Source organism: Pleomorphomonas sp. T1.2MG-36 (genome assembly GCF_950100655.1).
In the GTDB taxonomy this organism is placed as follows: domain Bacteria; phylum Pseudomonadota; class Alphaproteobacteria; order Rhizobiales; family Pleomorphomonadaceae; genus Pleomorphomonas.
The window spans coordinates 1-56365 of the sequence record NZ_CATNLY010000023.1; the positions used below are offsets into that span (position 1 = coordinate 1).

At 63.9% G+C, this 56365-nt stretch carries 56 protein-coding genes and 1 riboswitch (1 of these 57 cut by a window edge); of the genes, 29 read left to right on the plus strand and 27 right to left on the minus strand.

Annotated elements, in window-relative coordinates:
- From QQZ18_RS11455 to QQZ18_RS11485, 7 genes are all read right to left on the minus strand, one after another.
- Nucleotides 1–141 (minus strand): helix-turn-helix domain-containing protein (locus tag QQZ18_RS11455; protein ID WP_284541863.1); only part of this gene is annotated, 141 nt, incomplete at its 3' end.
- A 64-nt stretch (nt 142–205) separates the two neighbouring features.
- Nucleotides 206–955, minus strand: coding sequence for a GntR family transcriptional regulator (locus QQZ18_RS11460; protein ID WP_284541049.1), 750 nt, complete (start codon nt 953–955; stop codon nt 206–208).
- A 237-nt stretch (nt 956–1192) separates the two neighbouring features.
- Complete coding sequence (locus QQZ18_RS11465; protein ID WP_284541050.1) at nt 1193–2581, minus strand: ADP-ribosylglycohydrolase family protein; 1389 nt, start codon at nt 2579–2581, stop codon at nt 1193–1195.
- A gap of 26 nt (nt 2582–2607) precedes the next feature.
- Nucleotides 2608–3528 (minus strand): ABC transporter permease, encoded by a 921-nt coding sequence (locus QQZ18_RS11470; protein ID WP_284541051.1) that lies wholly within the window; start codon nt 3526–3528, stop codon nt 2608–2610.
- Entirely contained in the window at nt 3525–4592 is a 1068-nt protein-coding gene (locus QQZ18_RS11475) for an ABC transporter permease (protein ID WP_284541052.1), read from the minus strand. Before QQZ18_RS11475 ends, QQZ18_RS11470 begins: the two co-directional genes overlap by 4 nt.
- The gene (locus tag QQZ18_RS11480; protein ID WP_284541053.1) at nt 4589–6148 is read right to left on the minus strand and encodes an ABC transporter ATP-binding protein; all 1560 of its coding nucleotides are present in this window, start codon (nt 6146–6148) and stop codon (nt 4589–4591) included. Before QQZ18_RS11480 ends, QQZ18_RS11475 begins: the two co-directional genes overlap by 4 nt.
- Entirely contained in the window at nt 6145–7257 is a 1113-nt protein-coding gene (locus QQZ18_RS11485; protein ID WP_284541054.1) for a BMP family ABC transporter substrate-binding protein, read from the minus strand. The genes QQZ18_RS11480 and QQZ18_RS11485 overlap by 4 nt, the downstream gene beginning before the upstream one ends.
- A 180-nt stretch (nt 7258–7437) precedes the next feature.
- Here QQZ18_RS11485 and QQZ18_RS11490 point away from each other — a divergent pair, with 180 nt between their 5' ends.
- Entirely contained in the window at nt 7438–8448 is a 1011-nt protein-coding gene (locus QQZ18_RS11490) for a LacI family DNA-binding transcriptional regulator (RefSeq protein WP_284541055.1), read from the plus strand.
- Between the two features lie 25 nt (nt 8449–8473).
- Here the strand turns inward: QQZ18_RS11490 and QQZ18_RS11495 are convergent, their stop codons facing one another.
- From QQZ18_RS11495 to QQZ18_RS11535, 9 genes are all read right to left on the minus strand, one after another.
- On the minus strand, nt 8474–9982 hold the full coding sequence (locus QQZ18_RS11495; RefSeq protein WP_284541056.1) for a sugar ABC transporter ATP-binding protein: 1509 nt from the start codon (nt 9980–9982) through the stop codon (nt 8474–8476).
- 54 nt (nt 9983–10036) lie between these two features.
- Entirely contained in the window at nt 10037–11038 is a 1002-nt protein-coding gene (locus QQZ18_RS11500; protein ID WP_284541057.1) for a sugar ABC transporter substrate-binding protein, read from the minus strand.
- 133 nt (nt 11039–11171) lie between these two features.
- Complete coding sequence (locus QQZ18_RS11505) at nt 11172–12065, minus strand: ABC transporter permease (RefSeq protein WP_284541058.1); 894 nt, start codon at nt 12063–12065, stop codon at nt 11172–11174.
- A 197-nt stretch (nt 12066–12262) separates the two neighbouring features.
- Nucleotides 12263–13165, minus strand: coding sequence for a sugar phosphate isomerase/epimerase family protein (locus tag QQZ18_RS11510; RefSeq protein ID WP_284541059.1), 903 nt, complete (start codon nt 13163–13165; stop codon nt 12263–12265).
- A gap of 42 nt (nt 13166–13207) precedes the next feature.
- Complete coding sequence (locus QQZ18_RS11515; RefSeq protein ID WP_284541060.1) at nt 13208–14311, minus strand: Gfo/Idh/MocA family protein; 1104 nt, start codon at nt 14309–14311, stop codon at nt 13208–13210.
- Between the two features lie 67 nt (nt 14312–14378).
- Complete coding sequence (rbsD, locus tag QQZ18_RS11520) at nt 14379–14879, minus strand: D-ribose pyranase (protein WP_284541061.1); 501 nt, start codon at nt 14877–14879, stop codon at nt 14379–14381.
- A 70-nt stretch (nt 14880–14949) separates the two neighbouring features.
- The gene (locus QQZ18_RS11525; protein WP_284541062.1) at nt 14950–15864 is read right to left on the minus strand and encodes a ribokinase; all 915 of its coding nucleotides are present in this window, start codon (nt 15862–15864) and stop codon (nt 14950–14952) included.
- A 29-nt stretch (nt 15865–15893) separates the two neighbouring features.
- Nucleotides 15894–16595: a deoxyribose-phosphate aldolase gene (gene deoC, locus QQZ18_RS11530; RefSeq protein ID WP_284541064.1), complete on the minus strand. Its 702-nt coding sequence runs from the start codon at nt 16593–16595 to the stop codon at nt 15894–15896.
- A 148-nt stretch (nt 16596–16743) separates the two neighbouring features.
- On the minus strand, nt 16744–16923 hold the full coding sequence (locus tag QQZ18_RS11535) for a hypothetical protein (RefSeq protein ID WP_284541065.1): 180 nt from the start codon (nt 16921–16923) through the stop codon (nt 16744–16746).
- 47 nt (nt 16924–16970) lie between these two features.
- Between QQZ18_RS11535 and QQZ18_RS11540 the strand changes: the two genes are divergently transcribed.
- Nucleotides 16971–18053, plus strand: a complete 1083-nt coding sequence (locus tag QQZ18_RS11540; protein ID WP_284541066.1) for a LacI family DNA-binding transcriptional regulator — start codon at nt 16971–16973, stop codon at nt 18051–18053.
- A 58-nt stretch (nt 18054–18111) separates the two neighbouring features.
- On the opposite strand, the gene QQZ18_RS11545 is transcribed toward QQZ18_RS11540, so the two are convergent.
- The 5 genes from QQZ18_RS11545 to QQZ18_RS11565 all read right to left on the minus strand — a co-directional run bounded on the left by QQZ18_RS11545 (nt 18112) and on the right by QQZ18_RS11565 (nt 23412).
- Entirely contained in the window at nt 18112–19011 is a 900-nt protein-coding gene (locus QQZ18_RS11545; RefSeq protein WP_284541067.1) for a dihydrodipicolinate synthase family protein, read from the minus strand.
- 86 nt (nt 19012–19097) lie between these two features.
- The gene (fucO, locus tag QQZ18_RS11550) at nt 19098–20249 is read right to left on the minus strand and encodes a lactaldehyde reductase (RefSeq protein WP_284541068.1); all 1152 of its coding nucleotides are present in this window, start codon (nt 20247–20249) and stop codon (nt 19098–19100) included.
- Between the two features lie 25 nt (nt 20250–20274).
- On the minus strand, nt 20275–21147 hold the full coding sequence (locus QQZ18_RS11555; protein WP_284541069.1) for an amidohydrolase family protein: 873 nt from the start codon (nt 21145–21147) through the stop codon (nt 20275–20277).
- A gap of 132 nt (nt 21148–21279) precedes the next feature.
- Nucleotides 21280–22230: an aldo/keto reductase gene (locus QQZ18_RS11560; protein ID WP_284541070.1), complete on the minus strand. Its 951-nt coding sequence runs from the start codon at nt 22228–22230 to the stop codon at nt 21280–21282.
- 36 nt (nt 22231–22266) lie between these two features.
- A complete protein-coding gene (locus tag QQZ18_RS11565; protein ID WP_284541071.1) occupies nt 22267–23412 on the minus strand; it encodes a mandelate racemase/muconate lactonizing enzyme family protein in 1146 nt (381 codons plus the stop codon).
- A 260-nt stretch (nt 23413–23672) separates the two neighbouring features.
- Between QQZ18_RS11565 and QQZ18_RS11570 the strand changes: the two genes are divergently transcribed.
- Complete coding sequence (locus QQZ18_RS11570) at nt 23673–24404, plus strand: FadR/GntR family transcriptional regulator (RefSeq protein WP_284541072.1); 732 nt, start codon at nt 23673–23675, stop codon at nt 24402–24404.
- Between the two features lie 35 nt (nt 24405–24439).
- On the opposite strand, the gene QQZ18_RS11575 is transcribed toward QQZ18_RS11570, so the two are convergent.
- The gene (locus QQZ18_RS11575) at nt 24440–24793 is read right to left on the minus strand and encodes an L-rhamnose mutarotase (RefSeq protein ID WP_284541073.1); all 354 of its coding nucleotides are present in this window, start codon (nt 24791–24793) and stop codon (nt 24440–24442) included.
- Between the two features lie 78 nt (nt 24794–24871).
- Nucleotides 24872–26164: an MFS transporter gene (locus QQZ18_RS11580; protein ID WP_284541074.1), complete on the minus strand. Its 1293-nt coding sequence runs from the start codon at nt 26162–26164 to the stop codon at nt 24872–24874.
- Between the two features lie 924 nt (nt 26165–27088).
- Here QQZ18_RS11580 and QQZ18_RS11585 point away from each other — a divergent pair.
- The 19 genes from QQZ18_RS11585 to QQZ18_RS11675 all read left to right on the plus strand — a co-directional run bounded on the left by QQZ18_RS11585 (nt 27089) and on the right by QQZ18_RS11675 (nt 47320).
- The gene (locus QQZ18_RS11585) at nt 27089–28111 is read left to right on the plus strand and encodes a LacI family DNA-binding transcriptional regulator (protein ID WP_284541075.1); all 1023 of its coding nucleotides are present in this window, start codon (nt 27089–27091) and stop codon (nt 28109–28111) included.
- 22 nt (nt 28112–28133) lie between these two features.
- Entirely contained in the window at nt 28134–29132 is a 999-nt protein-coding gene (locus tag QQZ18_RS11590; RefSeq protein ID WP_284541076.1) for an ABC transporter permease, read from the plus strand.
- Nucleotides 29129–30625: a sugar ABC transporter ATP-binding protein gene (locus QQZ18_RS11595; RefSeq protein ID WP_284541078.1), complete on the plus strand. Its 1497-nt coding sequence runs from the start codon at nt 29129–29131 to the stop codon at nt 30623–30625. The genes QQZ18_RS11590 and QQZ18_RS11595 overlap by 4 nt, the downstream gene beginning before the upstream one ends.
- Nucleotides 30626–30707: 82 nt before the next feature.
- A complete protein-coding gene (locus tag QQZ18_RS11600) occupies nt 30708–31670 on the plus strand; it encodes a sugar ABC transporter substrate-binding protein (RefSeq protein ID WP_284541080.1) in 963 nt (320 codons plus the stop codon).
- A 148-nt stretch (nt 31671–31818) separates the two neighbouring features.
- Nucleotides 31819–32763: a ribokinase gene (locus QQZ18_RS11605; RefSeq protein ID WP_284541081.1), complete on the plus strand. Its 945-nt coding sequence runs from the start codon at nt 31819–31821 to the stop codon at nt 32761–32763.
- Entirely contained in the window at nt 32760–33233 is a 474-nt protein-coding gene (gene rbsD / locus QQZ18_RS11610) for a D-ribose pyranase (RefSeq protein ID WP_284541082.1), read from the plus strand. Before QQZ18_RS11605 ends, rbsD (QQZ18_RS11610) begins: the two co-directional genes overlap by 4 nt.
- A complete protein-coding gene (locus QQZ18_RS11615) occupies nt 33233–34390 on the plus strand; it encodes a uroporphyrinogen decarboxylase family protein (RefSeq protein ID WP_284541083.1) in 1158 nt (385 codons plus the stop codon). The genes rbsD (QQZ18_RS11610) and QQZ18_RS11615 overlap by 1 nt, the downstream gene beginning before the upstream one ends.
- Before the next feature lie 110 nt (nt 34391–34500).
- The gene (locus QQZ18_RS11620) at nt 34501–35508 is read left to right on the plus strand and encodes a uroporphyrinogen decarboxylase family protein (protein ID WP_284541084.1); all 1008 of its coding nucleotides are present in this window, start codon (nt 34501–34503) and stop codon (nt 35506–35508) included.
- Between the two features lie 33 nt (nt 35509–35541).
- On the plus strand, nt 35542–36189 hold the full coding sequence (locus QQZ18_RS11625) for a corrinoid protein (RefSeq protein ID WP_284541085.1): 648 nt from the start codon (nt 35542–35544) through the stop codon (nt 36187–36189).
- Nucleotides 36190–36259: 70 nt separating this feature from the next.
- On the plus strand, nt 36260–37141 hold the full coding sequence (locus tag QQZ18_RS11630; RefSeq protein WP_284541086.1) for a helix-turn-helix transcriptional regulator: 882 nt from the start codon (nt 36260–36262) through the stop codon (nt 37139–37141).
- A 128-nt stretch (nt 37142–37269) separates the two neighbouring features.
- Nucleotides 37270–37971 (plus strand): deoxyribose-phosphate aldolase, encoded by a 702-nt coding sequence (gene deoC, locus QQZ18_RS11635; protein ID WP_284541087.1) that lies wholly within the window; start codon nt 37270–37272, stop codon nt 37969–37971.
- Nucleotides 37972–38076: 105 nt separating this feature from the next.
- Nucleotides 38077–39711 (plus strand): ASKHA domain-containing protein, encoded by a 1635-nt coding sequence (locus QQZ18_RS11640; protein WP_284541088.1) that lies wholly within the window; start codon nt 38077–38079, stop codon nt 39709–39711.
- 12 nt (nt 39712–39723) lie between these two features.
- Nucleotides 39724–40437, plus strand: coding sequence for a DUF1638 domain-containing protein (locus QQZ18_RS11645; RefSeq protein ID WP_284541089.1), 714 nt, complete (start codon nt 39724–39726; stop codon nt 40435–40437).
- A gap of 146 nt (nt 40438–40583) precedes the next feature.
- Nucleotides 40584–40785, plus strand: a riboswitch (cobalamin riboswitch).
- Nucleotides 40786–41064: 279 nt separating this feature from the next.
- Nucleotides 41065–42903, plus strand: a complete 1839-nt coding sequence (locus QQZ18_RS11650; protein WP_284541090.1) for a TonB-dependent receptor plug domain-containing protein — start codon at nt 41065–41067, stop codon at nt 42901–42903.
- A gap of 13 nt (nt 42904–42916) precedes the next feature.
- A complete protein-coding gene (locus QQZ18_RS11655; protein ID WP_284541091.1) occupies nt 42917–43831 on the plus strand; it encodes an ABC transporter substrate-binding protein in 915 nt (304 codons plus the stop codon).
- Nucleotides 43828–44826, plus strand: a complete 999-nt coding sequence (locus QQZ18_RS11660) for a FecCD family ABC transporter permease (RefSeq protein WP_284541092.1) — start codon at nt 43828–43830, stop codon at nt 44824–44826. The genes QQZ18_RS11655 and QQZ18_RS11660 overlap by 4 nt, the downstream gene beginning before the upstream one ends.
- Entirely contained in the window at nt 44823–45614 is a 792-nt protein-coding gene (locus tag QQZ18_RS11665) for an ABC transporter ATP-binding protein (protein WP_284541093.1), read from the plus strand. Before QQZ18_RS11660 ends, QQZ18_RS11665 begins: the two co-directional genes overlap by 4 nt.
- Entirely contained in the window at nt 45615–46340 is a 726-nt protein-coding gene (locus tag QQZ18_RS11670; protein WP_284541094.1) for an adenosylcobinamide amidohydrolase, read from the plus strand.
- Nucleotides 46337–47320, plus strand: coding sequence for an energy transducer TonB family protein (locus QQZ18_RS11675; RefSeq protein WP_284541095.1), 984 nt, complete (start codon nt 46337–46339; stop codon nt 47318–47320). Before QQZ18_RS11670 ends, QQZ18_RS11675 begins: the two co-directional genes overlap by 4 nt.
- A gap of 209 nt (nt 47321–47529) precedes the next feature.
- Here QQZ18_RS11675 and QQZ18_RS11680 read toward each other — a convergent pair whose 3' ends face one another.
- The 4 genes from QQZ18_RS11680 to QQZ18_RS11695 all read right to left on the minus strand — a co-directional run bounded on the left by QQZ18_RS11680 (nt 47530) and on the right by QQZ18_RS11695 (nt 50671).
- The gene (locus QQZ18_RS11680; protein ID WP_284541096.1) at nt 47530–47853 is read right to left on the minus strand and encodes a Nif11-like leader peptide family RiPP precursor; all 324 of its coding nucleotides are present in this window, start codon (nt 47851–47853) and stop codon (nt 47530–47532) included.
- Between the two features lie 67 nt (nt 47854–47920).
- Nucleotides 47921–48199, minus strand: a complete 279-nt coding sequence (locus tag QQZ18_RS11685; RefSeq protein WP_284541097.1) for a Nif11-like leader peptide family RiPP precursor — start codon at nt 48197–48199, stop codon at nt 47921–47923.
- 187 nt (nt 48200–48386) lie between these two features.
- Nucleotides 48387–49418, minus strand: coding sequence for a GNAT family N-acetyltransferase (locus QQZ18_RS11690; protein WP_284541098.1), 1032 nt, complete (start codon nt 49416–49418; stop codon nt 48387–48389).
- A gap of 314 nt (nt 49419–49732) precedes the next feature.
- On the minus strand, nt 49733–50671 hold the full coding sequence (locus QQZ18_RS11695) for a LysR family transcriptional regulator (RefSeq protein WP_284541099.1): 939 nt from the start codon (nt 50669–50671) through the stop codon (nt 49733–49735).
- A 74-nt stretch (nt 50672–50745) separates the two neighbouring features.
- On the opposite strand from QQZ18_RS11695, the gene QQZ18_RS11700 reads away from it, so the two are divergent.
- The 7 genes from QQZ18_RS11700 to QQZ18_RS11730 form a co-directional block, all read left to right on the plus strand.
- Nucleotides 50746–51228: a DMT family transporter gene (locus QQZ18_RS11700; protein WP_284541100.1), complete on the plus strand. Its 483-nt coding sequence runs from the start codon at nt 50746–50748 to the stop codon at nt 51226–51228.
- A 674-nt stretch (nt 51229–51902) separates the two neighbouring features.
- Nucleotides 51903–52463, plus strand: a complete 561-nt coding sequence (locus tag QQZ18_RS11705) for an ECF transporter S component (RefSeq protein WP_284541101.1) — start codon at nt 51903–51905, stop codon at nt 52461–52463.
- A complete protein-coding gene (locus tag QQZ18_RS11710; protein WP_284541102.1) occupies nt 52453–53301 on the plus strand; it encodes an energy-coupling factor transporter transmembrane component T in 849 nt (282 codons plus the stop codon). Before QQZ18_RS11705 ends, QQZ18_RS11710 begins: the two co-directional genes overlap by 11 nt.
- Entirely contained in the window at nt 53301–54149 is an 849-nt protein-coding gene (locus QQZ18_RS11715) for an energy-coupling factor ABC transporter ATP-binding protein (protein ID WP_284541103.1), read from the plus strand. The genes QQZ18_RS11710 and QQZ18_RS11715 overlap by 1 nt, the downstream gene beginning before the upstream one ends.
- Complete coding sequence (locus tag QQZ18_RS11720; RefSeq protein ID WP_284541104.1) at nt 54146–54961, plus strand: energy-coupling factor ABC transporter ATP-binding protein; 816 nt, start codon at nt 54146–54148, stop codon at nt 54959–54961. Before QQZ18_RS11715 ends, QQZ18_RS11720 begins: the two co-directional genes overlap by 4 nt.
- Entirely contained in the window at nt 54954–55655 is a 702-nt protein-coding gene (locus QQZ18_RS11725; protein ID WP_284541107.1) for a phosphoribosylanthranilate isomerase, read from the plus strand. Before QQZ18_RS11720 ends, QQZ18_RS11725 begins: the two co-directional genes overlap by 8 nt.
- Nucleotides 55648–56365, plus strand: partial view of a carbohydrate kinase family protein gene (locus tag QQZ18_RS11730; protein ID WP_284541108.1) — the 5' portion only. 254 nt of this gene lie beyond the right edge of the window; the window shows 718 of its 972 coding nt (coding positions 1–718); it begins with the start codon at nt 55648–55650; the stop codon falls past the right edge of the window. The genes QQZ18_RS11725 and QQZ18_RS11730 overlap by 8 nt, the downstream gene beginning before the upstream one ends.

Below are 56365 nucleotides of genomic sequence, written 5' to 3' on the forward strand. Positions count from 1 at the left end.
GGTCCTCTTCTTCCATTTCGCCACGGTCTTTTGATTGATCCCGTAGCGCTTGGCCAACGCTCTCAGGCTCTCTTGACTATGCTGTATCGCTCGACGGACTGCCTCTGTCGTTGTGGCGCTGCCGTGTAGAACCTGGCCCATAGTGCATCCCTCCAAGCTTGGGAAAATAATGCACCATCAAAGCCTGGGATCAAACACCTAGGGCTCACTCGCCTTCCATGGCCTGCGCCTCGACGGCGATCTTGACGACGTCGGACCGGGCATAAGACCAGTAATAATCGAACGGGCGACCATCCGGCCCGCGCGACACCGAGCGGATCAGCAGCACGGGGGCGCGCACATCGAGGCCGAGGAAGCGGGCGGGCAGCTCCGGCGCACCGACGGCGGCCACCTCGCGGCGCGCGCTGGAAATCTGATACCCGGCTGCCCGAAGCGTCTGGTTGAGCGACTGAGTGCCCCGCAGCACGTCGGTGCCGGCCAGCGCCGCCCCGACTTCCGGCGGCATGAAGTTGGTGGAGTAGACGGCCGGACGGCCGTCGAGACAGCGCAACCGTTCGAGAATGAAACCAGCGGCGCCCGGCTCGAGGCCGAGGGCATCGCTCGCCTCGCGCGGCAGCGGCTCCAGTCCGCTCCGGAAGACGGTGGTGTCGACCGCCCTGGTCCCGTCCACCTCCGACTCGAAGAAGCCGCGCGTCACCTGCAACATCCAGTCGCCCTGGCTTTTCTCCGCGACGAAGGCCCCGCGCCGGGGGATCATCCTGATCAGCCCCTGCTCCTGCAACGCGCGCAGCGTCTCGCGAACCGTGGACCGAGACAGATCGAACGTACGGCAGAGATCGCTCTCCGACGGCAGGCGCGCGCCGGGTGACAACTCATTGGATCGGATGCGCTGCTCGATGATGCGGCTAAGCTGCTGATAGTAGGGCTCGGCGGACGTGCGGTTGATGGCTTCCATGATACCTGGTGGTCCGTTCGTACGGACGAGATTTACAACACGTACAAGTATTTGACCAGAGCGTATGGCCGAGTTCGTCCCGCCTGCCAGCACCGAGGCAAGAAGCGACCATCGTCGAGGGCACTGCCTCCGGCCGAGATCGACGCAAACAAAAACACTGCCCCTTTCGAGGCAGTGTCCAAGATGGTCGCGGATAGGAAGCCCCCTATCCGCGCGCCGATTTCCAGTGGGATGCGACTATTTCCGCCACTTGACGACGGCGTCGAGGGTCTGATCGACCAGCGCATCGAAGGAGATCTTGGCCGGCCGCCGCATGTAGGTGACGATGTCGTCGGCCAGGAGCGGCGCCGACCAGCGATCGGCGATCACCGCCCTCCCCTTGGCGATGGCCAACACGCCGAGGATCTGTGCCGCATTGCAGTCGACGTCGTGACCGATGCCGCAGACGATCTCCAGGGTGAGGTCGAAGTCCCCCTTGCCGAAATAAAGGGCGATCACCTCGGCGGCGGCATTCGGGTAGGCGTGAATCCAGTTGTACTCGACATAGCGGGCATCGCAGACGGCCCAGGCATCGCGCCAGTCGGACGCCGCCTCGCAAGCCTTCAAAGCAAAGTCGAGCACGGCGCCATACTCGGTGTCGGTGCTGAACAGCGCGATGGTCGATGTCAGCAACGAGCGGACGTCCGGCTCGACAAAGGCGCGTGCGGCCAGCACGGCATTGAACACCTCGCCGAGGATGCCGTTGCCGGCGTGCGAAACCTCGGCGTCCATCCAGGCGAGGCGCGCAGCCTCGCGCGCCCGACCGGGCACGACCATGCCGCAAATGATGCCGCGCATCTGGGCGCCGATCCACTCGTCAAACGGGTTGTCGGTCGTCGCGGTCTCCGGCGGCAACAGCCCCCGGCGCATGCTGGACAGCGCGATCGCCTCGGCCGACCAGGCCGTCGGGATGAGGCTGGCCCAGCGCTCGCAAATGTCGGCGCCAGTGACGCTCGGCCCTTCGGCGCCATAGGCTTCGAGGAAGGCGATCTCGAAGGTGATGTCGTCGTTGTAGGTGTTGGGCTCGCGGACATAGGAGCGGATGGGCCCGAACACCTTGAGCAGATTTTCAGCCGAATAGCCTTCGAGAGCCGTGCCGGCGGCCGCTCCCACCAGTTGGCCGAGCCAGCCGGCGGCCAGGCGGTCCCGGAGTTCGGCGTCGTCATAGGCCGGCCCGACATCGGCCGGCCAGGCGACCGTGCGCTCGAACTCGGACCATGAGGCGTGCCGGACCGTTTTCTGCGACGGGTGGTTGGGATCCGGCCGGGCCGCCCGCATCAGCACGCGCAGACGCATGTCGATGGTGTAGAGGCGTTCGAAGTCGCCGGCAGCGAGCGCCTCAAGCCCTTCGCTGAGAAGCTCCGAATAGGGAGCCAGAACGTAACCCTTGTTCTCCAGCGACTGCAGCGCCGCCGCCATCAGGTTCTCGGGCGCGGCCGAACCCGGTACGTTGCTCTTCCAGAACAGGGAGAGCAGGAAGTCCTGTCCGGCCATGGCAGCGCTGGCATCCCAGGTCTGTTCCTCCTTGCTGCGGACGACCGGCATCGTCTGTCGCAGGAGATCGCGCGTCACTTCCCAGGCTTTCATGGCATTTCCCATCGGTTCTTGGTGGATTACTTGAGGGCGGCGCGCTTGGCGCGGCCGCGGGCGGTCCAGATGGTCAGAATGACGATCGGCACCACGTAGGGAATCATCTGCATCAGTTCGTTCGGCAACCCGAGCGTCTGCATGGTGATGGCCAGCGTCTCGGCGATGGCGATGACGACGGTGGCGGCGAGCGTGCCCCAGGCCGTGCCCATGCCCATCACTTCGATGGCGATGGCGATGAAGCCGCGCCCGGCCGTCATGTCCTGGGCAAACCAGGAGACGTAGCCCATCGACAGATAGGCGCCGGCGATGCCGCCGAGCACGCCCGAGAGGATGAGCGCCTTGAGCTGAATGAGCTTCACGGAGATGCCGACGGTGGCGGCCGCCTTCGGATCGACGCCGACGGCGCGGATGCGCAAGCCGAACGCCGTTCTCGCCATCATCAGGCTGACCAGCGGCACGGCCAAAAGGGCGCCGTAGGTGAGCACGTTATGCCCCGACACAAACGGCCCGATGACAGGGATGCTGCCCAAGAGAGGCAGCTCGATGGAGGGCATGACGCCGCTCTTGAGGGCGCCGGACATGCCCTTGTCGCCGGTGGCGAAAAACAGGCCGAGCGTCGTCCCCGAGGAGGCCGCGAGGTTCATCGCGATGCCGGTGATAATCAGATTGGCGCCAAGGGTATTCACGGCGAATGCCATCAGCGCGCCCATCAGTCCCCCGGCGACGACCGCGGCCAGCAGTCCGAGCCATGCGCTGCCGGTCCAGGCACTGACCAGGACGCCGACAAGCGCGCCGGTCAGCATCATGCCCTCCATGCCGAGGTTGAACACCCCGGCACGATCGGAGATCAGGATGCCGAGCGCGGCGATCAGCAGCGGCGTCATGACGCGCAGCACCGTTGCGAAGGTCGCGGGATCGGCGACGATGTTGAGAAGACCGGTCATCGCGCGGCCTCCACCTGCCGTATCCGACGGATCAGCCGAAGCACGGCGGGATGTTGGAAAATGGCGGTCGCCGTGACGGCGAGCATGATGGCGGCCGTGATCAGGCCGACCACTTCGCTCGGGATGCCGATATCGCGGGCCAGAAAGTCGCCGCCGACCTGCAGATAGCCCAGGAACAGGGCGGCAGGTACGACGTAGAAAGGATTCTCCCGAGCCAGAATGGCGATGATGATGCCCGTCCAGCCGAGCCCGGGCAGCTGCGTCCACGAAAAGCGCGGATAAAGCCCCAGCACCTGGATGGCGCCGGCCATGCCGGCAATCATGCCCCCGACGATCTGCGCCTGCATGATGATCCGCCGGGACGGCAGGCCGAGATGCGAGGCGAAGACCGGTCCTTGCCCAACGATCCGCAGGTTGAGGCCGGAGCGCGTGAAATAGAGCCAGACGCCGCCGGCGAGACAGGCGACCAGCGCCACGATGGCACCCGAGTTGAGCCGCGTTCCCGCCAGCAGGCGGTCAAGCTTGGCGTCGGCGGGGATGCGGTAGGACATCAGCGAGCCGGCGGCCGGATCGCGCAGGTAGTAGTTGAGGAAGAACACGCCAGCGTAAAGGATGGCAAAGTTGAGCACCAGCGAGGTCACCATTTCCGGCGCTTCCCAGCGAAGGCGAAGTTCGCCGGGCACGATGCAGGATATGCTGCCGACGACGGCGCCGACCAAGATGGCGACAAGCGGCGTGAACGGTCCGAAGGACGGCAGCAGCAGCGCCGCCGTGGTGGCGGCGAGGCCGCCCAGAAAGACGCCGCTCTCGATGCCCAGATTGAACAGACCGGAGCGGAACACCACCGTGGCGGCAAGGCCGGTGAACGCAATGGGTGTCGCATACTCGGCGACGTTGCCAAGATGCCGGAGACTCGACAGCGGCCCGAACAGAAAGGCTGCGATCACCGTGCCGGGATGTTCGTGCGGCAAGGCGAAAGGAATCAGGACCGCCAGGAGCACCGCGCCGATGACCGCCAGCGTTATCGCAAAGCGGACGAGGCCGGCCAGAAAGGCTCGGTTCATGGCATATCCTCCAGGCCGAGCATAAAGGGACCGAGCCGTTCCGGCGTCAGGTGCGCTTCGTTGGCGAGCACGGCGGTAATCTGGCCGCCGAACATCACAACGACCCGATCGGACAACCGCAGGAGTTCGTCGAGATCGGCCGTGACGAGCAGCACCGCTGCGCCGCGTTCGGCAGCGTCGACGATGCGTTTGTGGATGAAGGCGGCGGCGGCGACGTCGATACCGCGCGTCGGCTGGTCGGCGATCAGGAAACGCGGCTCGGTCGCCAGCTCGCGCGCGGCGATCAGCTTCTGCACGTTGCCGCCCGATAGCGAGTCGAGCCTTTCGCCGATCGACAGGGCCCGAACCGAGTAGTCTTCGACCATGCCCGCGACGGCCTCGGAGATGGCCCCGCTGCGAAGAAAGGGACCGCGCTGAAAGCGCCGGTCGCCGTCGGTACCGGCGATGGCGTTTTCGATCAGCGTCAGGGCCGGCACGCCGCCCTGGGTAAAGCGGTCGGAGGGAAGATGCGCCATGCCGCGAGCCCGCCAGCGCGCGGTCGACGCGGCGGCCATGTCCTCGCCATCGAAGCTTATCGAGCCCGCCCCCGGTCGAGCGGCCCCGGTGACCAGCGACACCAGCCCGCGCTGGCCGCTGCCGTCGACACCGGCAACGCCGACGATCTCGCCGGGATGAATGACGAGGTCGATGTCTCGCAACCGGTCGGCCGGATCACGCGAGGCGAGGCTCACGCCGGACATGGCGAGCAGCGGCTCGCCGGTCACCTGGCGCGGCTCTCGGCGCGTGATCTCCACCGGGCGCCCCATCACCATCTGCATGATCATGTTGTCGGGCACGTCGGCGAGGCGAGCGGCGCCAGCCACCTGGCCGGCCCGCAGGACCGTCACCGACTCGGCAAGGCTGCGCACCTCGTTGAGCTTGTGCGAGATGAACAGAATGGTGATGCCGTGGTCCCTGAGATCACGCAGCCTGTTGAACAGCTCGTTGATCTCGGGAGGAGACAGGACGGCCGTCGGCTCATCGAGGATGAGGACCCGGGTGTCGAGCGACAGCGCCTTCAGAATTTCCACCTTTTGCTGGGCGGCAACCGGCAGCCGCCCGGTGATGGCGTCGGGATCGACGGCAAGGCCATATCTTTGCGACAGCGCTTCGACTTTGGCGCGGGCGGCGGCACGATCGATCAAGACGCCCTTCTTGGGCTCATGACCGAGGATGATGTTCTCGGTCACCGACAAGGTCGGAATGAGCGAGAAGTGCTGATGCACCATGCCGATACCGTGGCGCCCAGCAAAATCGCGCGTGGCGGTCGATACCGGCTGGCCATCGAGCAAGACCTGCCCGGCCGTCGGCCCTTCGAGGCCGAACAGGATCTTCATCAGCGTCGATTTGCCGGCGCCGTTCTCGCCGCAAATGGCATGAATGGTCCGCGCGGGAATCGAGAAGGACACGTCGCGGAGCGCCACGGTGCCGTTGGCGTAGGTTTTTGAAATATGGTCGAACGCGACGACGGGCGCTGGCCCGCCGGCTCGCTCCCCATCGTCGCGTCGATCTGTCATGGCTTCACGGAGTTGCGCAGGGCGTTGAGATCGTCGCTGGACATGCCGAAGGCGCTTGGCACTTCAATCTCGCCACTGGCGATCTTTTCCTTTGCCGTCTTGATGGCCGCAAGGAGCTCCGGCGTGGCATGCTTCTCGTAGTTGCCGCTTTCGACCAGACCGACGGCGCCTTCGGCCAGGCCGAGGCTTTCGACGGACCCGAACTTCAGTTCGCCCGCAACATACTTGTCATAGGCCTGCAACAGGCTGACATCGACGTTCTTCAGCACCGAGCTGACCACCTGAGAGGCGATGGCCGGATCGCTGCCGGCAAAGATGGCTTCCTGGTCGGAATCGACGCCGAGCACATACCTGCCCGTCTCCTTGGCGGCCGACAGCTGCCCCAGACCGGCCTGGGACGCGGCGGTGAAGCCGATGCCGACGCCGGCGCGGTATTGAGCCAGACCGAGTTCCTTGCCCTTGGCGGCGTCAGTGAACGAGCCGACGTAGGAGACGGCCACCTTGATGTCCGGCGTCACCGACTTGGCGCCGGCGATGTAGCCGACCAGGAAATCGTTGATGACCGGGATGTCCATGCCGCCGAGGAAGCCCAGCGAAGAGCCGATATCGCCCTTGAGCTTGCCCGACTTCAAGAGCTCGGCGTTGTAAACGCCACCGAGATACGAGCCTTCGTTCTGCTTGTAGGAAATCGAATAGACGTTGTCGTAGCCGCCGTCCTCATAGGGAACCGAGGCATCGAACAGGATGTACTTCTTGTCCGGATACTGCTTGGCAACCTCGGCCAGCGTTTCCGAGATCGAATAGGTTCCGAGGATGATCAGGTTCCAGTCCTGCTCAGAGGCGTCGAGCAGCGCCGGTTCCCACTTGGTCGCGTCGTCGCCGATTTCGAGAACGCGGGTTTCGACCTTGTCGGCATACTTGGCCTTGATCAGCTCGATGCCATGGTTGGCGGAGTCAAAGAACGACTTGTCGCCGAGGGCTCCATTGATGATGAGCAGAATCTTGTCGGCAGCCGAGGCCTCGGCGACGGTGACGACGCTCAGAAAGCCGGCAGCGGCGAGCGCCAGACCGGCGCGCAAGGCGGATCGCCTCGTCTCGAAACGGATCATGATTTCCCCTTCTTAGTGACGACACGCGCATCCCCTGCGCTGACGAACCGTCGTGCCGTTGCCGGGTCGCCAGTGAAGCGCCTCATTTAAACGTGTAAACGGAGATTTCTTAATATCGGCGATCTTGTCAAGGCTGGATTTACACGATTAAACCAAATTGGGTAGTTTCTGAGTGGCGCGATGGCGGCGGAAAAGTCCGGCGAGAGAACTCCAACGATCAAGGACGTGGCGAAGGCGGCAGGCGTGTCGCAAGCGACGGTTTCCTATGTTCTCAACAACCTCAACAAGGTGACGCCGGAGGTCGATGCGCATGTGCGCCGGGTGGCGCGCGAGCTGGGCTACAGCCGCAACCGGGTGGCTCGTGCCTTGAAGACCGGACGCAACAACGTCATCGGCTGCATCATGCCCTCGCTGCTCAGCCCGGTGTTCCCGGAAATCGCCCAGGCGGTGCAGCAGCGCGCAGAAGAGCACGGCTTTGCCACCTTCGTCATCGATTCCGGGCTGCAGACCGCTACCCGGGAGGCCGAGGCTATCCGCATGCTGGCCGACCACGGCGTCGATGGTGCCATTGCCGTTCTTGCTTCGCCACGAGCCGCATCGGACCGTCGGGCCTTGCCCCTGATCGTCATCGACCAGCCGATGGACGGGATGGACTCCGTCTATGCCGACCATCGCGGCGGCGGGCGCTTGCTCGCCGAGCACGCCATCGGCCTCGGCCACCGCCGCATCGGACTGCTCTCGGGGCTGCAAAGCCTCTACAGCAGCCGCGAGCGGCACGAGGGCTTCATCGAAGCGGCACAGGGCCGCCTCGACATCGTCTGGGACATCGAGGTCCCGCTGGTTCCCAGTCTCCCATCGGACGCCTTCGACGCCCTGGGCCGGCGCGACGTGTCGCTGGTCGTCTGCGTCAACGATCTGATCGCCATGACCGCACTCAGCGCCCTGCGGCAAATGCGCATCCGCGTGCCGGAAGACATGTCGGTCATGGGGTTCGACGACATGCAATGGTCGGGCTGGCCGCTTCTCAACCTGACGACCGTACGGCAGCCGCTCGGCCAGTTGGGCCGAGACGCCGTCGACCTCCTGGTCCGCCGTCTTGACGCGCCGGATGCCGAGATCTCCAACATCACCCTGCCGGTCTCGCTCGTCGAGCGCGGTTCGACACAGCCGCAGTCCGACCGCCCCCTTTGAGCCGGCATCGCCGAGCGGCGGCGCCTCAGTTCAGGTGCCGGAACGCATCGCGCATCAGGTCGACCGGCGTGGTTTCTCCCACCTTGTGCAGACCGCCGACGCGGCCGTTGGACAGCACGAGGATGCGCGAGGCGATCTGGAACAGCTCGAGCATGTCGGATGACGCGACGATGATCGACATCCCGTCGTCGGCAAGCCGGCGAATGATCTCGTAGACCTGCTCCTTGGTGCGCACGTCGACGCCATGCGTCGGCTCGTCGAGCAAGAGAATGCGCGGCCCGACCGAAAGACAGCGGGCAAGAATGCACTTCTGCTGATTGCCGCCGGAGAGTGTCGAGATCGGCTGCCCGGCATCGTGCATGACGATACCGAACTCGCGAGCGGCCTTGGCCATCACGGCGCCTTCGGCGGCGACATCGAGAATTCCGAACCGGCCGAGCCGCGGCAGCGCCGAGATCGAGACGTTTTCCTGGATCGGCCGAAACGGCAGGATGCCGTTGAACTTGCGGCCTTCGGGAAGAAGCGCCACGCCGTCCCGGATGGAAGCTTGCGGCGACTGCGGCCGGTAAGGCGCTCCTTCGCGCTCGATGCGGCCCTCGACGATGGGCCGCAGGCCGTAGATCATCTCCAGAACCTCGGTGCGCCCCGCTCCGACGAGACCGAACAGGCCGAGAATCTCGCCTCGCCGGAGTTCGAAGGAGGCACCCCGCACGAGGCCGCCGTCGCTCAGCTCCGATGCCCGCAAGACGACTTCGTCGGTGCCGCCATCGGGACGGGATGCACCGGTGGGCACTTGCCGACCGGCCATGTCGGCGACGATGCGGCTGCGATCGGTGTCGGCCGACGGTGTGTTGCTGATCAGGCGGCCGTCGCGCAACACGACGATGCGGTCGCAGAGATCCAGGGCTTCCTCGATGCGATGGCTGATGAAGACGATGGCGACGCCCCGGTCCCTGAGGCGCCTCAGCAGCGTGAACAGGCCGCGCACTTCGTGCGGCGTCAGCGAACTGGTGGGCTCGTCCAGCAACAGAAGCTTGAGGTCGCGTCGCAAGGCCTTGGCGATTTCGACGGCCTGCTGGTCGGCGATCCTGAGGCTGTCCATCGGTGCGTCGGGCCGGATGTGGGATGCATCGATCTCGGCCAGCAGCGCGGTTGCCCGGCGATGCATTTCCTTTCGGTCGACGATGCCGCGACGGCTGCAATAATCGCCGAGGAACATGTTCTCGGCCACGGTCAGCGCCCGGATGACCGACAGCTCCTGATGAACGACGGCTATGCCGGCATCGAGGGCCGCCTTCGGCCCCGACCAGGACGAAGGCGAGCCGATGAAGACCATGTCGCCGCCATCGGCTGGAAAGGATCCCGAGACGATGTTGAGAAGCGTCGACTTGCCGGCCCCGTTCTCACCCATCAAGGCGACGATTTCGCCGCCCTTGAGCTCGAGATTGATGTCTTCGAGCACCTGAACGCTGCCGAACGCCTTGGCAAGATGACGAATGGCGAGCACCGCCGTATCCTGATCGATCTGTTGCATCACCCCAACTCCTCCCGGAAGCGGCCGGCGGCCGCGGTGGCCGCCGGCCTGCCATCACTGGCGGGCGCCCTTGCCCAGGGCGATGCGGGACGGCACGACCACGTCCGCCGGATACTCGGTCTTGAAGGCCAGCATGTTGTGCAGCATCACCAGGCTGTCGAAGGTCTGGCGGGCCGGCGACTGGTCGACCAGCGCGAGCATCTCGCCACCATCCTTGTACTGCTGCTTGGAGGGCAGATCGTCGTAGGCGACGACACCGACCTTGCCGGTCATACCGGCATCGCGAACGGCCTTGGCGGCTCCTTCCGATCCGCCGGCCGTGACGTAGACGAGGGTCAGGTCGGCGTTCGAGGTGATGGCATCCGAAGTGATGGTGTAGGCGGTGGCGTCGTCGTCCTTGTTTTCGTAAGGACCGATGATGGCGACGTCCGGCGCTTCCTTCTTGATGAGGTCGAGCGCGCCGTTCATACGGTCGTTGTGCTGGGCGGCACCGAGATAGCCGGTGATGACGGCGATCTTTCCCTTGCCCTGCAACTGCTTCAGCATGAACTCGCCCGCAGACTTGCCGGCATCATAGGCGAGCGTCCCCATGCCGACGGTGCGCTTCGAGCGTTCGGCCGAGTCGGCGATGAAGGCGATCACCGGAACGCCCTCGTTCACCGCTTCGTCGACCTTGGAGACGGTGCCGTCAAAAATGGTCGGCGCGGCGATGCCCTGATACTGCTTGGCCAGCGCGCCATCGAGGCCAGCCACCATGATTTCCGGCGTCAGCGAGGTCCCGAGCTGAATGTAGTCGACAGTCGTGCCAAGCGGCTTCAGATAGGCCTGGGCGGCGGCGATGCCGACATCGGCCGCCTCCCAGAAGGCGGTCCCCTGATAGCTGAGCACGGCGATCCTGAGCGGTTCGGGCGCGGCTCCCTCGGCCTTTACCGAGGCGCCGAAGGCAACGGCGTCGGCGGGAAGCGCCGTGTCGTCGGCGAAGGCCGAAGCCACGGTTCCCAGTGCCATGGCGCCAGCGAGCGCGGCTACAAGCGTTCCCTTGCGAAAAGCAGTCATTTCCTTGGTCCTCCGGTTGTGCGGGGCAACCCGCGGCGGCTCGTTGGCCGCGTCTTGAGACTGGCGTCCGTATGGGCTCCTCCCTCTGGAGCGCCAATCCGCATATCATTGGAATGTCGAGACGATTTCAGTCTCAGTCGTCGGCGCTGCGCCGGGTGAAGCTGTCCGCGCCCACCGCCAGGATCACCACCAGGCCAATGGTGATCGTCTGCCAGTACCCCGAGACGTTGAGCAGCACGAAAGCGTTGCGCAGCAGGCCCATCAGTGCCGCGCCGACCACCACGCCGGGGATCGAGCCCCGACCGCCGCTCATGGCCACGCCGCCCAGGATGACCGCGGCGATCACGTCGAGCTCATAACCGAGCCCGAGGCTGGGGTTGGCGTTGGTCAGCATGCCGCCGAGCAGCAGGCCGCCCAGGCCGGCGAGTGCGCCGCAGATGACGAAGACGGCGACACGGGTACCTTTCACGTCGACACCGGCGAGACGCGCGGCGCGGGCATTGTCGCCAACGGCGTAGATGTTGCGGCCCCAGCGGGTGCGGGCGGCAAAGAACCAGACGGCCAGGAACAGGACGACCAGCAGAATGAACTGCACCGGAACGCCGGCAATGCGGCCATAGCCGAGCCATGCCACCCAGTTGTCGAAGCGCACCGGCGAGCCGTTGGTGGCGAGGAGTGCCGCGCCCCGCGCGACCGAGAGCGTGCCGAGCGTTGTGATGAACGGATTGATGCGCGCCCTGGTGACCAGCAGGCCATTGACGGCGCCAACCAGCGTTCCGACCGCCAGCGCGGTGATCAAACCCAGCAGGGGCGAGCCGGTGGTGGCCGTGGCCAGCGCCGCCAGCACGGCACTCAATCCGATGATCGAGCCGACCGAAAGGTCGATGCCACCGGCGATGATGACCAAGGCCTGGCCGAGCGAAACGATGCCGACGACGGAGATCTGGCGCCCGACGTTGGCAAGGTTGCGCGAGGTCAGAAAGAACTCGCTGGCGAAAGAGAGGCCCAGAAAGACGAGGATCAACATGAGAAAGACGGCAGTCTCGCGTCTTCCTCGCAAGGATTGAACAAAGGCGGACATAGCGGTCACGGGCTCCTCCCGAGCAGCAGGGCGCAATCAGGCGTTCGTCGTTCTCCTCCCGACGTCCGCCGTGTTGGCCGATCACTTTTTTTGATTTCGGGCCGACCGGCTGCTGGCTCAACCGGTCGGCATGCTCGCCCTGCTCAGGCGCCGATCTTGCGCAGCACCCCGTCGACGAAGCGCTTGGCGCGGGGGACGTCGGCTTCATCAAGGTGCTCGATGATCAGGGGCATGTTGGGATGCAGGACGGCAAGACGCTTCAGGTAGAGCTCGTAGTTGAGCGAGCCGAGGCCGGGAGCCGGCAGTTCGACCGCGCCGGCGCCCCGGAACGTGTGGGCTTCGGACGCGTCGATGTGGGCGTGCTTCTCGGCGGCGTTTTCGGCGCGCTTGCAATCCTTGGCATGGGCGATGCGGATCTTCGGGCCGAGCGCGTCGAAGATCTCGTTCAGCGTCTCGTCGATGTGACCGATATGGGCGTCGTCGAAATAGTTCGTCGGATCCATCAGCAGGCCGAGACCGGGATGCGGCACGTCGGCGAACAGCCGTTGCAGCTCGCGCACCGAACCGATGACGTTGTTGACGTAGTTCTCGACCAGGAACACGGCGCCGTGGTCATAGGCTTCCTGGGCGAGCTCCTCGATCACCTTGACGCAGGTCTCGTAGCCCTCCTCGGTCTTGTTTTTCGGGTCATGGACCCAGTCGCTCTCCGTGTTGTAGGTGCCGGTTTCGGAGATGACGTAAGGCGTGCCGAGATCGCGGGCGTGACGGATGATCTCCTTCAGCGCATCCAACCGGCGACGGCGCTCGTCAAGGTCCGGATGGATGATGTTGGTGTAGCCGGAAATGCAGCTGATCGGCAGGTTGGCGTCGCGGAAGGCGTCGCGCACCTTGTGGCACTTGTCCTTGGTCACCGTGCCCGGCGTGAAGTCGATGTCCTTGAAGGCCAGATCGAGCTGAACGGTGCTGAAGCCATGCCCCTTCAGCTTGGAAATGGTCTCAGCGAGAGCATAGGGGAAATAGCCGGTGAAAATGCCAACGGGGATCATGTGGTTTCCTCCCTTTTCGCCATAACTTGGCGGCGTCGTTGATCAGAGATCGAATTCGTCGAAGCGTACCGTCCGCTCCTCGGCGATGGACCGGTAGCAGGCCTCGACGCACGCGAGCGTCCTGAGGTTGTCGCGTCCCGACAGCTCCGGTTCGGTGCCGTCCTCGATGGCGCACATCAATTGGGCCATCGGGCCGGCAAAGGCGTCCGGGAACCACACGGCATCCCAACTGGGCGAGATCCAGGCCTTGGGCGTGCGCTTGGTGGTGAAGGCGAAGGTCGAAGGCGTACGCGCCGGGTATTTGGGCCAGCCGATGCTGCCCTTCGCCAGTCCCTCGGTCCCCTCGACGCGCCAGCGGATGTAGATGTCGTCGTCGCTTTCGCCCTTGGGGCCGGTCCAGACGTCATCCAGGCTGGTCGCCATCACACCGTTCGCATACTGGAACGTGTACTGGGTGATGCCGTCGATATGATCGAACTTCGTCCTGGGATCGCGGCGGGCGAGGCAGGTGATCTTCTCCGGATCTCCGAACAGGAAGCGGAAGGCATCGATGTGGTGGATGCCCATGTTGATGAGCTCGACCCGGCGATACTTGTGCAGGAAATCCTGCCAATGGGGGATGGCTCGCATCTCGATGGTGGCCAACACGGGCTCACCGAGCCAGCCGCGATCAAGCACCGATTTCAGCGCCCGCATCGACTGGTCGTAACGCATGTTGGAGTTGACCGAGAGGGCGATGCCGGCGTCAGCAGCGATCTTCACCGCCTCGCGCGCATCGTCGAGCGACATGGCCAGCGGCTTCTGCGCCTGGATGCCCCGAATATGCGAGGCCTGCCGAGCCGCCGCGCGAATGACGTCCACCTGCAGATCCGGTGGGATGGCAATGTCGAGAATCTCGACCTGCGGGTCGGCGACAAGGTCCTGCCAGCTATCGTAGACGACGCCGATGCCATGGCGAGTGGCTGCGGCCTCGGCGTGCGCGCGATTGCGGGAGGCAATGGCGTAGGGATTGAAGCCGACCTGCCCATAAGCTTCCAGATGGCAGTCGTTCATGATGAAGCCGGAACCGATGCAGCCGATACGCATCGAACGGTCACGCGGCATCTTCGGAGTGATCCCGAAGTCGAGATCGATGTCCAAGGTCATGCAGGTCTCCTCCCTTTCAGTGTCGGAGCCGGCCTCCACCGGCTCCGCGTCTCGTTCGTGGCGCGGTTCAACCGAGAACCGGCACCTCCTTGGCGGTCATGCGGGCGCGGCGCTCGACATAGGCCGGCAGCGGCTTCACACCCGAGTTCGCGGTGAACCAGGCAAAGGGGTCGGTGCTGGCGACAAGGGCGAAGTTGGCCCAAGGCTCGAAGGAACCCGAGCGGATGACGACCTTGGCCCGATGGGCGAAATCGCCGCACAGCGTCTCGTGGGTCGTTCCCTTGAGGGCCGCGCCGGAACCGGTGAAGATCTTCTGGACATCGGCATAGAGCGAGGGGTGGCAATCGCGGACTTCGGTAGCGAAGTGGACCTCTTCGAAGAAGGCCTCGCCGACGATGACCCGCAGGATGTCGCGAACATCGGGAATTCCTTCCCAGAAGCCGAGATCGATGCGGTTGGCGTCCGGCGGAATCGGGAAGCCGGCGTCGGTGACCATCACGATGTCGGTGTGCCCGAGCGTGGCGATCGCCTCGGCCAAGGCCGGGTGGATGATGCGTCCTGGTCTCATTTGTCTTTCTCCCGACAGAGCACCTCGCGGCGCCCCGCCTCCAGTTATCGGGCACGTTCACTTAGCGGCTTCACTGGGCGGCCAGGAACGCGTCCACCTCATTGCGATTGTGATAGGAAGGAACGGTCTCCCAGCGGGTACAGCAAAGACCGGCAACGGCGTTGGCAAAGCGCGCCGCATCCGGCAGGGACTTGCCCTCCGACAGAGCCACGGCAAGGCCGGCGTTGAAGCTGTCCCCGGCGCCGTTGCTGTCGACGACGTCGACCGGACACGGGGCGATGGCGGTCGAGCCTTCACGGGTGAAGACCCGGGCGCCGGCGTCACCCAGCGTCATCACCACGGCACGGCAGCCCCGATCCAGCAGGATGGCGGCAATATCCGACAACGGCACGTCCGCCTCCGGCGGCAGGCCGGCGACGATGCGCGCTTCGGTCTCGTTCGGCGTGACGATGTCGACGGCCGAAAGATCGGCGTTGCGCAAGTCGCGGGCCGGTGCCGGGTTGAGGATGGTGACCGCCCCCGTCGCCTTTGCCTTGGCGAGGCCATAGAGAGCCGTTTCCAAGGGAATTTCGAGCTGCGCCAGCGCCACTTTGGCGCCCTTGAGGATCGGCTCCGACGCATCGACGTCCGCCTTTCCGAACAAGCCGTTGGCGCCCATGTCGACAACGATGGCGTTGTGGCCGCGCGTGTCCTTGATGATGATGCCGACGCCGGTCGGCTTGCCGGGGTCGACCCGCAGACCGGTGACGTCGATCTTCTCGGACCGCATCAGCTCGGTGAACTCGCGGCCATGGGTGTCGTCGCCGACGACACCCACATACGCGACGGAAGCACCGAGACGGGCAGCCTGGACAGCCATGTCCGACCCCTTGCCGCCATAGGTTTCACGATAGTCACTGCCGAGAAGCGTCTCGCCCTCTCCGGGGATACGATCGGCGGTGATGACCAGCGCCTTGGCATAACTGCCGATGACGACAACAGACATGGCTGTCCTCCCTTGCCTCTTATGCCAACTCAGTAGTTCGCCAGGTCGCCGACGCGGCTCTCGACGATTTCCGGACCGGAGCTGGTGCCGACCAGTTCGGCGCCGGCTTCGAACATCGCCTTCATCTTCTCGATGGTGTTGACCTTGCCGGACACCTTGACGCGGCACGGCGCCTTGATGTTGGCCTTGAGGATGCGCACGTCCTCTTCCGTGGCGGCACAGCCGCCCTTGCCCCAGCCGCTCGACTGCTTCACCCAGTCGATCCCGGCCTCGCAGGCGTAGCGGGTCGCCTTGATCTTCAGCTCTTCGGTGGTGATGTAGCCGAACTCAAGCATGGCCTTGACCTTCATGCCGCCCTCATGGGCAGCCTCGGTGACGGCCTTCAGTTCCTCGAAATACTCCTTCTCCATTCCGCCGAGCAGGAAGCCGGGGTTGGGCGGGAAGTCGAATTCGTCGGCACCTTCCTTGGCCAGCTCACGAACGACGGCGACCTTCATGGCAGTGGTGTCGTTGGCGATCGGGAAGTTGCAGGTGGTGGCAACGCGCACGCCGGTGCCCTTCAGCACGTCCTTGGCAAGCTTCACCCAGCAGGGGCCGATCATCGCGGCGTCAAAACCATACTTCTGGCAGATCTCCAGATGCTTCAGCAGGCCTTCGCGGGTGAGGTCGGGGTTGACGTTGGTGAACTGAATTGCCTTCGCGACCTGCTTGGGATCGTTGAAGTCGATCATCTGGCTCTCCTTGCGCAGCCCTCAATGAGGAGCGCCAAGCGCAACCCCTGGACTGAATGATGCGTTTTGAAACTCAAATTCCAGAAAGGACCAAAATCCTTCCGGAAAAGACGTCTATATTCGACGTTAAATGGTGTCAATTATGGAATCATGGGTGTTGCAAAATGGTGCTTTTTGATGCTATGTCACGATCCGTCGGCTTGAGCGGCAACGCGTTGTCAAAGCTGCCGAATTGGAAAATGCCGGTGAAAGCCACTAAGCCTAAAGGCTGAGGCAACCACCGCCGTTGCTCGCCGCCCACAGGCAAAGCGCAGGCTTCGGACATCATTCAGGTTCGCCCGGGGCATGCCTTGCGCGGAACCTTCGGGGGTGGAATTGGACAACAGACGAGCCACGCTGACCGACATCGCCGCCAAGGCCAAGGTCTCCAAGACGACGGTCGACCGCGTGCTGAACGGCCGGGACGGGGTCAAGGAGCGGACGCGAACGCAGGTTCTGTCAACCGCCGTCGCCCTTGGCTACCTCACGGAAGAGGAAGCCGGCCTGCAGAAGCCGGCCATCGCGATCGAAGCCAATGCCGATACGCCGCCCGCGATATCGGCCCGCCCGGCGGTACTCGACTTCGTGCTGCCCGGGGGCGCCAACACCTTCATGACCATGCTGGCGACCGGCATCGTCCGCGCCGCGCAGAAGGAGGGCGTCGAGGCCCGCGTACGCTCCATCAAGGGATTCGACTCCGAGGCGCTGGCCCAAGTCCTTTCCGGGCTGGTAGGCAAATCGGAAGGCATCGGGGTCATCGGCATTGACCACCCAACGGTACGGGAGGCCATTCGCAGCGTGGTGCGCTCGGGCGTTCCGGTCCTCACGCTCGTCTCCGACATCTCCAACGTGGCGACGGCCGGCTATGTGGGAATCGACAATCGCACCGCGGGGCGGCTCGCCGGGCATCTGCTCGGCCGTTTCGTCGGCAAGCGGTCGGGATCGGTGGCGCTGTTCGCCGGCGCATTGGCCTACAGGGGACATGAAGAGCGCGAGATGGGGTTCCGCCATATCCTGCAGGAGCGCTTTCCCAATCTCGCCATCGCCGTGCACCGCGAGATTCAGGACGACCCAACCCGCGCCTATGCCGAGGCCAAGGCGGTGCTGGCGGATCTGCCCGACCTCGTGGGGCTCTACAACATCGGCGCCGGCAATCGCGGCATCGGACAGGCGCTCAGCGAGTCGGGCCGAGCCGGCGAGATCGTCTTCGTCGGGCACGATCTGTCCGAGCACACGCGGCGTCTTCTGCTCTCTGGGGTGATGGACGTGGCGATCGATCAGAATCCGGACTCTCTGGCCCGACTGTCGGTTCAGCGCCTGATCGCCGCCGTGCGCGGGGACGTGCTGCCGCCCTTGTCGCCGCTGCCGGTCCTGCCGGTGTTCAGCGAGAACATTCCCGCCGACTTCGAGGACCTCTAGAATAAAAAACGGACGGCGACGCCGAGCGACCAGCCGGCATCGCCGTCCGTTCATGCTCTCAGAGAAGACCTGCTCTCCGAAGCGCAGCTTCGACCACCGGCTTGTTCGCCGGGTCGATGGGGGCCGCCGGCGGCAGAACCGCGCCGGAAATATCCTGGCCGGTGAGACGCATGGCCTCCTTCACCACCGCGTAGAACGGATTCTCGATGGCGTAGAGGTTGGGGATGTGCACGAGCCGCTGCTGCAGCGCCACCGCCGTGGCATGGTCGCCCTTCCGATAGGCCTCGTAGATGCCCACCGTCAGCTCCGGCGCGAAGTTGGCCGAAGCCGGAACGACGCCGTCACCGCCCATGATCATCGTTCCGTAGAGGTATTCGTCATAACCGGCGAACACCAGGAAGTCCGGACGGGCATCCTTGATGACATGGATCGACCGGCGGATATGGCTCAGGGTGTCGACCGTGTCCTTGAGGCCGGCGATGACCGGACAATCGACCGCCAGGCGCTTCAGGAGATCGGGCGACAGATCCTGCTTGGTGACGCCGGGGAAGTTGTAGATCATCAGCGGCAGTTCGACCGCCTCCGCCGTATCGCGGAAATAGCGGTAGATGTTCGCCTCGGACAAGGCCGCGTAATAGGGATTGATCGCCACCACGCCATCGGCGCCATGGGCCTTGGCATGGAGGCCGAACCGGATGGTCTCCCTGGTGCTGGGCCACGAGATACCGATCAGGGTCGGCAGGCGGCCGGCGACCTTGTCGAGACAGAACTCGGCGATCTCCAGGCGCATTTCGGCCGACATGTGGGCCGTTTCACCGGCACTGCCGAGAAAGAACAGGCCATGCACGCCGCTGTCGACGAGGCGATCGATCAGGCGGCCCTGACCTTGGCGATCGAACTTGCCGTCATCGGTAAACAGGGTGACGACCGGGGGAATTACGCCGTGAAAGAGTGACAACAGACCATCTCCTCTCTGGTTCATGGTCAAGGGCGCGGCCAGTCGGCGACCGCGCCCTTCGGGAAAAGCAGGGGACTCAGCTCGTCTCAGAGGATCGACCTGTAGAGTGCCTCGATTTCCGCCACGTTGGTATCGCGCGGATTGCCGCCGGTGCAGACGTCGGCGAAGGCCGCCTCTGCGAGCGCAGGAATGTCCTCGGCCTTGACGCCGACGTCCGAGAGCTTGGCCGGAATGCCGACGTCCTTCGAAAGCGTCTCCACCGCTGCCACCGCCGCCTTGCGCGCCTCGGTGATCGGCATGGCCTCGGTGCCCTTGACGCCGAGGGCGGCGGCGATCGCCCGGTACTTCTCGCCCGTGTAGTCGGCGTTGTAGGCCATCAGCGTCGGCAAGAGCACCGCGTTGGCGACGCCGTGCGGCGTGTTGTAGAAGGCCCCGAGCGGGTGGGCCATGCCGTGAACCAGGCCGAGACCGACGTTGGAGAAGCCCATGCCGGCCACATACTGGCCGAGCGCCATATCCTCGACGCCCTTGGCATCGCCCGCGCAGGAGGCGCGCAGCGACCGGCCGATGATCTCGATCGCCTTGATGTGCAGCGCGTCGGACAGCTCCCAGGCGCCCTTGGTGATGTAGCCTTCGATGGCGTGCGTCAGCGCGTCCATGCCGGTGGCGGCCTTGAGCGGCGTCGGCATGGAGGCCATCAGCTCGCTGTCGATGATGGCGACCACAGGAATGTCATGCGGGTCGACGCAGACGAACTTGCGGCGCTTCTCCTCGTCGGTGATGACGTAGTTGATGGTCACCTCGGCGGCGGTACCGGCGGTGGTGGCCAGCGCGATGATCGGCACCGACGGCTTTTTGGTGGGGGCGACGCCTTCGAGGCTGCGCACGTCGGAGAATTCGGGGTTGTTGGTGATGATGCCGATCGCCTTGGCGGTATCCTGCGGCGAGCCGCCGCCGATGGCGACGAGATAGTCGGCCTTGGCCTTGGCGAAGGCGGCGACGCCTTCCTTGACGACGCCGATGGTCGGGTTGGGCATCACCTTGTCGAACAGCTCGTAGGCGAGGCCGGCCGCGTCCATCAGGTTGGTCACCTTGGCCACCGTGCCGGCCTTCACCAGCACCGCGTCGGTGACCACCAACGCCTTCTTGTAGCCACGGCGCTTCACCTCGCCCACCAGCTCGGCGCGAGCGCCGGCGCCGAAATAGGACGTCTCGTTGAGAATCATGCGATGGGACATTGGATTTCTCCTTGTTGCGGGCGGATCAGCCGGCGATCCGGTAAACGCGAGCCGCGTTGAGCGCGAAAACCTTCATGAGGGCAGCTTCTCCGCGCGGAGCGACGGCATCATGGACGGCGTCGAGCCACGGCCGTAGAGGCGTGCCGAGTTCGCAAACGGGGTAGTTCGACGCCCAAATCAGCCGATCTTCGCCAAAGACGTCGAACAGGAAGTCCACGCCGCGCCGGACCGTCTCCCTGTTCGGGCCGAGGTCCAGGCCCGAGAGTTTGCACACCACGTTGGGGCAGTCGCCCAATCGGGAAAGGCCGGCACACCAGACCGCCAGCCTGGAGCTCTCCGGCCCTTCGCCAAGAAAGGCGGAACCGGGATTGCCGCAGTGGTCGAGTATGATCCGCGTCTCTGGGGCGGCCTCGGCCAAGGCCGCGAGATCGCCGAGCTCGCCTGGGCGCATGCAGGCGTCGAACGCGAGGTCCAACTCTCCGAGACGCTTGATATTGGCTATGAGGTCCGGCTTGAGGCAGGTTCCCGCCGGGCTGGCTGGCGTGTGGAGCACGTGCCGGATGCCCTTGAGGCCCGGATCGCCGAGCCAGGGCGCCAGTTCACCGCGCACATCCCGAGCGAGGAGATCGGCCGCAATGACCGCGCCGGCCAATGGGCCGTCGCCTTTTCTGATGCGTTCGAGGATCTGGCGGTTCTCGCGCGGCTTGTCTTCCGGCGCCGCGTCGATCTCCACGTAAATGGCGCGTGCAAGCTGCCATCCGCCGTCGGAGGAACCAGCCGAAGCCAACCAGTCATCCAGAGTGAAGGTCCGCAGAAGCGAAGGAGCTTCGGGAAGCCAGGGCGGCACGATGTCAGCCGTATCCCAGAGGTGCAGATGGGCATCGATGATAGGAAGCATGGAAGTCCCTCCGGGACGATCTCGGCCGGAGGCGTGCTGTCCTGACCGATGGCAGGACATCGCTTCGGGCATTTGGGCGGGCAGCCGCCAATCGCCGACCGGATGGGCGGCGAGGCGGATGCTTCATAGCGGTCAGCCGCCGGCCTTGCCGCCGTTGCCGGGCAAAACGTCCCAACCAGCGTCCATCACGGGAACCAGGATCGCCTCCACCTGCCTGAGCAGGTCGGCATCGGGTGCGCTATCGGCCCAGCGGGCGTTTTCCCTGACATTGCGGGCGTTTGCCGTGCCGACCACGGTGGTGGCGATCCCGTGCCTTTCACCCGTCGTCAGCGCGAAGCGCATCGCCAGCTCGGAGATGTCGGTGCCCGCGAGCGTACAAAGGCGCGCCGCCGCCGCCACCAGTTCGAAAACGCGCTCGTTGCCAGGATGCCAAGACGGTGCACCGCGCGTGGTCAGCAGCCCCATTCCGAGCGGGCTGGCATTGAGCACGCCGATTCCCGCGGCGGCGAGGCGCTCGGCCACCGGCGCCAGACGGCGATCCTGCAAGGTGTAGGTGCAGTAGGCCATCACCGTATCGATCTTCTCTTCGAGAGCGACTTTCTCGATGATATCGAGGCGATAGCCCGTTATGCCGACGAAGCGGACAACGCCCTCTTCCTTGAGCTTGCGCAGCGTCGGAAGGGCCTCGTTCCTGAGCTGATCCATGTTGCCATATTCGATGTCGTGACACTGGATGACGTCGATATGATCGGTGCCCAGGCGCCCGAGGCTGGCCTCGATGGAGCGCTTGGTCGCGTCGGCGGAGAAATCCCAATCCTGATCGCCGTAGCGGCCGATCTTGGTGGCGAGCGTGTAGCTCTTGCGATCGAAGCCTTTCAGCGCCTTGCCGAGGGCCGTCTCGGCCGTCGTCAGGCCATAGTAGGGAGCGACGTCGAAATAGTTGAGCTCGCATTCCAGAGCCGCCGCCACCGTGGCGTCCGCCTCGTCCTGCGATACCGGATGATAGATGCTGCCGAGCGACGCGGCTCCCATCGCCAAGGCCGGAACGCGAATTCCGGTTCTCCCCAGATCATGGCGCTTCATTGTCTTCTCTCTCCTCGATGTGATTTCGTTTTGGACCTATTCCTCGCCGTCGGGAACGAGCCGCAGCCCGGCTCGCTCCGGCCTGACGTGCGGCCCCTGCGGGACCGTCCAGGCTCCGCTGCACTGGCGAGCCCCGATGGCTGCTTCGTCGACGCGGATGCCCAGCCCCGGATCGTCGCCGAGCCGAATGCCGCCGCTCTCGATCTCCTGGTCGAGCGCGATGCCGAAGGGCGCCTCAAGGTTCTGGATTTCGTGAGCGATGTGGTTGGAGACCGAGGCGGCGGCGTGCGACACGGGATTGCCGTTGTAGCCGACCGGACTGATCGGCAGGTCGAAGGCGCGCGCAAGATTGGCGACGCGCAGAAAATGGGTGATGCCCCAGCAACTGCCGGTCTGGAGAATGTCGATGGCCGCCGCCGCGACGAAAGGCCGGAACTGCTCCAGACCCGTCAAATTCTCGCCGGAGGCGACGGAGGCGCGAACGCCTTCGGTCACCGCGCGATGACCATCCACGTCCCACCGGCGGACGGGCTCCTCGATCCAGGTGAGATCGATGCGCTCTTCGATGGCCGAGACATGGCGAACGGCCTGCTTGCGGGACCAGGCTTCGTTGGCGTCGAACATCAGGGCAGGCTTGCGGCTGTTGACCGACAGCACGTCCCGGATGGCGAGCAGGCGGCGGATGTCGGCATCGACGTCGCGCCCACCCTTCAGCTTGGCGGCCGAGAATCCCCGTTCCGCCCAGCTCTTGTAGAGCGCCAGGAGAGCATCGTCGTCGAGACCGCCGTCGAGAGCCGAGGCATAGCCCGGAACGAAACGGTCGGAGGCACCGAGCAGACGCCACACCGGTTCGCCGGCAAGCTTGCCCTTGATGTCCCACAGCGCCATGTCGGCGACGCCGATGGCCCCGAAGACACTGCCGCAATGGCCGCTTTTGAAGACGTGCGCCTGCATGCTGTCGTAAAGGGAGGTTACGGCACGGGGATCATTGCCCTCCAACGCCGGAAAGATGCGATCGATATCCGCATGACCGCCGAGGCCGACACCCTCAACACCGACATCCGTCTCCAGTATGAGAACGGGCACCTCGGTGACACCCGATGCGATCACCCCGTTGACGTCGCCAATCGGGCGGTTCCATTCGCAAACGGTCGTAAGGCTGCGGTAGCCGGTGATCTTCATGACTTTTCCTTTCGCGTGCAGCGACAAGATGGTAGGAGAGTCTCGCCCGCAGCAATCATGATACATCATATGTATGATGACTCAGAGAGGCAACCCTTGCGGGGTACGTCGGACCGCGTAGATGAAGCCGTCGTCGCTTCTCGCCGACGATCGGCTCGTAAGGATCGTCCTGTTGTTGTTGACGATTCAAGTGACGTGATATGAGTGTGGTCACGATGGCTGACGGTGGACGAGGGGCAGAGGTGACTGACAGGCAGGAGATGACGGCCGATCCGGCCGCACCCGATCAGGCCGCGTTTGCGCGACGGCCGCGCTTGGCCAACGCAGTCGTCGACCACCTGACGCATGCGATTGTCACCGAACTCTACCCGGCGGGCACACCGCTGCCGACGGAAAGCGCCCTCTGCGATATCTACAAGGTCAGCCGGACAGTCATTCGGGAAGTATCGACGACGCTTGCCGAGAAGGGGCTCGTCAACAGCCAGCAGGGCCGCGGCACCATCGTCCTCGATCAGTTTCACTGGAACATGCTGGATCCGACAGTGCTTTCGGCATTGTTCCAGCGGCGCGACGGCGTGGAGTTCCTCGACAACATGATCGAGATTCGCACGTTGCTCGAGTGCTCGATGGCAGCCAAGGCGGCCAATAAGATCAACGATGTCGAGATCAGCGAGCTCGGACGACTTTTGGGGCGACTTGAGGGGATGATGGATGATCCGGTGGCCTATGCCGCTGGCGACATCGAGTTCCACAACTTCATCATGTCCGTGTCGGGCGACCGACTTGGCAGAGCCATCGTCACCGGGCTTCAAGGGCAGGCGCTGGCGAACCGGGGCTACAGCGGCCACCCGACGATTACCGACATTGCCGAAACCCATCGGGCCCACGCCGCCATCGTCTCTGCCATAGCTCGGCACGATGCGGCCGCCGCATCTGTCGAAATGGGCGCCCATATCGCAAGCGCCTGGAAACACCGTCGCCAGGCGCCCTGAACCGTTGCGGGGCAGCCAGAAGCCCCGCCATAGGGTCATGGTTGTTCGGTCAGCGAGTAGATGCGCTCCATTTCGAGCCAGGTCGAACCTTCCGGCCCGAAGGGCAAGGTCTTCTGGAACGTGCGCATCAGCGCATCCCATGCCGTGACGTCCTCATTCGCCGCGTCTCTCTGCGCCTTGGCCAAGGGATCGAAGTCGTCGCCCTGCTCCATGATCATGAACATGCGGTTGCCGATCAGGTAGATCTCCAACTCGCGAATGTCATCGGCGCGGATCGCCGCCGTGACGGCAGCCGGCGGCCCGCCGGCCCGGTGCCAATGGCGATAACGGGCGATGAGTTCGGGATCGTCGTGCAAGTCGACGGCGAAACACTTGCGCGTGGTGGTCATGATTTCCTCCGCAAGACAGCAGACGCCCGCCCCGGCGGACTCGACGGGGCGGGCGGATTATCCATTATTCACATAAGCTTACTTCACCGACCGGATCGGCAGGACGAAGAAGGAGCCGAGGCCGACGAAGATGACGGCAGCAATGAACAGCACCTTGTAGTCATGGCCGAACATGCCGAGCAGCACGGCAGCCATCGGCGGGCTGATGATCTGCGGGATGTTGATGGCGGTCGTCAGCACGCCGAGATCCTTGCCGGCCTCGCCCTGCGCTGTCTTGGGCAGAACCTGCGTCATCAGGGCCAGGTCGATGGACATGAAGGCGCCGTAACCGATGCCGATCAGCGCGGCATAGACATACATGCCGTTCATGTTCGGCATCCACAGCGGCATCAGCATGGCGAGCGCCATGATCAGGCTGGCGAAGAAGACGAACGGCTTGCGGCGATTGCACTTGTCGGAGAGATAGCCACCCAGCAGCGAGGAGATGACCACGAAGACGAAAGTGACTGACGACAGGTTGCCGATGCTGATGTTGGCTTCCTCGTTGGACAGCTTGATGTAGTCCTGAAGGATGTACAGCAGATAGGTGGCGATGGCCTGATAGCCCATGTAGATCGCGAAGCGACCCGCAAAGGCCCACGCGAAGTCATGCGACTTGAGCGGCCGCCAGAAGCCGTTGAGGAAAGAGACGAAATCGAACTTCTCCGACTTCATCTCAACCGACGGCGCTTCCCGGTTGATCAGCACGAATGCGAGACAGGTCACGGCGATGGCAATGGAGAAAAGGCCATAGGCGGCGACGATATCCCCGGCCATGCGCCCGGCGACCACCGCGCCGGCCGCCACACCGGCCGTCATGCCGGCCCCGACGAAGCCGCCGGCGAGACCGCGATTGCTTTCCGAGAATCGGTCGGCCACCACCGTCGTCAGTGCGGGCTGCATGGAGTTGAGAGCGACGGCCGCCATCACCCAGATGACCGTGATCGACACCAGACTGGTCATCAGGGAGACACCGAACAGCGCCGCCGCGCCGACGAGAGCACCGATGGCGATCCACGGCGAGCGGCGCCCCCAGCGGCTGCGCGTCCGGTCCGATAGCGCACCGGCGATCGGCGTCGTCAGCGTCGAGAAAACCGAGGTGATGGCGAAGACGATCGCCAGGTTGTTCGCCTTGTTTTCCGGGTCGAGCGCGGCGATCTGGTTCGGAAGCAGCACGCCGAGAACGCCAACGTAAAGCCCCAGCAGGACGAAATTGTTGATCAGAAGCGAGATCAAAAGGGTCCATTTCTGGGATCCCGCCACGTAGGGCGTACCACTGGCCGGGTCGTAGTTCGCCTCGACCAGCCGGCTGACTGGGCTGATGTCCGACATAAAGGTATCCTCCACTTTGTAATATATAATATGTATTACAAGTATGGCGAAGAGGCGCAAGAGCCTTTCAATGCGACCAAATACGTAGCGGCGTGGAGAGCCGCCGTCTCTCCAGCCTCCCCCTTCAAGATCACGATTCGACAGCGCCAGACCTGGCAAACGCCCCTTCCCCCGGTCGGCCACAGCGCGTTACCCAGGCGAGACGTCGCAGTCCCGGCGATGCCGGACCCACCGCCTGCCCTCCTCTCTCCATTAGCATTTTGGCTAATGCCCACGTCAAAGGCGGCCGGAATGCCGACCCGGCCGAACAGGGGCCGCTCCGCCTCGCTCCGTTCGGAATTCGCCAAGGCTTTCCGGAGATTGTCGCATCCGCCCTTTCCGGAAGCCGCGGCAGGCTCCGCCGGTTTCGGCACGCGAGCAGCCCCCAGGAAACGGCCAATGAAACTTCTTCAGGTCAGTCAAGAATTTATAAGTTCTTGACGACCGAAAGTATTGATGCCAACATTCGGATCAAGAGAGAGTAAACGTTTACGTTGACCCCGCCGGGAAGGAAATGAAGCGGAAGATCAACGGAGACGCGTCGTGCCAGACGGAGGAACACAGCTTAGGCGCGACACTCAGCGAGCTAGAAACTGCGGAACGACAAGGCACCGCTTTGTCGAAGGGTTTGGTTTTGCCTTGAACAAATGAGCGCGCTGGAGCGACGCGCATTTGCTGACTGCCATTGCGCCCCATCGAAACAGGGCATTGCGTTGGGCCGATCCGCCGCGCCGAACGGCACGGTGGCGGGGCCGAAGGGGCCTGCCCCATAACGAAGACCGCCTGGACGTTTGGAGAGTCCCCACCACCCCCGAGAGGGAGGGAAAACCGGACAATCCCAAGAGAGAAAACGTTTACTCGACCATTATGAAAGGGGGAGATGACATGGCCGAACCGATCACGATCAAAGACATCGCCAACATGTGCGGCGTCTCGATCGCAACGGTTTCCCGCGTGGTCAACAACAGCCCCAAGGGCGTGGGCGAGAAAACCTTTGAACGCATTCGCAAGGTGATCGAAGAGGTCGGCTATCGTCCGAACCGCCTTGCCCAGAGCATGATCACCAAGGTCACCCATACGATCGGCCTAGTCATTCCGGATGTCCGCAACCCCTTCTTCTCCGAGCTGGTGCGCGGTGTCGAGGACGTCTGCAACGAGAATGGGTACAGCTGTTTTCTTTGCAACACCGACGGAAAGCTCGACAAGGAAAACGAGTATATCGACATCCTGCGCGACCGGGTCGTCGACGGTTTGCTGTTCACGACGCAGAACGACAAGGAATTCAACCCGGCTTTCCTTGACTTCCATAAGAACAAGACCCCCCTTTGCTTCATCGAGCGTTACGTCGACGAGCTTCCAGAAACGCCCGGCGTCTTCTTCGACAACGAGGGCGGCGCGGCCCTGCTGACCCAGTTCGTTCTGGACAAGGGGCATCGGCACATCGCCTTCGTTTCCGGACCGCTCAGCACCATGAACGCGCGGATGCGCAAGTCCGGCTTCATGTCGACGATGCAGAGCAACGGCGTCGAGGTCGACACGAGCCTCGTCGTCGAGGGCAACTACCGGCTGGACAGCGGTTATGCGGCGGTAGACCAGCTTCTGGCCCCCGGCAAGCCGAAGTTCACCGCCCTCATCGCCGGCAACGACCTGATGGCGCTCGGCGCCTATCAGGCCCTTGTCGAGCGCGGCTACGAGGTGCCGAACGACATCTCCATCGCCGGGTTCGACAACATCACCTATCCGGCGGTTTTCCGCCCCCTGATCACCACCATCGAGATCCCCGGCTACAAGCTCGGGTCTTGCGGAACACAGATGCTGATCGCCCAGATGAAGGGACAGCCTCTCGCAGTCACGCGGCAGGTTTTTGCCGCTGCCCTGCGAGATAAGGGAAGCATCATCCAAATATAATACTCTACTGGGAGGTCACACCGTGAGTGTCGAAGCCGAAGTCCACGTCTCTCGCCTGAAAGGCGCGTTCACCTCCAAGAAGGAAGTGGGCATATTTATCGCCTTTGTCGCGATATTCTTGTTCTTCTCCGTGATGTCGCCGTATTTTTTTAATCTTGAAAACCTGATCAACATTTTGCGGCAGATTTCCCTTCTTGGCATCATAGCCATGGGAATGTGCCTCGTGATCGTCTGCGGCGAGATCGACCTGTCCGTCGGCTCCATCTACGGCGCCTCGGCCATCCTGACCGCCGTCATGATGATGAACGGCTTTCCCATCTGGCTCGCGTTCGTATTGGGCATCGCGGCCGGTACGCTGTTCGGCCTGATCAACGGCATCCTGATCACCTACACCAAGATTCCCGCCCTGATCGTCACGCTTGGCATGATGAACGTCGTGCGCGGCATTTCGCTGATCATCAGCAGCGGCCGCGTCGTCAACATCTCGCCGCGGACGGTCGATGATCCGACGCTGCCCATGTTCCTGTTCCTCGGCCAGGGCAAGATCGCCGGCATCCCGGTGATGTGTCTGTTCTTCATCGCCACGGCGATCGGCGCCTATTTCCTCTACAGCAAAACCCTGCTCGGCTTCCGCATGAAGGCGGTTGGCGGCAGCGCCAAGGCGGCCCGCGCCAGCGGCATCAACTCCAACGTCGTCAAGACGGCAGCCTTTGCCATCGTCGGCTTCCTGTCAGCACTGGCCGGTCTGCTCAACATCGCCTTCCTGGGCAGCGTTCAGGGCACCACCGGACAAGGCATGGAGCTCAACGCCATCGCCGCCGTGATCATCGGAGGAACCTCACTGGCCGGCGGTCAGGGAACGATCATCGGCACGGTCATCGGCGTCCTGATCATGGGCGTGCTCAACAACGGCATCATCCTGCTCGGCATTTCCCCCTTCTGGCAAATGACCATCGTCGGCGCCGTGATCATCCTTGCCGTGGCCATGGACATCTGGACACGAAAGAGCGGCCGGTCATGAGCAACATCATCGACTTCCGCAACATCACCAAGATTTTCGGCGCAGTCACCGCTCTCGACAATGTCAGCTTCTCCATTGAGGAGGGCTCGATCCACGCCATCGTGGGCGAAAACGGCGCCGGCAAATCGACGCTGATGCACATTCTCGGTGGCGAATACACGCCCGACGGCGGCGAAGTCGTCTATCGCGGCCAGCCGGTGCGGCTCGACAGCCCGCATGCCGCTCATGAACTCGGCGTAGCCGTCGTCTACCAGGAGTTCCGCCTCTGCCCCAATCTCACCGTGACCGAGAACCTCTTCCTCGGCCGGGAGAAGGAACTCGGCAACGGCAAGGTCGACTGGTCGAAGATGCAGACGCGAACCGCCGAGATCCTCGTCGGCCTTGGCAGCTCGATCTCGCCGACGGCCCTGGTGGACGATCTCAGCATCGCCGACCAGCAGATCGTCGAGATCGCCCGGGCGCTCGCTCTCGACGCCGAGGTGATCATCATGGACGAGCCGACCTCGGCGCTGACCCTCAAGGAGGCCGAGGAGCTGTTCGTCAACCTGAAGGCGCTTCGCGCTCGTGGGGTGACCATCCTCTACATCTCGCATCGGCTCGAGGAAATCTTCCCGCTTTGCGACCGCATCTCGGTGCTGCGCGACGGCAAGTTCGTCGGCGGGTTCGAGATCGCCGACATCGATCAGGCCGGCGTTGTCCGCCTGATCGCCGGCGGCGACCTCGCCGACCTCCATGCCTCCGAGGTCCGCGACCACACCAGTCGCCAGAGGGTGCTGGAGGTCAATGGACTCAGCCGGCCCGGATGCTTCTCGGACGTTTCCTTCTCGGTGCATGAAGGCGAGATCGTCGGCATCTACGGTCTGCAGGGATCGGGACGAACCGAGGTGCTCGAAACCATCTTCGGGCTGGCGCCCGAGTGGACGGGATCGATTTCCGCCTTCGGCAAGCCGATGCACAACCGCAGCCCGAGCGACGCCATCCGCAACGGCATCGCCATGATCCCGGAGAACCGCCGCGACGCCGGCATTTTCCCCGACATGAGCATCATGGACAACGTCAACACCGCCAATGCGGACGACATGAGCGGCTTTGCCGGCGTTCTCCGGCACCACTTCATGGCGGACACCACGGAAGACTTCATTCGGAAGCTGAAGATCAAGACCAGCTCTCGTTTCAAGAAGATCAGCCAGCTGTCCGGCGGCAACCAGCAGAAGGTCATCATCGCACGCTGGCTCGCGTCTCATCCGCGGATCGTCCTCGTCGACGAACTCACTCGCGGCATCGACGTCAGCGCCAAGTTCGAAATTTACAAGATTCTGAAATCTCTGCGCGAATCCGGCCTTTCCATCCTGATGGTCTCGTCGGAACTCGCCGAGATCCTCGCCGAAAGCGACCGCATCCTGGTGATGAAGAACGGTGCCATGGTCGCCGACCTTCGCGGCGAGCAGAGAACCAAGGAACAAGTCATCCGCTACGCCCTGTCGGGCCAGTAAACGTAAGGAGACAGTCCAGACAAAGACACGATCTCAACTGGTGCACAAAATACGTTCTGATTTCTTATGGGAGGTTACACGAATGAGGAGTAAGTCTTTCCGCGTCGGCATTGGCTCGGTGCTTTTTGCCGCTGCCATGGGTTCCGCCGCTTTCGCCGGCCCGGACCCCAAGGACATCGACATTACCGTTGTCTATCATGACACCGGTATCGAGTTCGCCCAGGTCATCAAGGCAGGCGCCCTCGCCGCCGGCAAGGAACTCGGCATCAACGTCGAGTTCGTCGGCCCGATCGGCATCAAGGTCGATGAGGAAGTGGCCTTCATCGAGAATGCCATCACCAAGAAGGTCGAAGGCCTGGCGATTTCCAACGTCAACGGCGAAGCCCTGAACCCGGTGATCGACAAGGCCATGGCCGCCAACATCCCGGTCGTGACCTTCAACAGCGAGGCACCCGGCTCGAAGCGCCTCGCCTTCTTCGGTCAGGACCTGGTTTCCTCGGGCAAGGCTGCCGCCGAGTCCCTGGTCAAGACCATGGGAACCGATGGGTCGGTGCTGATCATCACCGGCGAGGCTGCCGCCTCCTGGTCGCAGGACCGTGAGAACGGCGCTCGCACCGAGCTCGCCAAGTATCCTGGCATCAGCGTCGTCAACACGATCAGCACGGGCTGGGAAGAACAGGCCCAGTACGCCGCCATCGAGAATGCCATCCGGGCCAATCCCGACCTCAAGGGCATCATCTCGCTCGATGCCGCCACGACCCCGGCCACCGGCCGCGCGCTACAGCGTGTCGAGCGCGCCACCAAGATCCACCACGTCGGCTTCGACCTCATTCCCGAGACGCTCGACAACGTCAAGGCGGGCGTGACCGACGCGGCCCTCAGCCAGAACCCCTACATGCAGGGCTACCTGCCGGTGAAGGCTCTGTTCGACCTCATCACGACCGGTAAGGCGATCGAGAGCGTCGATACCGGCATCCTGCAGGTCGACCAGTCCAACATCGACGAATATCTCGAGAAACTGAAGAAGGGCGAACCGATCGGCTGATCGAAATCGCCTCGGAGCCGTCCGTCAAGCCAGAGCCGGACGGCTCCCCCTTCCTCAACGAAGACATCCCTTTCTCAGGTCCCATTTGCCCCCAAGTCCGGGCTATCCGCTCCGGGGGAACGACCATCCATTTTTCAGGATCAAGGACATGGACGGCGGAAAAGCTCGTATTACCGTCATCGGCAGCTACGCGGTCGGCATGACGATCTCGTGTGCCCGCTTCCCCACCGAAGGCGAAACGGTGCCGGGCAGAAACTTCAACATGCTGCACGGCGGCAAAGGATCGAACCAGGCCATCGCCGTTGCGCGCCTCGGGGGCGCGGCTGTCTTCGGCACGGCCGTCGGCACCGACACCTTCGGCGATCAGGCCATCGCCATGCTCAAGGACGAGGGCATCGGCATCGACTTCGTGACCCGCAAGCCCGGTCACTCGACCGGTGTCGGCCTCGTCATGGTGTCCGACAAGGGCAGCAACGAGATCGTCATCGACCTCGGGGCCAACGATGCCCTGTCGGTGACCGATATCGACGCCATGAAGGACACCATCGCCGCGAGCGATCTCCTTCTGGTGCAGCTCGAGTGTAATCTGGACGCCGTGATCCGCGCGGTCGATCTCGCCGCGCAAAGCAACGTGCCGGTCATTCTGAACCCGGCGCCGTTCCGCAAGCTTCCGGACGCCACCCTTTCCAAGGCCACCTACCTCACGCCCAACGAGACCGAGGCCGCCGCGCTGCTGGACCTGCCGCAGGACAGCGTGGTCGAGGGTTCCGTTCTGGCCACGCGCCTGTTCGAGCGCTTCGGCACGACCGTCGTCGTCACTCTCGGTGAGAAGGGCGCTCACGTCCGCTCGGCCGACCTCGACCGCGCCGTCTCGACCTATCCGGCCAAGTGCATCGACTCCACCGGCTCGGGCGACACCTTCAGCGGCGCCCTCGCCGTGGCGCTCGGCGAAGGCAAGGACCTCATCGCCGCCGTTTCCTTCGCCAACATGGCCGCCAGCATGTCCGTCGAGGTCGAAGGCGTTGTCGAAGGCATCCCACATCGCGCCGACGTCGACGCCCGGCTCGCGAAGGCTTCCAGGAGCAGCAAATGAAGAAGAGCAGAATCCTCAACAGCTATCTGAATGCGGCGATCGCCGACCTTGGGCACGGCGACCTGATCGTCATCTCCGATGCCGGATTTCCCATCGGCGACAATGCAAAGCGCGTCGATCTGGCGCTTGAGCAGGACGTGCCGGGCATCGTCGACATCCTCGACCTCATCATGAGCGACTTCATCTATGAAGCCTGCTACGTCGCCGAGGAGCAGAAGACCTTCAACCCGCAGCTTTTCGCCAAGGTCAGCGCCCTGTCGACCCGTTGCCCGGTGACCACCGTTCCCCACGAGAAGCTGATCGGGGAGATGCGCAGCAAGCTGAAGTACGTGATCCGCACCGGCGCGTTCGAGCCGTGGGGCAACGTCATCCTTCAGTCGGGCATCGACGCTCCCGTCTGGTTCGAGAAGCCCGGCGCGATCGCACCCAGCTACTACGAAGACCGCGTGAACTACAGGGAAGAAAAATAATGTCTTCGAGACAGCGCGTTGAAACCGCCCTCGCCCACCGTCAGCCGGATCGCACACCCGTCGACTTCCTGGCCGTGCCGGAAATCTGGCACCAGTTGGTCGCTCATTTCGGCATCGAGCCGGCCAAGCCCGGCGACGATCAGTTCTTCGACCCGGTCTGGGAAGCGGTGCTCGACAAGCTCGACGTCGATTGCCGAGTCATCTCCTTCGATCAGTTCTGCGCACCGCCGGCCAGCGCGTTCGCCCCAAAGGGGCGGCCCGAGGTCTGGAATGTCCAGAGCCGGTCGACGCCGGCCCGCATGTGGCGCTGGAAGACCGACGGCTTTGCCACCGACGTCTTCGGGCGAGGGTTCCGCGAAGTCGCCAATGCATCCGGCGTCTATGAGGAGAACATCGCCACGCTCGCCGGGGCCAGCACGCTCGCCGAGGTTCAGGCCCACACGTGGCCCGACCCCGACTGGTGGGACTTCAGCTCGGCCAAGTCGGTCGTCGAGGCGCTGAATCGCAACGGCGCCAAGCACATCCGCTTCCGCATGGGCACGGTCTTCGAACTGGCCTGGCAGATGCGGGGCATGGAGAAGTTCCTGATGGAACTCGCCGGCGAGCCGGAGATCCCCGTCTACATGATGGAGCGCATCACCGACATCACCATCGAGGTCACGAAGCGGGCTCTCGACGCCGTCGGCGACGCCGTCGACATGGTCTACTTCTACGACGACCTCGCGGCCAACGTCAGCTTGCTGATGTCGAAGAAGATGTGGCGCACCCATATCCGGCCGTTACATGCCAGGCTGGCCGAAGTGGCCAAGAGCTACGGCAAGAAGGTGATGTACCACACCGATGGCGCCGTCAGGCCGCTGATCCCCGACCTGATCGAAATGGGTGTCGACGTGCTCAATCCGATCCAGCCGGGTGTCACCGGCATGGAACCGGATGGCCTGAAGCGAGACTTCGGCGACCGGCTGGCCTTCCATGGCGGCGTCGACATCGTCGGTCTCCTGCCCAAGGGAAGCCCCGACGACATCCGCACCGCCGTCAAGAACCTCACCCGCGTGCTGGGAACCGACGGTGGTTACGTGTTGGCAAGCTCGCATCACATCCAGTCCGACACCCCGCTCGCCAACGTTCTGGCGCTCTACGAGATCGCCCTGCGTTGAGCCGCGGTCGGTCCGGGGGACGGGCCCGGACCAGCCGCCGCTACGGAAAGACCGCCATTATGAATCGCAGCTTCTACATAGACTTGGCAAACCGCGGCCTGAAAATGCCGATGGGAACCGATATCGTCCTCAACGAGCATCCCGATCCCGAAGCCATCCGCGTCGATGGCCAAAAGCTCGGCGAGGTGATGATCGAAGCGGCCAGGCGCTATCGCACGCCGCTAGCCTTGCCGCAGATGAATCTCACCCTCGAGAAGGAAGCCCTGCTTGCCCTGATGGGCCTCGACGGCGGCACGGGCGAGTTCCACTTCTCGGCCCCCCCGTCCGCCGAAGTGCTTGCCCGCTTCGAGGCAGGCCTGAAAGGACGGCTCACGCCGGGCTGCGAAGCCAACATCGAGGCAATCGCCCACGTCGCCCGCTCGTCCGACCTCGTGCCGCTCGGAATGTGCATCGGCCCGTTCTCGCTGATGACCAAGCTCCTGGCCGACCCGATCATGCCGGTCACGCTGGCCGGCATGGGCAACAGCGCCGCCGACAACGAGGAAGTCGCCTTGATGGAGGCGGCGCTCGACGTGTCGACCCGCCTCGTTCTCGAAATCATCGAGCGCCAGATCAAGGCGGGCGCCAAGATGATCGTCATCGCCGAGCCGGCGGCTAACAAGGTGTTCTTCTCGCCCAAGCTGATCCGGCGCGGTTCGGACATCTTCGAGCGCTTCGCGCTGGCCCCCAATCGCAAGATCGCCCAGCTGCTGAAGGACAACGGCGTCGAGCTGTTCTTCCACTGCTGTGGCGAGTTGATCGACGAAATGGTGACGGCGTTCGCCTCGCTCGATCCGGCGATCCTGAGCCTCGGCAGCTCGCGCGTCCTGTGGCAGGACGCCGCCCTGGTGCCCAAGACCACCATTCTCTACGGCAACCTTCCCAGCAAGAAGTTCTACTCGCCGACGCTGTTCACACGCAGCCAGGTCTCCGACAGCTCGCGCGAACTGATCGCCCGCATGCGTGAGATCGGCCACCCGTTCATCCTGGGTACCGAGTGCGATGTGCTTCACGTGCCGGGTTGCGAGTGCACCATCAAGGGCAAGCTCGACGCCATCATGGAGGCGGTCGCCGTTTAGCGCGCCCCCGATCCCGAAGAAAGAGAACTGTCCATGCAAGATTGGTCCAAACTCTACGATGCCATCGTCGATGGAGACGACAAGACCTCCGCCAAGCTGACCAAGGAAGCGATCGAAGCCGGCGAAGACCCGTCGGCCCTGATCTCCGAAACCATGGTGCCTGCCATGGCCGAGGTGGGCCGGCTGTTCGAGATCGAGGAGTACTTCGTCCCCGAACTCCTGCTGGCCGGGCGCGCGATGAAGGCCGGACTCGAGCTATTGCGGCCGATCCTCGCCGCCTCGGGCGTCGAGCCGACAGGCCGGATCGTCATCGGCACCGTCAAGGGAGACCTCCACGACATCGGCAAGAATCTCGTGGTGTCGATGATGGAAGGTGCGGGCTTCGAGGTCATCGACCTCGGCATCGACGTGCCGCCGGAGACCTTCATCGCGGCGGTCCGCGACAAGAAGCCGCAGATCGTCGGCATGTCGGCCTTGCTCACCGTCACCATGCCGGCCATCAAGACCACCATCGAGGCGATGGTTGCCGCCGGCGTGCGCGATGGCGTCAAGATCATGATTGGCGGCGCCCCCGTGACGGAGGAGTATGCCCGAGAGGTCGGCGCGGATGCCTTTGGCGAGAACGCATCCGTGGCGGCAACCATAGCCAAGCGTCTTTGCGCCGAGGCCAAGGCGGCCTGACGTGCGCAGCCGGAGGCGCGCGTCCCCCCCAGCGCGCCTCCGGCCAGTTTCGCCGCAGTGAGGAGAATGGATGAGCAACAACGCGCCCCCGACCGATGGCAGCCCCTCCTCGCGGCCCATGCGCGTTTTCGAGTCGCACTATAGCGGCCTCGACACCTGGTCGAGCCCCTTCAACTATCGCCTGCTCCGGGCGGGCCACATCGCCGCGAGCGCCGACTATCGCATCGAGCGCGAACGGGCGCCCGGCCACGAGTTCATCTTCTGCCTGGATGGCGTCGGCCATGTCCGGGTTGGCGGTTCTGTCCACCGTGTCGAACCGGGCCAGCTCGCCTGGATCCCCGTTCAACGGCCGCACGCCCATTTTGCCGATCCGGTCACGCCCTGGGAAATCCTGTGGCTGCGCATGGACGGCGCCAACCTCAACCGCCTCGAGACGGCGCTCGCGGTCGAAGCCGATCCGATATTCGCCTTCACCGACGCCGCCCCCATCCAGGAGCTGATGCAGGACGCCCTGCGCCAGATCAGCACGCACTCGATGCAGGCGGCGGCGGCCACCGAACGGATCGCCGCCACTATGGTCGAAAAGCTGACCGAGAGCCGGAGATCCCATCTGCTCGACCCTGTCGAGGCAAGCCACCGGGGCCTCGCTCGCCTCGTGCGCGAAGTGCGCACGCACTATACGGAAACCTGGACGGTCGATCGCTTCGCCGAGACGTGCCGGGTCAGCAAGTCCCATCTGTTCCGCCTGTTCAAGTATGGCTTCGGCCAGACGCCGCACAACTGGTTGCGCGGCTACCGCCTCTCCCAGGCCAAGCGGCTTCTGGTCGAGACCGACGAGACCGTCGCCGCGGTCGCCCTTGCCGTCGGCTACGACGATCCCCTGCATTTTTCTCGCGACTTCCGAAAGAATGTCGGCGTTTCTCCCCGCCAGTTTCGCACCCTGGAGCGCTGATCCATGGCCGGAACGGACGGCCAAAACGAATGAGAATCCTATCCATGTTTTTGAGAGAGCCCACCATCCACCGCCGCCGGAAACACCGCTAAGTTCCTAGGCGAAGGACAAAACAGGAGGTTCATTCCATGATCGATTTCACCGACAAGAAGGCCGTTGCCAAGGCGATCCAGTACACGAACGTCAGCTCGGAGCTGACGCGCGATGGCATGGCCGCCCATCTCAAGACTTGCGTCGCCTACGGCTTCCAGGCCGCCATGATCGCGCCGTGCTTCGTATCGTTTGCCAAGACCGTGCTGGCCGGCACCGGCATCAAGATCGCCTCGACGGTCAACTTCCCGACCGCCAACGACACTCTCGAGATGAAGATCGCGGTGCTGCGTCTCCTCGCCAAGGAAGGCGCCGACGAGCTCGACTTCCCGCCCAACCCCGGCCTGCTGCTCGGCGGTCAGGAGAAGGAATATTTCGAAGAGCTGCGCCAGATGGCCCATGTCGCCCACGAGGAAGGCATGGTCATCAAGTCGATGCTGGAGTTCGGCTACATCACCACCCCCGAGCTGCAGGCCAAGGCCGGCCGCTACTCGAGCGAGGCCGGTATCGACTGGGTTAAGCAGTCGAGCGGCTGGGGCAAGGGCGGCTGCGAGGCCATTGTCGAGCACGTCAAGATCCTCAAGGCCAACGTCGAGCTGCCGTGCCGCGTGAAGGTGTCGGGCAAGGTCAACACCCGCGAGAAGATGCAGGCGCTGTTCGAGGCGGGCGCCGAGCTTGTTGGTACCAGCTCCGGACCGGCCATCGTCGACGGCGTGGTCGGCAACCCCAACGCCTACTGATCCAGACCTTCGGATATCCCGGGCGATGCGCCTCGTCTCGCATTGCCCGGGAAGCCCGATGGCCAGCGCGGCCGAAGCGGGCGCCGCTTAAACATCGACGAGATCATGTCCCAGTTGCATGCGATTACCTTCCAACCCTCGGGTCTTACCGCGACCAGTGATGGCAATCAGTCGATACTGACCGTTGCCCGCCATGTGGGGTTGGCCCTCGAGTCGGCATGCGGTGGGCATGGAACCTGTCGCTCCTGCGCCGTTCGCATTGAGGGGCAGGATCTGTACGCTTCGTCTTCGCAGGAGCATGGGTTTACCGACGAAGAGATCGCCGCCGGCTGGCGGCGAGCCTGCAAGACCTTTCCGGCCGGCGACTGTACGGTTCACGTTCCCGAGCGGAGCAGCGTCCGGTCTGTCTCGGCCGGCAAGCACGCGACCCTCGACCAAGTCCCCATAGAGCAGCCTCTTCTGGTGCCGACCACGGGCCGATGCTGGCGGCGCGGTGCAGCGCTCGTCGGACCCGTGACAGGACCGTCGCCTCTCGGGCTCGCCGTTGACCTCGGAACCACCAACCTCGCGGCAGCCGTCGTGGACATGACGTCCGGGCAGGTGTTGCGAAGCGGTTCGCGGCCCAACCCGCAGACCGTCTTCGGAGGCGACATCATCGGCCGGCTCACCCATGCCCTGGCCGGAGACGAGCAGCGCCGGCAACTGCAGGCCTCCGCTGTGAGCGGCATTGCCGCGCTTGCCGACGAGCTCACCGATGGCGAAACGACGCGCATCGGTGAAGTCGCCGTCGTGGGCAACACCGTCATGCAGCACCTGCTTCTGAGGCTCGCCGTCGACGGTCTCGCCAAAGTGCCGTTCACGCCGACGACCAAGGCTATGGTCGAGCGACCGGCGGCCGATTTCGGCCTCGCCGTCGCGCCGGGCGCGCAGCTCTATTGCGCCCCGAGCATCGCCGGCTTCATCGGCGGTGACCACATCGCCGCCCTGATGGCGGTTCTAGCCCAGCCGCCGTCCGGAACTTGGGCGCTGCTCGACATCGGTACCAACACGGAAATATCGCTCCATGCCAATGGCAGGCTGACCAGCGTGTCCTGCGCTTCCGGTCCGGCCTTCGAGGGGGCGGGCCTTTCCTGCGGAATGCGCGCAGCTCCGGGGGCCATCGACTCCGCCCGTATCGACGACGACCTCCATCTGTCGACCATCGGCGGGCAACCGCCGATCGGCGTCTGCGGCTCCGGTGCGTTGTCGCTGGTCGCCGCCCTTCGACGCTCGGGGATCGTCAATGCGCGCGGGCGCCTCGACAAGGATCGGTTGCGTGTCCGCGAGCAGAGCGGAAAGCGTGAGTTCGTTCTGACGGACGAGTTCGCCGATACCCCCCTCGTCTTCACGCAGACCGACATCCGCTCAATCCAGCTTGCCAAGGGGGCCATCCGCACCGGCCTCGATCTCCTGCTGAGGGATGCCGGGCTGTCCAGCCGGAATCTCGACCACATTCTTGTCGCCGGCGCCTTCGGAAACTTCATCGACATCGACGACGCGATCACCGTCGGCCTTCTGCCCGACGTGCCGCGCAAATCCGTCGAACAAATCGGCAATGTCGCCAGCACCGGGGCCTGCCGGCTCGTCGCTTGCGGCGGCGCACGAAGCCAGGCGGTTCGGCTTGCGGCGGAGGTCCGCTACCTCGAACTCGCCGCGCAACCTGATTTCGACACCGTCTTCGCCTCGAACTGCCTCATGTGACGGACGATCGCCATGACGCCCAAAGTCATCGCCTGCCAGGTCATGCTGAACGAACTCCGAGCGCTGATGCCGGCCGACTGGTCGTTCGAGAGCTTGGAAATCGGCTTGCACAACCGCCCTCGCCGTCTGCACGAAGCCCTTCGGGCGGCCGTCGAGGCGGCCGATGGCAGTTACGACCCGATCTATCTCGGCTACGGTCTTTGCGCGCAGGCAACCGTGGGCCTGTCGACCCGGCAGTCGCGGCTCGTCCTCTTGCGCACGGATGACTGCATCGGCGCGTTTCTCGGCTCGCGCCAGGCCCGCAACGACCTTCTCGAGAGCGATCCGGGCAGCTACTTTCTGACCCGCGGCTACATCGGCGACGGCACCGGCTCGGTGTTCGACGACTATCCGCGTCTTGAAAAGCGCTTCGGCCAGGAGCGGGCGGCGGCGGTCATGCAAGAGATGCTCGGCCACTACCGGCGGCTCGTCTACATCACCATGCCAGGGGTAGAACCGCTGGAAAGCGATCGTCTCTACGCTCGCACCCACGCGGCAAACTTCGGCCTGGACTACGTGGAGATGGAAGGCAGTCTCGCGCTTCTGAAGCAGATGGCGGACGGCGACTGGAACGGCGACGTCCTGATGGTTCCGCCGGGAGAGTGCATCACGCTCGACATGATGATGGCGAGCCAACCGGCAAGGTGTGAACATCGTGCCGTTTGCGGGAGTGCAACCGAGCCATGAGCCGGCGACTCGCTTTATAGTGTAGGGCTGCCCGCTCGGCTTTGAGCAGGCAGCAATCGAATAGGAGGACTAGGAGACCGCTGGCTCTTCATGGACTGGGCCAGCCAGTAAGTCAGGGCGACTGAGGTCTTCAGTGTGCCCGCATGCTACCCAAGGTTTGAAGCGGTCCGTCGCGAGACGGGCAAAGGGAACAGCGGTGAGATCCCAAAGCGGGTCGATTCCGCGGCTACCCCCGTAACTGTGAACGACGAGTCGTTCCCAAGAAGCCACTGGCGGCGTTGCCACCGGGAAGGCGGGATCCGACGATGACTCGTGAGCCAGGAGACCTGCCGCTTCTGTCACTCCTGATCCCGATACGTGGGGTATTGGGTCACGGGTTTCCGCGTGAGTGATGACGACAACGCCGTTCGCGACGCGGAACCGACCGATGGCCTTTGCTTGCCGATCATCAGCCCGCCAACCGACGGCTCCGAAAACACCGCCCTTGCGAGATCCGCGAGGGACCGGTGCGACACTTGACGGCGGAGGTATGGGCGCGTGACGAATACAAGAAAACGATTTGGAAACGGCAACTTACGGCTACCCACGGTCTGCCGTGCGGCACCTCTTGCTGCGTTGGCGGCGGCATTGCCCTGCCAGGGCGCGCTGGCCGACGAGACGGCAGCGCATGACCTCGGCAAGGTCGTCTTCTCGGCGAACCGCACTCCGACCGAGGAAGCCGCGGTCGGATCGTCCGTGACGGTGATCGGCCGCAAGGAGATCGAGCGGAGCGGCGAGACAACGGTCCTGGACCTGCTGGCGCGAGTTCCCGGACTGGGTTTTTCCCAGGCGGGACCGGCAGGCTCGACGACGACGATGCAGATGCGCGGCCTCGGCGCCCGTTATGTTCTGGTCCGCGTCGACGGCATCGACGTCTCCGACCCGACCCAGCCTCAGGCAGGGCCGAGCATCGAGAATCTTCTTCTTGGCGACGTCGAGCGGATCGAGGTTCTGCGCGGCTCGCAGTCTGCCCTTTACGGCGGAACGGCGGTCGCCGGCGTGATCGACATCACCACCCGCACCGCCGATGAGAAGGGCGTGCATCATAGCGCGAGTGTCGGCGGCGGATCCTACGGGACCAAGTCCGTCCGCTACGGCGTTTCGGCCGCGACCGACGCACTCGAAATGGGCGCTTCGTTCCAGCGCTTTCAGACGTCTGGCTTTTCGTCCGCCGAGCGCGACAACGGCAACACCGAAGCCGACGGCTACGGCAATAGCACCGCCTCGATCAACGCCAGCTACCGGGCCAACGAGGCCCTGCGCCTGTTCGCGGCTGCCCGCTACACCTACCGGCGCAGCAACTACGACGACTTTTCCTACGACTGGATGACCGGGTTCGGTCAGCCCATCGACGAGACGGGCGCACTGCGGTTTCACACCATCGGACGCGAGGTCGGAGCCAGGGTCGGCGCCGATTTCAACCTGCTCGACGGCAGGCTCAAGAACACCATCGCGGTGCAGCATTACGACCTCACGCGCGAGGTCTACGATTCCAGCCCCGGGCGATATGACGGCCGCAGGACGAAGATCGAATATCTGGGCAATCTGGCCCTGACGGAGACGATCGGCCTGTCCGCCGGCCTCGACTACACGACGGAAGACGCCAGGACGACCGGAGGCGTCGATGCCGGCATGAACAACGCCGGCGTGTTCGCGCAGGCCTCGTGGAAGCCGATAACCGACGTCACCCTGACCGCCGCCTTGCGCGACGATCATCACTCGAGCTGGGGCGATCATCCCACCGGGCGCGTCACCGCCGCCTGGGAGGCCACCCAGTCGACCAAGTTGAGGACGAGTTGGGGAACGGGCTTCCGCCCGCCGTCGCTCTACGAGCTTCATGCCCCGACCTACGGCAACGCCAACCTGAAGCCCGAGGAGAGCCGCAGCTTCGATATCGGCATCGATCAACAGGTCTGGGACAATCGCGCTCGCCTGTCGCTGACCTACTTCAACATCGATACCGACAATCTCATCAGCTACGATACCTCGACATGGGCCTACACCCAGATCGAGGGCACCTCGAAAAGCCAGGGCATCGAGTTCACCGGCCGGCTGAAGTTGCTCGACAATCTGACGCTGGATGCCGGCTACACCTTTACCGAAGCCGTCGATGCCAACGACAGCAGGCTGATGCGGGTTCCCAGACACAAGGTAACCACCGGCGCGACGCTGAAAGCGAACGATCGCACGACGTTGACGTTGCGTGGCACATGGGTGGGCGACAGCATCGACACCGACTATTCGGTCGGCCAGATCCGCCAGTTGCCCAACTACTTCCTGCTCGACGCCGGCCTGACCTGGGACTGGACCGACAATGTGTCCCTCTCGCTCACCGGCAAGAACCTGCTCGACGAAAAATACCAGACGATCTGGGGCTATGGCACGGCAGGCCGGGCGGTCTATGCCGAACTGAAGGCGCGCTATTGAGAAAGGCGTCGCGATGAACGAACCCACGACGAGCGAGCGGTCACCGAAGCGGCAACGGCGGCATCTTGCCGCCTGCGCCGTTCTGGGCGCCCTCGTCGCGGCATTGACGGAATCCGGCCAGGCGGCGGACGGTGCGCCCGGCCGGGTCGTGTCCATCAACCTGTGCACCGATCAGCAGGCCATGGCGATCGCCGCCCCCGGGCAGCTCGCGTCGGTATCGCGCCTCGCGCGCGACCCGGCCCTGTCCAACATGGCGGACGCGGCGGCGGCCCTGCCGGTCAACGATGGGCGTGCCGAGGAAGTCGTGTCTCTGGCCCCCGATCTGGTTCTGGCCGGAAGTTTCACGTCGCGAGCGACCGTTGGCATGCTGCGCCGGCTCGGGGTGCGGGTCGAGGAGTTCCCACCGGCCAACTCTTTCGACGACATCCGCGAGAACCTGACGCGGATGGGCCAACTCCTCGGGCGGACGGAACGAGCGGACGAACTCGTCCGCGAGTTCGACGCCCGCCTTGCCGCCCTTGAGAGCGACGCGAGCGAGAGCGCCCAAAAGCCCGTTGCCGTCGTCTATCACATCGGCAACGGTACCGACGGCCGGGGGACCCTGGCCGACGAGATCCTGACGGCGGCCGGTTGGGACAACCTTGCCGCCAGACTGGGGCTCGGTTCCTATGGTGCCTTGCCGCTCGAAACCCTCGTGGCCGGCAGGCCCGACCTCGTGCTGGTCGGCGGGGCCGAGGCAAGCTGGTCGACGGAGGCGCTTCCGAATGCTCGACATCCCGCCATCATGGCGGCAACCGACAATGGCGACCGCCTGATGGTGCTGCCCGACCGCTCGACCATCTGCGGGACGCCATTCGTCGTCGACGCCATCGCGCGTCTCGTCGACGAACGTCACCGGCAGGCAACCCACCGGAGACCCGCGCCATGAGACGCCTGTCCTTCCCGGCGCTCGTCGCGCTGCTCGCCATCCTGACGGCGGTCCTGTTCGCGAGCTCGCTGCTGGTCGGCCCATCGAACATCGGCATCGGCGACGCGTTCGGCGCCCTGTTCGGCAACGAGGGCGTCACGACCATGGTCATGCGGGAAATCCGCCTTCCGCGCGCCATCCTCGGCGTCTGCGTCGGCGCGACGCTCGGCCTGTCCGGCGCGGTGCTGCAGGGCTGGCTGCGCAATCCGCTGGCAGACGCAGGCGTTCTCGGCATCGGGTCCAGCGCAGCCCTCGGGGCCGTCATCGCCATCGTCAGCGGTCTCGCCTACGCCTCGCCGCTGGCGCTACCTGTGTCGGCCCTCGCCGGAGCCGGACTCGCTGCCATACTGGTCTTCGCCCTGGCCGGGCAGGGCGAAGGCGGCAACGGCCTGATCCTGGCCGGCGTCGCCGTGGCCAGCCTGACGTCGGCGCTCACCGCGCTGACACTCAATCTGTCGGCCAACCCGTTTGCCACGCTGGAGATCGTGTTCTGGAGCATGGGATCGCTGGGCGACCGTTCCCTCGACCACGTCTATCTCGCCCTGCCCTTCATGGCAGTCGGCTGGCTGCTGCTCGCCAGCGTCGGCCGCTCGCTCGATGCCATGACCCTCGGCGCAGAGACCGCATCGAGCCTTGGCGTCCGCCTCGCATGGGTTCGCGCCATCATTCTGTTCGCGACGGCCGCCGCCGTCGGCGGCGCGACGGCCGTCACCGGGGTCGTCGGCTTCGTCGGTCTCGTGGTGCCGCATGTGTTGCGGCCCCTGGTGGGCTCCCGGCCAAGCCGCCTGATGGTTGCCAGCGCACTGGGCGGAGCGACGCTTCTGACCATGGCGGACCTTGCCGTTCGCCTGATACTGCCCAGCCGGGACCTGAAACTCGGGGTCGTGACGGCGATCGTCGGGGCGCCTTTCTTCTTCCGCCTCATTCTCCACGAACGCCGGAGATCGATGCGATGAAACTGAGCGCGCATGATCTTGCCGTCCGGGTGGCAAACCGGACGATCCTGCAAGCGATCGACCTGAAGCTCGAACCCGGCGAGTTCGTCGGACTGATCGGTCCGAACGGAGCGGGCAAGTCGACCTTGCTGCGCGCACTTGCGGGGGCCGTACCGCATGGCGGCGAGCTGACGCTCGACGACCGCCCGCTTGCCGGATATTCCGCCCGCGAGAGAGCACGCCGGATAGGCTATCTCGGGCAGGATCGGCATGTTGCCTGGCCGCTGACCGTCGCCGACGTCGTCGGCCTCGGTCGGATACCTTACCGTGCGCCCCTGTCCCGAGAAAGCGACGCCGACCGTCAGGCGGTGGCCCGGGCGCTCCGCCTGACGCATCTGGAGGACTTGGCCAGCCGGCCTTCCGACAGGCTGTCCGGCGGTGAAGTCGCCCGCATGCTGCTCGCCCGGCTCATTGCCCAGGAGACGCCAATCCTGCTGGCCGACGAGCCGATCGCCGGGCTCGATCCCGCCCACCAGTTGGCCACCGTGCAGATCTTCGCCGATATGGCGCGGGCGGGGCATACCGTGTTGGCCTCCCTCCACGATCTGACGCTGGCCGGGCGCTGGTGCGATCGACTGATTTTGCTGGAGGGCGGCCGGATCGTGGCTCAAGGCGCCCCCGAGGCCGTGCTGACTCCCGAGCGGATCGCCGAGACCTACGGCGTGGAAGCGCGGTTCGACAGAGACGCCGACGGATTGATCGTTGTGCCGCTGCGTCTCGTCGGGCAACAACGCCGGGAGGTGAGGTAGATGGATCCGACCGGCCTGCCTTTCGTCATCGATCTTTGTCGGCCGATCCTTGCCCTGCGCTTTGCCGAACCGCGGCGCATGCTCAGCTGGTCAATTTCCCGGCCGGGCCTGACGGTTGCCAAGACCGTCGCCTGGCTCGAAGTCAACGACTCCGACCTGCCAATCGGCCGCGAGCCGGTTGCTGTTCTTGAAGACGCCTTTGCCCGGCAAGGCCTCACCGACACGGTCGGTCTCATGACGGCCTGCGATGTCAGCGCCTACGAGATCTGCCGCACGACGATCGAAGGAACCGAAGCGATCGCCATCACGACCGTCGGGCTCGGCAACGGCGAGTTCGTTGGGCGGCGACGCTTTGCCGGCAGCGCCGAGGAAGCGCCGATTCCCGGCACGGTCAACACCTTCGTCCACGTGTCCCAGCCCCTCAGCGATGGCGCCCTGGTCGAGACGATCGCCATCGCCGCCCAGGCTCGCACCGTCGCCATTCTGCGGACGACCGAGAGCATCGGGCGCGAAATCGTTACAGGCACCGGCTCCGACTGCATCGTGGTCGCGGCCCCTCTCGGTGGAACGGCCTGCTATTCCGGCTTGCATACCGCCATCGGGGAGGCGGTCGGCGCGTCAGTGGTGGAGGCAACACGGAGAGGCACGGTTCGCTGGATCGAGCAATCCGCGCGATGGCTCGAGTCCGAGGCCGACTCCAACCATCCGCCGGGCATCGGGCCATGAGCGACAGCGATATCTGCCTCTCCCGATGGTCCGAGACCACGTCGCTCACGACACAGCCTTGGTGTCTCGCCACGGCGGTATCGCTGGGCCTGCACGCCGCCGTCTTCATGTGGATCGGCAGTGGACCCAAGCCGATCGACATCGGGCAGGACGCGAAGGTGGACGTCGTCGATGTGGAGTTCGTGCTTCCCGACGAGGTTAGGGCCGTCTCGCCCTCCATCGCCGGCAGTATCGCGACAACCATCCCTCGACAGGTGACGGCCGTTCCGCCACCCCAGCCCGCCGTCGAGCAGGCGCCTCCGCCTCCACCGCCGGAGCCGGTGGCGGTCGCCAACTCTCAGGAGAAAGCGCAGGCCGTCGTCGAGCAGCCCGAAGTTGCCCTAGTGCGGGAACCGGTGGATGTCAGAGATCAATCCGTTCCAGAAAGCCCTCAATCGCCTCTCGAAGCCAAGAGCGAGCTTCGACCGGCCGAAACGAGTGCCCTGCCTCCACCGCCTTCCCCCGCCGAGATAAAGCGCACCGACCCTCCCGCCCCCACTCCGAAGCCAGTTGCTTCGGAGCCCAAGCCTCCGGCGGTCGAGCATAAGGTTGAGGATGAGAAACCGGCGCCCAACCGCCGTCCCAAGCCAAGCGCGGTCGCGAAAGCGGGGCAAGCCGGATCGGCCAAGCGCACCGACCAAGGGGCGGCGGCAGCGCCAACCGGAAAGAACGAGCCCCTGGCGCTCTACCTCGCTTCGATACGCGCCAAAATCGCGGCCCAACAATCCGGTAAGCCGAGCGCGGAACGCGGCCGGGTGGAAGTCCGCTTCAGCGTCGCCGCCGATGGTCGGCTAGGCGATGTGGTGATTGAAAGAAGCGACGATGAGTCACTCGAAGAGGAAGCCCTGAAGATCGTCCGCCGTTCCTCGCCAGTCGCGCCGATCCCACCCTCCACTGGAAAGACGTCTTTGACGATGTCGCTCGTCATGGAGTTCAAGTAGTACCGGACCGAACAACGTCGAACCAAGCCGGATCGACGAGCCTCGTCCCAAGGACGCCCGGGGCAGCTCAGCAGGCAATTTTTCGGAACGGCTCCGGTTATTGGCGGCTGCATCCAAAGACAAAACCCCGGCAAGGCTTTGCACCGCCGGGGTTCTTTCGCTCTTGTCGCTTGTTGATCGTCATACCAACAAGAAGCCGAACCGTCGCTCTAAGCTATTTTTCTGAAGTCGTCCGGATTCCCGCTCGGCCTGTCGGAGCAATTGGGCCTGCTCCCACCCGCCACGAGATCGAGATCCTTGTCCGACAGCTCCTGACCGGCCGAGAGTTCCTCAAGCCCGGCGGCCAGTTCGGCCTGCGAGAAGCTGAACCCCTCGCGAGCGCCGAGGGCAACCAGAGCCTCAGGCCCCTGCTGAAGTGCAGCGGTGGCCTCGGCCTCCAGCTTCTCGCTCGTCCGAACCTTGTCGTAAAACTGTTCCAGATCCTTCATGCCCATCGTACTTTTACCTTCGGTTTGGCTGACGACGTCGCCCACCGCCTGCGACCATGAACGTGGTTTGCCTCAAGCGGCGCAGCAAAGCTTTCGTGGGAGCAACGAGCAGCTACCAGTTGCGTCGCTCTCCCCCCTTGAGACCAGGCCTGGCCACTTCGCTGGACGTGCCGCCCGCCACGAGATCGAGATCCTTGTCCGATAGCTCTTGGCCGCCCGAGAGCTTCTCAAGCCCGGCGGCGAGCTCGTCCTGCGAGAAGCTGAACCCCTCGCGAGCACCGAGGGCAACCAAAGCCTCCGGCCCCAGTTGAAGTGCCGAGGTAGCTTCGGCATCCAGCTTCTCGCTCGTCCGAACCTTGTCGTAGAACTGCTCCAACTCCATCATGCTCATCGTGTTCGTCCCTCCAGTTTGTTTGGCCATTTGATCGATTGCCAACGGCTATGAATATGGTTTTCGTCAAGCGCGGCAGCGGAACTGCCTCCGAAGCGCCAGTCACGCCAATAACTGACGCCCCCAGTACCCACTTCAGGCGTTCGATACGCGAGATATCTGCTTATGAAACCAGGTAAGCGCTCGATTATGCGGAAATAATACTGTTATTATTCGTCAATTCTTTCTTATATACATTAAATTTGTTGACGCTATCTTGCGCGTCATTCTCCAAGCCGATCAACGAGACGCTGACGCTGAGGATTGTCTCCACACGCTCGGCGATCGGCTGAAAGCGACGCTGGGTAAGCGCGACCATGCGAGGTCGGTTCTCGTGGCTGGTGTAGTAGACCGCGATGGAATCTCGGCCGAGCAGCGCCAGCTGCCTCGCATAGCAGTGGTAGTAGGCACCGACCATGATCCCGCTCTGCCGGTGGAGCGGATCGATGTAGGCCTCGAGATAGCGGATCGCCGGCTCTTTCGTGGTGCCGTCCAGGAGAGGGCGATGCGTCTCCGCAGCGACAAGCCATCCGACGAGCCGACCATCCCGGCGGATGGCGATGCTGAAGTCTCGCGCCAGATGCTCGCTCTGGTGGAGAGGGCCGAGCATGTCCGCCGCCTCGGGATCGGCGAGATAGCGCTCCACCGCCGCGACGTCGGTCGCCGTGAGTTCGAGCGGATCGAAGGTGTATGTGCGAGAGACGGCGAGACGATCTCTCACGCTCGACCAGGAGCGCCCCGCATCCACCATCCTGCCGACCCGGCCGACGACCACCAAACCGGTCGCACGCGGAGCCGTCCAGCCGGCATCGGCCAACAGCGCCTCCAGACCTTCCCGTCCCGACATCGCCTCGATGTAGCTTGCGGTGCAGGCGGAGGCGCCTCGCACGGAGGCTTCCGCCTGCCACGCATCAAGAAGTCGCCTGCCGAGTCCCTGCCTGCGAAATGTCGGCGCCACTACGATCGAGGTCAGCGTGGCTCGCGGTTTTCCGGACTGCAGAAAGCCTATGGCCAAGCCGACCGGACGGGCACTGACGACGAGGCCGACGGCGATGACATCATCGGGAACCGGATTGAGCCAGCCGCCGATCTGCCCGAAGGTGAACGAGGAAAACAATACGGCATTGCCCTTGAGCACCGGAAAGGACGCTGCTTGGGGCATCGCCGCCTGTTCCGCCACCCGACTGGCAACCCGTCCTGTCTGTGAACCCGCTTGCATGCCACGCCCTTCGTCGCGCCCCTTCGGCCTATGTGACTGTACTGAGGCGCAAAATAAAGCGCTGCCTAGACCCTTGGGACGATATCGGCGGAGTTTGGGATAGGACGTCGGCAGAGTCGCGCCGCCGTTCTCATCTGGCCTTGAGATCATGATCATTCCCTTCGATTGGCACGAGAAGACACGCCCGATCGGGCGCCCGACAGGGACATCGCGGCAGCCGTTCGCCCACGCCCCACATGGCCGCGAGGTTCGCAGGCGTCTTCCTGAGATCGATGCTATGGCCGTAGAGGCGCCAAGGAAGGATTGGCACTCAGAGATATCGCGATGGCGTTGCGCAGCCACAGATGAGCGGGATCGCCGCCGCTCCGTTCATGCCAGACCTGGACGAAGGGAAATGGCGGTATTTGAAACGGCGGCTCGAAGATAATGACTGACGGGTCATTTTCGTAAGGTGCAAGGGCATTGCGCGCGACGGTCAGAACCAGATCCGTTCCGTGGATCAGCCGTGGCGCGTTCCCCCAATGCGGCAGCGTGACCGCGATGCGGCGGACGTGGCCCATGGCCTTGAGGGCCGTGTCGATTTCGGTGTTTGCTCCGTCATTCATCGCCACGAGAACATGGGCGCGCGAAAGATAGGCTTCCAGATCGAGGCAGTCCTGGCCCGCCATCATCTGCCTGTCCGCAAGGCAGGCGAAGCGCTCGACGGTAAGCTGTCCGGCTTCCAGCCGTTCGGGAAGATCGGGGAAGACGCCCAGGGCAAGATCGCATTCCCCGTCCAGCACCAGACGAAGCATGGCTTCTCGGCCTGATTGGGTGATCACCAGATCGATGCCCGGCGCTTCAAGCCGCAGCAGTCTCAGCAGACCGGGAAGGATAACGCCGGAGCCATAGTCGGACATCGCAAGGCGGAATTTCCGCGTCTCCCGCGCAGGATCGAAGCCGCTCGGGCCAAGAACCTCCCGCATCTGTCGCAGGGCTTCGCTCAGGGTCGGCGCGATCTGTTGCGCCTTGGAACTTGGGACAAGCTTGCCGCCACGGCGGATCAGCATGGGATCATCGAACAGCAGGCGCAGACGCGCGAGCGCATGGCTGACGGCGGGCTGGCTCATGTTCAGCCGGATGGCCGCGCGCGACACATGCCGTTCGGCCAGGAGGGCATCAAGGACCACCAGAAGATTGAGGTCGATACCGCGAAGATTATTCGAATCCTGCATGCACAATATAGTACATCTGAATTTCCATCGACAAAGCAAATAGTGCATCTGGTGCGCATCGGAGGTTGTTCGCCATGCAGATCAGTGCACCGCTTCTCATACTTGCCGCCATCATAACCGGTGCGGTCGTTCCGTTTCAGGCCGGAGCCAATGCGGCCCTCGGACGGACGCTGGGCCATCCGCTGTGGGGCACGCTCATATCCCTTTGCGTCAGCTTCGCCTGCATCGTGCCCATCATGCTGCTGGTGAAGGTACAGGCGCCGTCCCTGTCGAACCTCGCACAGGCGCCCCGCTGGATATGGATCGGCGGCATTGTCGGCGTCGCCTATATCACCGGAGCGCTCATGCTTGCGCCCAAGCTCGGCGCCGCTGGCTTCATCACGGCGGTCATCGCCGGGCAGATGCTGGCATCGATCATCATCGACCAGTGGGGCCTTGTCGGCCTGCCTCAAAAACCCGTCTCATGGTCCCGCGTTGCCGGTCTCGGCCTGATCTTTCTCGGGCTGATCGTGATGCAACCGCAGGCACTGGGACTGAGACCGCCCGCCGCTTCGTGACGGATTGGATTCCGGAGCAACTCCCGCTTCCCGCAACGAACAATATAAAACCGCCAACTCAATGAGTTGGCGGGCTATTTTGGTTGCGGGGGCAGGTTCTCTCACAACTTGCGACACACCGATCTGTTGAATGCGGTGAAGGATTTGCTGGGTCCGGAGGGACGTATCGGGCTTTTTCGCACGACAGCGTAAGTGGCTGTGTCGGCCCTGGAATTGGAATTCAAGAACCGATGTCCGCCAGCTCAATGAATAGCCTGCACTGCGCCCTCTCTCCTCATCAGGATATCGCGGCGATGGGATCTGTGATGTCGCGCAGGGCGTATCAGGCCCCCCTTCTTGAGCTTGCCCGCCCGCAGATGCCCAGACAGCGATCGAACAGGCAGCGGGGCCGCACGCGGCCAATGCCTAAAAGCACCGCTAAACGGGCGGAAGCCGATGGGCGCATTTGATCAGGAATGAGATCCCGTCGGCCTAATCCCCAACCTAAGGGGTAGTCCGCGCTTGTCATCGAGCAGATAAGAAACTAGTTTCGTAAAACATTTTCTCAAGTACTCTGGAAAGTGGTCGATTCGCGGAGCTCCGCGGGCGACTGAAGACTGAAGGGGGGTGGCGACATGGGAAGAGGATTGTCGCTTTGGGGGGGGATTAAAACCCAGTTCTCCACGAAATCGCTGGTGCTGATCCCGATTGCGGTCGGGATCAACCTCATAGGGGGGACGCTGTGCTCGACACTCAAGCTTCCCCTGTTCCTTGACACGATCGGTACGATCGTCATCGCTTGTTTGTCCGGGCCGTGGGTCGCGGCACTCTGTGGCCTGCTGACCAACATTTTCCTGGCCCTCGTCGCCAACCCCGTCTACCTGCCCTACGCGGTCGTCAGCGTGCTGTGCGGACTGACCGTCGGCTACATGGCCAAGGCCGGATTGTTCGCCAAGCTATGGGGCGTCGTGCTCGTCTGGCTCGCCTGCACGCTGGTCAACGCGGTCTCCGCCTCCGCGATCACCGTGTTCGTCTACGGCGGAGCCACCGGCGCCAACGGAACGTCGATCCTGACCGCAACGCTCATCGTCGCCATGAAGAACATCATGGTGTCCGTCTTCTCGTCGTCCATGATCGAGAACCTTGTCGACAAGGGTATCGTGGTGTTCATCGCGTACTTCATCGTCAAGGGGATCCCGCAGAACTTCCGCAGCCAGTACGAAACCAGTTCAGCCGGTGACGACGATGACGACTGAACGCACCGGCGGTGCGCCTCCACGCACCCGCAGCACGGGCTTCGATGCTTTCGTGCCGAGACACACGGTTGTCGAGCGGATGCACCCGGTAACGAAAATCCTCGCGGTGTTCTGCCTGGGGCTCAGCGCCATGTTTTGGCCGAATCCCTGGCTCGGCCTGGCCCTGGTCGTCGCGCTGTTCGTCGTGTCGTTCCTCGCGAGAATGCCTCGCGAGTTCGCGAAGATCATGTTCGGCTTCGGGATTCCCATCAGCGTGATGCTGCTGTTCATTCAGGGATGCTACAGCCCCAGGAACGTGACGTTCATCGCCGACCTCGGTTTTGCCAAGCTCGGGCTGGAGGGGATTCTCTACGCGACGAAGCTCGTCGTCACCCTGCTGGTGTTCCTTGGCAGCTTCTACCTGATGAACAAGACGACCTATACCGGTCGGCTCGTCGCAGCGCTCACCAACAGCGGTCTGCCCGCCAAGATGGGATACCTCGTCTTGGCGAGCCTCAACGTCGTGCCGCAGATGCAGCGCCGAATGTCGGTAATCCAGGAGGCCCAGAGCGCTCGTGGCCTGCAGACGAGCGGCGGTCTCGTAGCCCGCATCAAGGCCTACCTGCCCCTGATGGGCCCGGTCGTCATGTCGTCCCTGACCGATGCCCAGGAACGCGGCATGACGCTGGAGACCCGCGGGTTCGGAATTCGCGGGGTGAAGAGAACCAGCTATGTCGAGGTCCACTACACGGCATCCGACCGCGCGGCCAACTGGTTGCTCCTGGCTTTCTTCGTCATCGTCCTGATCGTCTCGACGCTCATGCGGCTCGGCGTTCTCCCGGCAGGGGGAGGCAACTGATGGTATCGGCGGTTGAAGTCAACGATTTCTCGTTCAGGTACCGAGGCGACAAACGGTACGCGGTGAGGCACCTCGATTTCGCGATCCGTGAGGGCGAAGTCTTCTGCGTGATCGGCGCCAACGGGTCGGGCAAGTCCACCCTGTGCAATGCTCTCGTCGGCCTCGTGCCGCATTACTTCACGGGCAAGACGCGCGGCGATGTCGTGGTGGACGGCACGAAAGTGAGCGAGTCCACCGTCGCCGACCTGTCCAGCACGATCGGTCTCGTCTTCCAGAACCCGTTCAACCAGCTTTCGTACACGGCGGGCAGCGTGGCCGAGGAACTTGCGTACGGGCTCGGAAATCACGGGGTCGAGCGATCCGATATGCTGGAGCGGGTCGACACGGTGGCCCGTCTGATGCGCATCGAGCACATCCTCCATCGAAATCCGCTGGAGCTGTCCGGCGGCCAGGTCCAGCGCGTTGCCCTCGGCTCGGTCTTCATCCTGGAGCCCAGAATACTTGTCCTCGACGAGTGCACGACACAGCTCGACCCGCTGGGCGCCGAGGAGATCTTCGACGTCGTCCGGCGCCTCAATGACGACGGGGTCACCATCGTCATGGTCGATCACGACATGGAGCGCGTCGCTCGCTGCGCCGACACCGTGCTGGTGCTCGATCAAGGCGAGATCGCCGCACTCGGCACGCCCCGCGAGGTGTTCACATCGCCGACACTCCAGGATCACGGCGTCAACGCGCCCGACTATGTCAACATTTCGCGCGCGCTTATCGACAGCGGTTGGAGCATTCCGGACATAGAGATCACGGAAGAACCGACGGTGGCAACGGTCAGGGGGCTGTTGCGATGAACATCGAAATCAGAGAACTCGAGCATCTCTATCCCACCGGAGAGAAAGCACTTTCCGGCATTACACTGACCATGTCGGGGACCGAGCCGGTCGCCATCATCGGACAGAACGGGGCCGGCAAGACGACCCTGGCCAAGCATCTCAACGGCATACTGAAGCCCACCGGCGGCCGCATCATGATCGATGGCGTCGACATCGGCGATCGACAGACGTGCGAGTGGGCGAAAAGGATCGGATACGCGTTCCAGAACCCGGCCGACCAGCTGTTTCTCGATAGCGTCCGGAAGGAGTTCGAGTTCGGACCTCGCCAGATAGGCATGCCGAAGGAACAGGTCGAAGACCAGGTCGTGCGCGTGGCGGAGCTCGTCGGGCTGCAGCACAAGCTCGATGTGCATCCGTTCGACCTGACGCCCGTGGAGAAGCGATTCTGCACGATTGGCGCGGTCGTGATGATGGATCCGGAAGCCATCGTGTTCGACGAGCCGACCTGTGGCCAGGACGTCGATGGAAACAGGCGCCTTGAGCGGATCATTTCCCAGCTCAGGGACCTAGGGAAGCTGTGCATCACCATCTCGCATGACATGAAGTTCGTTACCGCGAACTTCTCTCGGGTGATCCTGATGTGCCGCGGCCAGGTCTTGCTCGATGGGCCGGCCAGATCGGTCTTTTCCGAGATCGACATCCTCAAGCAATCGTTCGTCGCGCCACCCCCCATCACCCGGGTGGCGCAGAAAGCGGGGCTGCCGGACACCGTGTTTGGCGTAGGCGCCCTCATCACAGCACTTCAACAGGAAAGGGATCGACGTGGCTGATGTCGTCGTACAGATTTATGGAATCAGGACCGTCGAAGATGCCCGCATGGTTGTTGCCATGGGCAGCAAGCACATCGGCGTCTCATATGGGAAAATCAAGCGCACTCCAGGGCAACTGACCTGTGAGCGCGCCAAGGAAATCTTCGATGGCGTACAGAGCGACGCCGTCAGGATCGGCCTGACCGTCGCCGGTGACATCGACGAGATCACAGAGAACCTCAAGGAAGCTTTCCCGGACGTGCTCCACCTATCCGGTGAAATCGATGACATCAGCCCCGACCAGGTCGCCGAGCTCAAGCGGCGGTTCCCGGGCTTGAAGATCATGCAGGCCATTCCAGTCTTCGCCGGGGTGCCTCTGGAGAACCAGAAGGTCCTGGAATACGTGGCGGACTACGCGCCCGTGTCGGACTTTTTCCTCATCGACACCAAGGCGCCGGCGTCCACCGACATTGGCGCAACCGGCCTGGAGCATGACCGGCTGATCGACAAGGCGATCATCGAGTCCACCAGCGTGCCCTGCATCATCGCAGGCGGTCTGCACGCCGGCAACGTGGCCGAAGCGATCCACATGACGCGCCCCTACGGCGTCGATTCCTTCAGCCTGACCAACTACGACGACGAACGGGCGAATACCGACCGCTGCAAGGATCCCGCCAAAGTCGAAGCCTTCATCAAGGCGTCCAGGGATGCATAACGTCGTCGTCGTGGGGGACGCGAACGTAGATATCATCGTCCCCTACCCCCGCTTTCTGGACGCAGAGCGAACGCGGGTCGAATACCCGACGCCCGAACTGCAAGGTGGCGGAACCTCGGCCAACACAGCCGTGGCCCTTGCCAAACTTGGCGTCGGCACCGCGTTCATCGGCACAGTCGGTGACGACCAGTATGGCCGGTTTGTCGCGCAGGACCTCGCGTCGGCGGGCATCGACACGTCCGGCCTGATCGTCGATCCGACGCTCAACACCGTCGGCGTGTTCGCCTTCGTCGACGATCGTGGCGAACGCTACCTCTGGGGGTGGCCTCGCGTCGATCAGTCCTTCACCGTGATCGATGCGCAGAAGGTCTCCTTCGAGCGCGTTCGCAAGGCAGACTGGGTGCATTCCTCGGGCATGTCGCTGGTCCACGACACCAGCGCCCGCGCCACGATCATCCGGATCTTCGAGGAAGCGCATGCCGCCGGGGTGACGACCTCCTTCGACCTCAACCTCAGGGTCGATGAAGGCGTGCTTTGTCCGAAGTTCGGCGAGGCCCTGCAACGCATCATCCCGCACGCGACCTATCTTCTGGGATCGGGGCCAGAGGAGTTTGCCCATCTGGGCGGAAAAGCCTGGCTCAACAACGCGCGGGCGCTCGCGGTCGATGGCCGTACGGTCGTGGCACGCGATGGGGCCAACGGTTCGATAG

Coding starts and splice junctions, on each gene's coding strand:
- QQZ18_RS11465 (WP_284541050.1), bottom strand. CDS start 2,581: ATGAAAGCCTGGGAAGTGACGCGCGATCTCCTGCGACAGACGATGCCG.
- deoC (WP_284541064.1), bottom strand. CDS start 16,595: ATGATCGACTTCAACGATCCCAAGCAGGTCGCGAAGGCAATTCAGTTC.
- QQZ18_RS11535 (WP_284541065.1), bottom strand. CDS start 16,923: ATGATGTCCGAAGCCTGCGCTTTGCCTGTGGGCGGCGAGCAACGGCGG.
- QQZ18_RS11560 (WP_284541070.1), bottom strand. CDS start 22,230: ATGAAGCGCCATGATCTGGGGAGAACCGGAATTCGCGTTCCGGCCTTG.
- QQZ18_RS11700 (WP_284541100.1), top strand. CDS start 50,746: ATGCAGATCAGTGCACCGCTTCTCATACTTGCCGCCATCATAACCGGT.
- fucO (WP_284541068.1), bottom strand. CDS start 20,249: ATGTCCCATCGCATGATTCTCAACGAGACGTCCTATTTCGGCGCCGGC.
- QQZ18_RS11715 (WP_284541103.1), top strand. CDS start 53,301: ATGGTATCGGCGGTTGAAGTCAACGATTTCTCGTTCAGGTACCGAGGC.
- rbsD (WP_284541061.1), bottom strand. CDS start 14,879: ATGAGACCAGGACGCATCATCCACCCGGCCTTGGCCGAGGCGATCGCC.
- QQZ18_RS11480 (WP_284541053.1), bottom strand. CDS start 6,148: ATGACAGATCGACGCGACGATGGGGAGCGAGCCGGCGGGCCAGCGCCC.
- QQZ18_RS11600 (WP_284541080.1), top strand. CDS start 30,708: ATGAGGAGTAAGTCTTTCCGCGTCGGCATTGGCTCGGTGCTTTTTGCC.
- QQZ18_RS11570 (WP_284541072.1), top strand. CDS start 23,673: ATGACGGCCGATCCGGCCGCACCCGATCAGGCCGCGTTTGCGCGACGG.
- QQZ18_RS11475 (WP_284541052.1), bottom strand. CDS start 4,592: ATGAACCGAGCCTTTCTGGCCGGCCTCGTCCGCTTTGCGATAACGCTG.
- QQZ18_RS11655 (WP_284541091.1), top strand. CDS start 42,917: ATGAACGAACCCACGACGAGCGAGCGGTCACCGAAGCGGCAACGGCGG.
- QQZ18_RS11580 (WP_284541074.1), bottom strand. CDS start 26,164: ATGTCGGACATCAGCCCAGTCAGCCGGCTGGTCGAGGCGAACTACGAC.
- QQZ18_RS11685 (WP_284541097.1), bottom strand. CDS start 48,199: ATGAGCATGATGGAGTTGGAGCAGTTCTACGACAAGGTTCGGACGAGC.
- QQZ18_RS11575 (WP_284541073.1), bottom strand. CDS start 24,793: ATGACCACCACGCGCAAGTGTTTCGCCGTCGACTTGCACGACGATCCC.
- QQZ18_RS11595 (WP_284541078.1), top strand. CDS start 29,129: ATGAGCAACATCATCGACTTCCGCAACATCACCAAGATTTTCGGCGCA.
- QQZ18_RS11605 (WP_284541081.1), top strand. CDS start 31,819: ATGGACGGCGGAAAAGCTCGTATTACCGTCATCGGCAGCTACGCGGTC.
- QQZ18_RS11695 (WP_284541099.1), bottom strand. CDS start 50,671: ATGCAGGATTCGAATAATCTTCGCGGTATCGACCTCAATCTTCTGGTG.
- QQZ18_RS11710 (WP_284541102.1), top strand. CDS start 52,453: ATGACGACTGAACGCACCGGCGGTGCGCCTCCACGCACCCGCAGCACG.
- QQZ18_RS11630 (WP_284541086.1), top strand. CDS start 36,260: ATGAGCAACAACGCGCCCCCGACCGATGGCAGCCCCTCCTCGCGGCCC.
- deoC (WP_284541087.1), top strand. CDS start 37,270: ATGATCGATTTCACCGACAAGAAGGCCGTTGCCAAGGCGATCCAGTAC.
- QQZ18_RS11525 (WP_284541062.1), bottom strand. CDS start 15,864: ATGTCTGTTGTCGTCATCGGCAGTTATGCCAAGGCGCTGGTCATCACC.
- QQZ18_RS11555 (WP_284541069.1), bottom strand. CDS start 21,147: ATGCTTCCTATCATCGATGCCCATCTGCACCTCTGGGATACGGCTGAC.
- QQZ18_RS11565 (WP_284541071.1), bottom strand. CDS start 23,412: ATGAAGATCACCGGCTACCGCAGCCTTACGACCGTTTGCGAATGGAAC.
- QQZ18_RS11515 (WP_284541060.1), bottom strand. CDS start 14,311: ATGACCTTGGACATCGATCTCGACTTCGGGATCACTCCGAAGATGCCG.
- QQZ18_RS11640 (WP_284541088.1), top strand. CDS start 38,077: ATGTCCCAGTTGCATGCGATTACCTTCCAACCCTCGGGTCTTACCGCG.
- QQZ18_RS11505 (WP_284541058.1), bottom strand. CDS start 12,065: ATGTTGATCCTCGTCTTTCTGGGCCTCTCTTTCGCCAGCGAGTTCTTT.
- QQZ18_RS11720 (WP_284541104.1), top strand. CDS start 54,146: ATGAACATCGAAATCAGAGAACTCGAGCATCTCTATCCCACCGGAGAG.
- QQZ18_RS11660 (WP_284541092.1), top strand. CDS start 43,828: ATGAGACGCCTGTCCTTCCCGGCGCTCGTCGCGCTGCTCGCCATCCTG.
- QQZ18_RS11645 (WP_284541089.1), top strand. CDS start 39,724: ATGACGCCCAAAGTCATCGCCTGCCAGGTCATGCTGAACGAACTCCGA.
- QQZ18_RS11495 (WP_284541056.1), bottom strand. CDS start 9,982: ATGCAACAGATCGATCAGGATACGGCGGTGCTCGCCATTCGTCATCTT.
- QQZ18_RS11585 (WP_284541075.1), top strand. CDS start 27,089: ATGGCCGAACCGATCACGATCAAAGACATCGCCAACATGTGCGGCGTC.
- QQZ18_RS11615 (WP_284541083.1), top strand. CDS start 33,233: ATGTCTTCGAGACAGCGCGTTGAAACCGCCCTCGCCCACCGTCAGCCG.
- QQZ18_RS11490 (WP_284541055.1), top strand. CDS start 7,438: ATGGCGGCGGAAAAGTCCGGCGAGAGAACTCCAACGATCAAGGACGTG.
- QQZ18_RS11670 (WP_284541094.1), top strand. CDS start 45,615: ATGGATCCGACCGGCCTGCCTTTCGTCATCGATCTTTGTCGGCCGATC.
- QQZ18_RS11510 (WP_284541059.1), bottom strand. CDS start 13,165: ATGATCCCCGTTGGCATTTTCACCGGCTATTTCCCCTATGCTCTCGCT.
- QQZ18_RS11675 (WP_284541095.1), top strand. CDS start 46,337: ATGAGCGACAGCGATATCTGCCTCTCCCGATGGTCCGAGACCACGTCG.
- QQZ18_RS11665 (WP_284541093.1), top strand. CDS start 44,823: ATGAAACTGAGCGCGCATGATCTTGCCGTCCGGGTGGCAAACCGGACG.
- QQZ18_RS11470 (WP_284541051.1), bottom strand. CDS start 3,528: ATGACCGGTCTTCTCAACATCGTCGCCGATCCCGCGACCTTCGCAACG.
- QQZ18_RS11460 (WP_284541049.1), bottom strand. CDS start 955: ATGGAAGCCATCAACCGCACGTCCGCCGAGCCCTACTATCAGCAGCTT.
- QQZ18_RS11625 (WP_284541085.1), top strand. CDS start 35,542: ATGCAAGATTGGTCCAAACTCTACGATGCCATCGTCGATGGAGACGAC.
- QQZ18_RS11500 (WP_284541057.1), bottom strand. CDS start 11,038: ATGACTGCTTTTCGCAAGGGAACGCTTGTAGCCGCGCTCGCTGGCGCC.
- QQZ18_RS11485 (WP_284541054.1), bottom strand. CDS start 7,257: ATGATCCGTTTCGAGACGAGGCGATCCGCCTTGCGCGCCGGTCTGGCG.
- rbsD (WP_284541082.1), top strand. CDS start 32,760: ATGAAGAAGAGCAGAATCCTCAACAGCTATCTGAATGCGGCGATCGCC.
- QQZ18_RS11620 (WP_284541084.1), top strand. CDS start 34,501: ATGGGAACCGATATCGTCCTCAACGAGCATCCCGATCCCGAAGCCATC.